The following is a 57,671-nucleotide window of genomic DNA, read 5'->3' on the forward strand; positions in this document are numbered from 1 at the left end:
CCCGTTGAGGTAGAAGACCGTCGGGTGCTTCCGCTCCCAGTCGAGCGCGTTGTCCAGCTCGGCGAGCGAGCGCTCGCGGTCCTCCTCCAGGACGGCGCAGATCGCCCGGCAGGTGCCGAAGGCCAGCGGCCGTTGCAGCGAGCGGTCGCCGTCCCAGCGGTGGAACTCGGCCAACTCCTGTTCCATCTCGCGGCGCCGGCCCTGGTGCGCGGCCAGCGCGGCCCGGGTGAGCAGCACGAACTGGTGGTTGTCGACGTTGCGCAGCCGGGCGGTGGCCGCCACGCAGCGGTCGGTGAGCTCGCGGGCCGCCGGGTAGGCCCCGCGCAGCACGGCCTGCATGGCCATCGTCGCCTCCGCGCTGTGCATCAGCGCGAGCGCGCCGAGCCCCAGCGCCGCGCGGTGCGCCCGTTCCAGCTGGGTGGAGGAGCCGCTGCGCATGAACTCGTTGGCGCCCAGCCGCAGGAGCGCGTCCACCTGCCAGGTGGTCAGCTGGTGGCGGTTGGCCAGCGCGAGGATCCGCTCCAGGTGGGAGTCCGCCCGGTCGAAGCCGTGCCGGCGTTCCAGTAGTGCCAGCAACTGCCAGGCCTGGCAGGCGACTTCAGGTAGATCGGCGGCCTCGGCGGCGAGTGCGGCGCGGCGCGCGAGCTGCTCGGCCTGCTCGGTGCGGTCGCCGCCGTCCGCAGCCGGCTCGCCACCGGCAGCTGGCTCACCGCCCGCAGGCCGCGGCACCAGGACCAGATGGGCCTCGACCACGTCGATCGCCGGGGTGTGCGAGGCGCTGTCGAACCGTCCGAGCAGACCGCGGACGTACGCCACCCGGGCCGCCGCGTCCTCCAGGCGCAGGGCGGTGACCGCGGCCCAGGCCAGCCGGGTGTGCAGGGCGGCGGACCGGGCGTCGTCCAGCGCGCCGGGCCCGGTCAGCGGCAGGGTGTCGGCCAGTGCCAGCGCCTGGTCCAGTCGGCCCGTCTCGACCAGGGTGTAGACCAGCCGCTCCAGCACCGAGGCGGCCCCCGCGGTGGCCTGCGAGCCGGCCATCAGCTCGTGCGCGCGCTCCAGCAGGGCGACGGCGGAGGCGACCGCGCCGCCGTCCAGCGCGGCCCGGCCGGCCTCGGCGAAGAGCAGCCCGGCGGCCCGGGCGTCCCCGGCGGCCAGGCGCAGCACCGCGACCCGCTGGCACCAGTCGCCGGGCAGCCCGGGGTGGGCCCGCTCGATCGCGTCGGCCGCCCGCTGGGCGATCGCGGCGCGCTCCATCGGGAGCAGCCCGGCGAGCAGGGCCTCGGTGGTCAGCGCGTGCCGGAACTCGTAGTAGTCGGCCACCGGCCCGCTGGGCGAGATCAGTTGGGCGTCGATGCCGGCCCGCAGGTGGACCAGCAGGCTGCGGTCGTCCAGCCCGGTGACCAACTGGAGGACGGGCAGCGCGAAGCGGCGTCCGAGCACGGCCGCGACGTGCAGGAAGTCGCGGTCGGCCGGGTCGAGTCGGGCGGTCCGCTGGGCGACGCTGTGCACGACCGTGGTCGGCACGTCGATGCCGAGGTCCCCGCAGACCCGCCAGCCGTCGGTGTCGCCGCGCAGCACGTCCGCGCTGACCATCCCGCTGAGCAGCTCCTCGACGACGAACGGGTTGCCCTCGGAGTCCCTGACCAGCTTGTCGGTCACCTCGCGGGGGAGCTGTCCGGCCTCCGCGCCGAGGCAGGACTCGGCCAGCAACCGCACGTCCGCCGGTCCCAGCGGCCGCAGTTCGATCAGGGCGGCCGCGCGGCGCCGACCGGCCGCGCGGGCCAGTTCGCCGGCCGGCCCGCTCGTGGCGCGCAGCGTGACCAGCAGGAAGACCGGCAGGCCGGACAGGTTGTCGACCAGGTACTCGATGACGGCCAGGGTCTCGGCGTCGGCGTCGTGCAGGTCCTCGATGACGAGCAGGCAGCCGGGTTCCTGGCGGGAGGTCAGATCGTGCCCGACCGCGGCCAGCAGCCGCAGTACGGCCTCGGCCGTCTCCAGCACCGAGACGCCGGCGGTGGTCGGCGAGGCGCTCCGCCACTCCGGCACCAGCTCCGCCAACGCGGGCCGGTAGGCCATGAGTTCGGGATCCTGCGGCAGCCCGCCGATCCGGAAGAGCGAGAGCAGCGCCTCGGCGACGGGGCGAAACGGCATGGTGGCGCCGGTGGTGCTGCCGCGCCCGCGCAGCACCGCCATGCCGTCGGCGAACGCGCGAAATGCGCAGGCGGACGCCAGCCGTGACTTCCCGATGCCCGCGTCACCGAACAGGAAGACCGCCCGGCCCTCGCCCCGGCGGGCGGCGGCCAGGCCCCCGTCGAGGTGCGCGAGCTCATCGTCGCGCCCGACCAGCACCGGCGAAGTGATGAGCATGGCCGGAGGCTATCGTCCGGAAAGCGGATCCGCCACGGTGCCCTTCTCCGCGGACGCCGCACTGTCCGTCAGGCGGGGCCCGAGACGCTGGTCACGGTCATCTGACTCGCGAACAGGGCCGCCCCCGCGGCCAGTCCGCCAAGTCCCGTCAGCAGCGCGGCCCGGCGCAGTGCGCGGGTGCTCTCGCCGGCCCTGATCTCCCCGGACGGGTGGTCGGTGACCGCGGCCTCGCGGGCCTCGGGGTCCTTCCAGAACCTGACCAGTTCGTCGTTCTCCATTGCACGTCCTCCTGTTGGGCGGTCGCGGCGGGTGGGCCGCGATCTCTGCGGAGCGGCGCGGGGTCGCGTCGCTCAGCTGTTCGGTGGCTGCAGAAGCAGTACCGAGGGTATCCGGGAGCCGAATCCGAGCCGCAGCAGCCCGTGTCCGATACCGGCCAGGCCGGTCAGCAGCCCAGGGCTGCTCACCCCGCCGGGGGTGCCGCAGCGCGGGCCGAAGCGGTCGAGCGCGGCCAGCAGGGCGCCGGCCCGGGCGACGGCGGGTCCGGCCAGACCGGGCCCGCCGCCCGAGGCGGTCAGCAGCAGTTCGAGCCGGCCCGACTCGCCGTGGCACAGGCTGTGGTCGGGCAGCGGGTCCAGTGCGGCGAGCCCGGCCGTGGCGCCGGCCAGCCGGGTGACCAGCTCGGGGTCGGCCAGGGCGGCGCCGCTGTCGGCCAGCGCCAGGGCGGTGCCGGTCAGACCGTTGCACCAGCCGGGATCGTCCGCCACCCCGCGCATGATCCCGCGGGTCAGCCGGTGCAGGCCGGCCTCGGTGTAGGCCGGGCCGCCGCCCGCCTCGGCGAAGCGCAGCAGGGCCCAGCCGACGCCGGCCGCGCCGTCGGCGAAGCCGTCGGGTATCGGCTCGTCGGCCGGGCGGGCGAGCAGCTGCCGGGCGCAGACCTCGGCGGTGTCGGCGGCCTGGGTCAGCCCGGTCGCCCGGTGGACGGCGAGCATCGCGGCGAGGGAGCCGGCCAGGCCGGTCAGCACCCCGGCGTCGGGGGCGGCGCCGCCGTCCCGGTGGCTGTCCTGGTCGAGCCGGACGCCGAGCGCGGTGAGCCGGACCGCCTCCGCGGCCCAGTCGGCGATCTCCCGGTCCGCCAGCAGGCCGGCCAGATGGCTGAGGGCGTAGGCGATGCCGCCCAGCCCCTCGAAGCCGCCGCAGCCGACGGCCGACAGGTGCTCGGGGTGCGCGGCGAGCGCGGCCAGCACCTCGGGGATCGGGCGCAGCGCCCGGCGGGCCACCGCCGCGTACCGCTCGGTCCCGGTCAGGTCGGCCAGTTGGGCGAGGAAGAGCGCCGTGCCGCAGTAGCCGCCGGCCAGGCCCGCGCCCTGCGGCAGGATCGCCCAGTGCTGCTGCTCGATCGCTTCCAGGGTCAGCCAGTTGACCCGGCGCTGGTCGTCGTGGGCGCCGGCCAGGATCTGGTCGGCGATGCCGCAGGCGGCGGCCAGCAGGTGTTCGGGATCGGGGACGACCGCGTCCCGGTGGCCCGGCAGCGGGGTGCCGGGCCGGTGGCCGTTGCCGGTGCTGCGGGTGGCGAGGGCGGCCCGGATGATCCACTCCTGGTCGTAGCGGTCGGTCCGGCCCATCTCGCCCAGTCGGCGGGTGACCCGGTCGAGGCCGCTCTCGGCGTAGCCGGCGCCGGTGCGGCGGCCGGCGATGCTCGGCGTGCTCGCCGCCGGGTGCCCGGTCAGCAGCGGGATGTCGCCGGCCCACAGCTCGTCCAACTCGGCGGAGACCAGCGGCCAGCGGGCCGGGTCGCCGGCCGACTCGCGCCACAGCAGGTCGAGCAGCCGGTCCCGGTCGAGGGCGTCGCGCAGGACGTCGGGGTGGGTCGACTCGTCCAGGAGCGCGGAGTAGAGCCGGGTGTTGCGGGCCACCACTCGGGTCCGGTCCTGCGTGAAGCGGGACAGCAGGCCGTCCGGGCCGGTGAGTTCGCGGCGGTGGGCGGTGATCGCGTCGTAGCCGGCCCGGAATCCGGCGAGCAGCGACTCGGTGTGCGCGGCCGGGTCGGCGTCGCGGCCGTCCAGCCTGGGGCGGTTGGCGGCGCCGGCGAACACCGCGGGCCTGCGGACCAGTTGCATCTCGTCGGTGGCCGGCGCCACCCAGCCCACGGCGTCGACCGGCAGCGGCGCGCCCTTGTCGCCGCCGAGGCCGGAGACGTCCCAGCTGCCGCGCTCGCCGACCAGCAGGTGCGGCAGCAGCGCTATCCGGTACACCGAGGACTCCAGGGCCCGCAGCGCCGGGTCGGCCGCCAGCTGTTCGGGCAGCGCGAGGACCGGGTGGAAGAGCGTCTCCAGGTCCACCAGCACCGGCTGGTCCGCGCAGGCGACCAGGTTCTCGTGGTGGATGTCCGTGCCGCCGAGGGTGTGCAGCAGGGCGAGCAGCGCGCCGAGGCGGTGGTAGAACAGCTCGACCTGGGCGGCCTGTTCGCAGGGTTCGGCGGCGGCGAACTCCGCCCAGCCGTAGTCGGCCCGCTCCAGGACCGCCAGGGTGCGCAGCCCGAGCCCGGGCAGCCGGGCGTTGAGCCAGCGGACGGCGTCGTTGAAGTGCCCGTGCACGCCGAGCGGGCGCGGCTTGTAGACCAGCCGGGCGCCGGACGCGAAGTCCAGCAGGGCCACCGCGCGGCCGCGTTGGTGGCTGTCCCCGATGCCCGCATCGATCCCGGTCAGCCGTCCGGGGCGGGCGCCCAGCAGGCCTTCGCGGACCAGCGCGTCGCGGTCGGCGCACAGCCGGGTCAGCAGCTCCGTCCAGGCAGCCACGGCGTGTTCGCAGGTCTGCGCCAACAGCCGGGCCAGTACGGCGTATTCGGTGAGCAGCGCGGTCAGTCCAGCCTGCTCGGAGGACTGCCGGACGAAGTCGGCGAAGCGCTCCTCGGGGGTCTGCCCGGCCAGCCGGCCGGTCACCCGCAGGACGTTCAGTTCGAGCACCAGGGTGCGCCGGGCGAGCCGGACCAGCGCCGCGGCCAACCGCTCGGTGAAGCAGGCGCGGACCGCCCGCAGGTCGGCTGTCCGCTGGGCGCCGGCCCGGTGCGCGGCGGCCAGCAGCCGGTCGGCGGCCTCCTCGGTGAACGGCGCCAGGACGGTGGCGAAGCCCTCGTCCCAACTGCGGCAGGGCGCCGGGGCCTCCACCCGGTCGGGGGCGGCGGCGAGCACCCGGTCGGCCGACCGGGCCCACCCGGGCCGGTCGATCCGCGCGGCCAGCGCCGCCGGGTCCTCGTCCAGCAGCGCGCGCAGCCCGTCCTCGGCCAGTCCCGCCGCGGCCAGCCGGGCCTCGAACAGGCCCGCCTCGGCGGCGAAGTCCTCCCGCCAGCGCGCCAGTCGGTGGTCGGCCCGGCGCTGCCCGGCCGGCAGGTCGGCGGGCCGCCCGGTCGCCGGTCCGCCCAGCCGTTCGGCGAGCGCCACCCCTCTGGTCCACCAGGGCAGCGGCTGCTCCCGCTCGTTGTCGGACGCCCCCGCGATGTTCATGGTCGACAGGATGTCACCGATGCATTGGGACGACATGGGGGTCGGCCCCCAGGTTCCTGCCGTCGCGGCGCCGGTGTACGGCCGGTGCCGGTACGCCGGGGTGAATCTGGGGGCCGGACCCCATGGGAAGCCGGTCGAGTGGGATTCAAGCTCGGGGTATGAATCCGAACGTGGCAGAGGTGGGCATCAACGTGCTGGGACCGGTCGAGGCGACGGTCCGCGGCACCAGGGCACCACTGGGCGGGCGTCGTCCCAAGGCCGTGCTGGTGGCGCTGCTGCTGGCGCACGGCAGGCTGGTCGGCGAGGAGCAGATCATCGACGCGGTCTGGGAGGGCCACCCGCCGGACAAGCCGCGGCAGACCCTGCACACCTACGTCGCGGACCTGCGGCGCGCGCTGGAGCCGGACCGCCGGGCCCGTCAGCAGTCCACCGTGCTGGTGCGGCACGCCGCCGGCTACGCGCTGGCCGTGCAGTCCGAGGCGGTGGACACCCACCGGTTCGTCACGCTGGCCGCGTCGGCCGCCGCGGCCTCCGCCGCCGGCCGCCCGGACGAGGCGCTGGCCTGCGCCGACCAGGCGCTCGACCTGTGGACCGGCCCGCCGTTCGCCGAACTCTCCGACGCCCGCTTCGTACGCGCCGAGATCTCCCGGCTGGTGGAGTGGCGCTCGCTGGTGCGCGAGGTCCGGGTCGCGGCCTGCCTGGCGCTCGGCGACCACCGGCTCACCCTGGTCGAGAGCGAGCGGCTGACCACCGACTACCCGCTGCGGGAGTCGGGTTGGGCGCTGCGCGCGCTGGCGCTCTACCGCTGCGGCCGGCAGGGCGAGGCGCTCGGCGCCCTGCGGGACGCTCGGCGCGTGCTGCGCGACGAACTCGGGGTCGACCCCGGGCCCGAACTCACCTCCCTCACCGGCCGAGTCCTCGCGCACGACCCCGGCCTGCAGTGGCGCGCTTAGAAGGGTGTTCACGGCAGCAGCCCGTCGACCACGAAGTTGAAGTTGCTGCGCCCGCCCGGGCGTGCGGTGCGCAGCCGGTCCAGGAAGAGCGCGACGCCGATCGAGCCGGTGGCGAGGTCGGTGCTCTCGCGCAGCGCCCGGCCGCCGGGGAACACCACCCCCTCCGCCCGGTCGATCCGGCTCAGCAGCACGCCCTCGGCGACCCGTCGCGCCTCGGCGAACCAGCGCTCCTCGCCCAGTAGTTCGCCGGCGTCCAGCAGCACGTTGCCGAGGCCGGACAGGCCGTGGAACAGCCCCGGCACGACGCTGTACTTGCGGGCCGCGTCGGCCAGCAGCTCCGGCACCAGCGCGGCCAGCTCCGGTTCGGGGCGCACCACCAGGTAGCGCAGCGCGGCGGTGGCGACCCCGGCGGTGCCGACCTCCCAGCAGCTGCCCGGCAGGCCGTCGTCCTCGCCGCCGTAGCCGTCCGCCCGGACGCCCCGGTGCAGGTCGAACGCCAGTGCCGCGCGGCCGAGTTCGTACCAGCGCTGCTCGCCGGTGGCCAGGTGCAGATAGAGCAGGAACAGCGCGATCCCGGCGGAGCCGTGGCCGTAGCCGACCTGGCCGCCCGGTACGGCCCAGCGGGCGCCGCGGGCGTCGCGCAGGCAGTCCGCCGCGAGCGCCGCACCGGCCGCCCGGGCGTCGTCGAGCAGCCGCCCGACGCCCTGCCGGTGCCAGAGCCGCAGGCAGGCCAGGCCGTATCCGGCGCTGCCGTGCAGCACGCCCGGTACGGCGAACCGCAGCGGGTGCTCGCGGGTGCGGTCCAGCAGGCCGAGCGCGGCCTGCGGGCGGTCCAGTTCGTCCAGCACCCAGGCGAGGCCGGCCTGGCCGAGGTACAGCCCGGCCGGGTAGCTGGACGGATCGACGTCCCTGGCCATCGCCCAGCCGAGCTGGGTGGCGGGGACCGACCCGCGCAGCCGGTGTATGCCGTAGAGCACGCCCAGCGCGCCGTGCGCGACCGAGAGCGGGTTGGTCTCGAACACCGCCGCGTCGGCCGGGTACAGCCGGTCCTCACGGCGGGGGTCGGCGAGCTCGACGGCGTAGTCGACCACCTTCTCGGCGGCCTCGGCCAGGTCGGCGTCGCGCAGGCCGGGCAACCGTTCGGGGGAGCGGTACCGCTCGGCGGCCGGCCGGGCCAGCGGCACCGGCTCGGACCACAGCGGGTGGCTCTCGAAGGGCAGTTCGTCGATCCGCCGGATCACCTGCGGACCGCTGATCCGGCTGTCCTCGGCCGTCAGGTCGTCGATCAGGTCCACCAACTCGGCGGGCAGCGCCAGGTCGTAGGCCAGCTCCGCGAGGAACCGGCTGAGCGCGGGTCGGTGGAATCCGGTGCTGTCGCCGACCGCCATCACCGAGCTGAAGATCAGCGCGCCGAGTGCGTGCCAGTCGCCCGCCCGGTCGTACCGTCCGATCGCCGCCAGCCGCGGGCTGGCCAGGCCCGGGGTGTGCAGGTCCAGATGCGCGTCCAGACCCTCGCGCACGCCGGTCTCCAGCCGGACGACGGTGGCCGTGCCGGTGTCCGGGTCGACGCACACACCCGTGCCGCACAGGTCGCCCAGCAGGATGCCGCGCTGGTGGGCGGTCGAGACCGCCTCGGCGAGCCGCCGCCACAGACCGCGCAGGCCCAGGAAGTACGAGCGCACCGAGGCGGGTTCCAGGTCGAGGGTGACCAGCGGGTTGGTCCGCAGGCAGTGCCGCCCGAACGGCGTTCCGTGCGGCCGCTCGCGGACCAGTACCGCCCGGTCGCGGGCGTGGAAGAACTCCACCGGCCGGGCGAAGAGCCCGGTGTCGGCCAGCTCGCCGAGCAGCTGGTACTCCTTCTCCAGCACCTCGGCCGCGGGCCGGCCGGGGCTGCCGACCAGCAGGCCGGGACGGGCCTCCTTGCGCACCACGTCCCGCCCGCTCGGCTCACCGGTCGCATCCGTCCGGGCCCGCTGCGGCTCGGCGGGCCCGCGCCGCCCGTCCGGTCCGACCGCCGGTGCCGGGGCGAAGTCGCCGTAGCGGTAGCAGAGCGCGGTCGAGCCGGGCCAGCGCCGCTGTGACCGCAACTGCGGCCCGCTGCGGCCCCGCAGCGCGTCGGCCAGTCCGAAGCCGACGGCCCGGAACTGCTCCCCGTCCACCGGGTGGACGGTGATCAGCCCGGCGTCGGCGGCCGGCCAGGAGGCGGCGCCGTTGGCCAGCCGCACACAGAACGGGTCGACCAGGAACGCGAACGGCGCACCGGCCGCGCAGAGCACCGGCAGCGCCAGGCGCAGGACGTCCGTACTCTCCTCGGGAAGTGAGGTGACGGACAGTTCCCAGCCCTGGCCCGGCGCACCGGCTCCCGGCGGCCTCACCGTCGACCACAGGCCGTGCCTCCTGGTGCGCCAGCCGTCCGGCAGGACGGATCGCAGCACCGCCAGGTGTTCGTCGCCGGGCAGGTAGCGGCTGGGGGACTCGTACCAGCGCCGGTCGACGAGCGTGTAGGACTGCGGGTGCTCCCAGGAGGTCATCGGCGAAATCCGTTCGGGCGGGCGGGGGCCGGGGAAGGTGGCCCCCGACTGCCGAACGCCGTGGTGCCGGATCGGCAGCCGGGGCAGTAGTGCACCACCGGCCACTGGGGAACCACTGAGAACGCACTGAGTCGCATTCGCTTGATACGGAACCGAATTGCGACCAAACGCGCTGACCGGGTGAATCCCGTTGATCCGTCCCGCGCGCGGGCGGCGATTTCCGTCCGGCCCGTTTCCATTCTTTGCTGCCTTCATCCGGCCAGGTCCGGTGACCTGGGAAGGTGCGACGTATACGGTGTCCTGAAGTTTCGGGTGCTGGCAGAGGTGATGGGGAAGGCAGGGCATGGTGACAGTGCACAAGTTGGCCGGCGAACTTCCTGCGCAGCGAGTGGAGGAGGCCAAGGGGCGGGCCGCGACATTGTTGCTGGCCTTCCGGCACGGCAATCAACTCGCCTTCGACGACGCCCTGGACCGCATCCTGGCGGACCACTCCGAGCGTGAAGTGGTCACGCTGCTGGTCTGGATCGCCGCCGAGGCGGTGCGCAAGGCCTATGCGCCGGAGGTCGGCGACAAGGTGTTGCGCACGCTGGCCCGCCGCGCCCCGGCCGGCCCGATCGGCGTCGCGGTGGACGAGGAGTCCGCCGACGCGGCCCGGCTGATCGAGGCCGTCCAGTGCGGGGAGGTGCTCACCGTGCGGGAGTTGGTCGCCGCGACCGCCGACACCACCTTCCTGCTGGGCGGTCTGCTGCAGGGCGTGGCGATGATGCTGCCGCTGCTTCCCGAGGAGGATGTCCGCGAGGTGGTGGCCGAGTTGAGGGCGCGCCAGGCGGGTGTGCCGGCCGAGCTGGTGGGCACGCCCTGAGCCCGATATCCGCCGGTGATTCCCTTTCACGAGCCTTTACCTTTTCGTGACCAAGGCTGTTCCTTTCCCCGTCCGGCCGCGCCACCCGGCCGCCTGTCCGGCACCCGCCACTCCGTAGACTGGGGCGCGTGAGCAGCAGCGCCGAGCAGAACCCGTACACCGTCCGCCCCAGTAGCGCGGACCCCGCCGACCAGCCGGCGGGGCTTCGCGACATCGAGGCCGAGCTGGCCAAGCGCTGGCCCGAGAACAAGCTCGAACCCTCGCTCGACCGGATCAGCGCGCTGATGGACCTGCTGGGCCAGCCCCAGCGGGCCTACCCGTCGATCCACATCACCGGGACCAACGGCAAGACCTCCACGGCCCGGATGGTGGAGCAGCTGCTGAACGCCTTCGAGCTGCGCACCGGCCGCTACACCAGCCCGCACGTCGAGTCGGTGACCGAGCGGATCACCCTGGACGGCAAGCCGATCAGCGAGCAGGGCTTCGTCGAGGCCTACCGCGACATCGAGCCCTACATCCGGATGGTCGACGAGACCCAGCCGATCCCGCTCTCCTTCTTCGAGGTGCTCACCGCCATGGCGTACGCGGCCTTCGCCGACGCGCCGGTGGACGTCGCCGTGGTCGAGGTCGGCATGGGCGGCAGCTGGGACGCCACCAACGTGATCGACGGCGTGGTCTCGGTGATCACCCCGATCTCGCTGGACCACACCGACAAGCTGGGCGACACCACCGGCCAGATCGCCGTGGAGAAGTCCGGCATCATCAAGCCGGGCGCGCTGGCGGTGGTCTCCCAGCAGCCGCTGGACGCCGCGAAGACGATCCTCGAACACGCCGTCCGGGTGGACGCCACGGTGGCCCGCGAGGGCATGGAGTTCGGGGTGCTGCACCGGGAGATCGCGGTCGGCGGGCAGCTGGTGACGCTGCGCGGTCTGGGCGGTGCCGAGTACGCCGACATCTTCCTGCCGCTGCACGGCGAGCACCAGGCGCACAACGCCTCGCTGGCGCTGGCCGCCGTCGAGGCCTTCTTCGGCATCGGCGCGGCCCGCGAGGGCGGCCTGGACGCCGACAAGGTGCGCCAGGCGCTGGCCGGCGTCAGCTCGCCGGGCCGCCTGGAGGTTGTCCGGCGCAGCCCGACGATCGTGCTGGACGCCGCGCACAACCCGGCCGGCGCCCAGGTGACGGCGGCCGCGATCGGGGAGGCCTTCGCCTTCACCAAGCTGGTCGGCGTGATCGCGACCAGCGGCGACAAGGACGTCTCCGGCGTGCTGGAGGCCTTCGAGCCGATCCTGAGTGAGGTCGTGGTCACCCAGAACTCCACCCACCGCGCGATGGCGGTGGACGCCCTGGCGGCCCAGGCGGTGGAGGTCTTCGGTGAGGACCGGGTGCAGGTCGAACCGAACCTGGCCGACGCCATCGACGCGGCGGTCACCCTCGCCGAGGACAGCGGTGACCTGATCGGCGCCGGCGTCCTGATCACCGGCTCGGTGATCACCGTCGGTGAGGCCCGCCTGCTGCTCGGCCGGAGGGGATGACGGTGCGCACCCTCTGCTCCTCCACCCTGATCGGCGAGGCCCTGCTGATCATGTTCGCCGCGCTGGTCGCGGTGCACCTGTCCAGCGTCTCCGCCGTGAGCATCTGGACCGTCAGCGGCATCGCGATGGTCCTCTGCATCCTGCTCTGCGGCATGATCAACCGCCCGGGCGCGGTGGCGATCGGCTGGGCCCTCCAGCTCGGCCTGATCGCCAGCGGCCTGGTCCTGCCGACCATGTACGGCCTCGGGCTGGTCTTCGCCGGCCTGTGGTGGTGCTCGGTGCACTACGGGCGCAAGATCGACGTCATCAAGGCCCAGCGCGCCGCCGCCACCGCGGCCGCCTGACCGGCACGCGCCGGAGCGGCCCGCACGTCTGTGCGGGCCGCTCACGCAAGGTAGCCTCAGCGGAAGTGGCATACACCATTCCGCCCCGAAACCACTGGAGCCGTACCGTGTCCCAGCGCACTCTCGTCCTGCTCAAGCCCGACGCCGTCCAGCGCGGCCTGGCCGGCGAGATCATCAGCCGGATCGAGCGCAAGGCCGGCTGGCGGCTCGCCGCCGTCGAGCTGCGCACCTTCGACCGCGCGACGCTGGAGCAGCACTACGCCGAGCACCTCGGCCGTCCGTTTTACGAGCCGCTGCTGGAGTTCATGACCTCCGGCCCGTCGATCGCGCTGATCGTCGAGGGTGAGAACGTCATCCCGGGCATCCGCGCGCTGGCCGGCGCCACCGACCCGCTGGCCGCCGGCGCCGGCACGATCCGCGGCGACTACGCGACGATCACCCGCGAGAACCTGATCCACGCCTCCGACTCCGAGGCCTCCGCCGAGCGCGAGATCAAGATCTTCTTCCCCGCGCAGGCCTGAACGAGTCCTGAACGAGTCCTGACGGAGGCTGAGCCGGGGCGCCGACGCACCCCAGCTCAGCCAACCGTGGGAATTTGATCCTCAAATATGGAACTGGGTCGCCCGACACGGCGTCCCAATGCCGGAAGAACCGATCCTCCCGCGCAGAATGGACGGCAGCCGACCCCGCCGACCAGTTCGCCGGGCGTGGCTACGATGGACACAACTCACGGGCCGGACAGGTCTGCTGTGCGGATCCGCGACGCGGATCGCAGGTCGCCGCGCGGGCCCGCAGGCGAGAACACAACCAGCGCGAGCCCAGCCCGCGAGGCCCACTCCCCGCCCATGACATCCAGTTCGGGAAGGCATTCCACACTCCATGGCCAACAATCTGTCGTTCATGGGCCGTGACCTGGCGATCGACCTGGGCACTGCCAACACGCTGGTGTACGTCAGGGGCAAGGGGATCGTCCTGAACGAACCGTCAGTCGTGGCGGTCAACACCAACACCGGCGGGATCCTGGCGGTCGGCTCCGAGGCGAAGAAGATGATCGGGCGCACGCCCGGCAACATCATCGCGATCCGCCCGCTGAAGGACGGCGTGATCGCCGACTTCGAGATCACCCAGCGGATGCTGCGCTACTTCATCCAGAAGATCCACCGCCGCCGCTACCTGGCCCGCCCGCGGGTCGTGGTCTGCGTGCCCAGCGGCATCACCGGAGTCGAGCGCCGGGCCGTGGTCGAGGCCAGCCACCTGGCCGGCGCCCGCCAGGTGCACATCATCGAGGAGCCGATGGCCGCCGCGATCGGCGCCGGCCTGCCGGTCCACGAGCCCACCGGCAACATGGTGGTGGACATCGGCGGCGGCACCACCGAGGTCGCCGTGATCTCGCTCGGCGGCATCGTCACCGCCCAGTCCATCCGGGTGGCCGGCGACGAGCTCGACAACGCGATCGTCCAGCACATCAAGAAGGAGTACTCGCTGCTGCTCGGCGAGCGCAGTGCCGAGCAGATCAAGATGAGCATCGGCTCCGCCTACGGGTCGGAGAACGAGAAGGACGAGCACGCCGAGATCCGCGGCCGCGACCTGGTCAGCGGCCTGCCGAAGACTGTGGTGATCTCCGCCGCCGAGGTCCGCGAGGCCATCGACGAGCCGGTGAACTCCATCATCGACGCCGTCAAGACCACCCTGGACCAGTGCCCGCCGGAGCTGGCGGGCGATGTGATGGACCGTGGCGTGGTGCTCACCGGCGGCGGCGCGCTGCTGCGCGGCCTGGACGAGCGGCTGCGCCGCGAGACCGGCATGCCGATCCACATCGCGGAGAACCCGCTGGACTCGGTGGCGCTCGGCGCCGGCCGCTGCGTCGAGGAGTTCGAGGCCCTGCAGCAGGTACTGGACGCACAGCCGCGTCGTTAGCCCGTCAGAGGGACACCACCGACCCGTACTCCCAGAAGGGGCAGCTCCAGCGTCGTGAGGGACACCCGAGAGAGCCGACTGCTTCTCATCCTGCTGGTGGCCGTCGCCTTCGCCCTGATCACCGTGGACATCAAGGGCGGCGAGAGCTCTCCGCTCAACGGCGCCCGGAAGGCCGCGGCCGGGGTGTTCGGTCCGGTCGAGCGCAGCGCCGCGGGGGCCGTCGACCCGATAGCCCGCACCGTCCGGGCGATCCGTGACTCCGGTACGGAGCAGCAGCGGTTGGACCAGATCGGTGCGGAGAACACCGAGCTGCGCCAGAAGCTCGCCTCCTCCGACACCGCCACCGGCCGTACCAAGCAGCTGGACGACATGCTGCGTACGGCCGGCACCGGCGGCTACACCATCAAGGCCGCCCAGGTGATCGCCATCGGCGCGGCCCAGGCCTTCTCCTGGACCATCACCATCGACGCCGGCAGCGACGACGGGCTGGCCCGGGACATGACGGTGATCAACGGTGAGGGCCTGGTCGGCCGGATCACCACGGTCGCCCCGACCACCTCCACCGTGCTGCTCGCCACCGACCCGGGCTTCACCGCCGGGACCCGGATGGAGGGCAGCGGCGAGATCGGCTTCGCGGCCGGCCAGGGCGCCGGACCGATGAAGGTGCAGCTGCTCAACGGCAAGGCCCAGGTCAAGCCGGGGGACCGGCTGGTCACCTTCGGCTCGCAGAGCGGACGGCCGTTCGTCCCGGGCGTGCCGGTCGGCAAGGTCGTCACGGTGGAGGCCACCCCGGGGGAGCTGACCAAGACCGTGCTGGTCCAGCCGTTCGTCTCGTTCACCCGGCTCGACCTGGTGGGTGTGGTCGTGGTGCCGCCGCGGACCGATCCGCGGGACGCCGTGCTGCCTCCCGTGCCGACCCCGACGGCGCCCCCCGCGCCGGTCGCCCCCGCGGCGCCGGCGTCCGCCGCACCGTCCACGTCGGCGTCCGCGTCCGCCAGCCCGTCAGGGGGGAACTGAGCCATGGCCGTCAGGCGCTTCCTGCTCTCCGCCGTGCTCGTACTGCTCGCCCTGGTGATCCAGGTGAGCGTGCTCGGCCGGCTCCAGCTGCCGGGGGCCACCCCGGACCTGCTGCTGCTCGTGGTCGTCGGCCTCGCGCTGGTGTTCGGGCCGTCCGCCGGCTGCCTGATCGGCTTCGCCGCCGGGCTGCTCGCCGACCTGGCACCGCCGTCCGACCACGCGATCGGCCGGTTCGCCCTGGTGCTCTGCGTGATGGGCTACGCGGCCGGGATGTACCGCGCCGACTCGGGCCGCCGCCGCGGTGTGATGGGCCCGCTGCTGATGGTCGGCGCCGCGGCGGTGGTCTCCACCGTGCTGTACGCGGCGGTGGGCGCGCTGGTCGGCGACACCGCCGCCCGGCACGTCGGCCTGCCGGGCCTGGCCGCCAGCGCCCTGCTGTACGACCTGCTGCTGGCGCCCTTCGTGGTGCCCGCGGTGATGCTGCTGGCCCGCCGGGCCGACCCGGGGGCGGTGGGTGGCGAGATCACCGGCTCGGGGCTCGGCACCATCGCCCGCTACCGGACCACCCGCGAGGTCTCCTCCGGCCCGTCCACCGGCCGCAAGATGCGCGGCCTGAAGTCCTGACCAGCTACCGCACCGCACTCTGCATCGGGGAGTCCCAGACGTGAGCAACATCCCGGAGACCGGCCGGACCCGCCGGGTGACGATCCGTCTGGTGGTGCTGCAGATCCTGGTGCTCTCGCTGCTCGCCACCCTCGGCGGCCGGCTCTGGTACCTGCAGATCCGCAACGGCAGCGAGTACACCGCGCAGGCGTCCAACAACCACATCCGCGAGGTGGTCGACCCGGCCGTCCGCGGCGAGATCCTGGACGCGGACGGCCGGGTGCTGGCCGGCAACCAGACCCAGCTGGTGGTCTCGGTCAGCCGCACCTCGCTGCTCCAGCAGAAGGACCACGGCAAGGCGGCGCTCACCCGGCTCGCCCAAGTCCTCGGGATGAGCCCCACCGACGTCGAGAACAAGGTCCGGCTCTGCGACGCCAAGACCCCGCAGCCCTGCTGGAACGGCTCGCCCTACCAGCCGATCCCGGTGACCAGCCAGGCCACCACGCAGCAGGCGATGCAGATAATGGAACGCCGCGAGGACTTCCCCGGGATCACCGCCCAGCCCACCGCCGTACGCCAGTACCCCGGCCCGGACGGCGCCAACGCCGCGCAGCTGGTCGGCTACCTCTCGCCGGTGACCGACGACGAGGTCAGCAAGTCCCAGGACAAGACCGGCAAGGCCAAGTACCTGGCCTCCGACCAGATCGGCCGGGCCGGCCTCGAATCGGTGTACGACAGCGACCTGCGCGGCACCTCCGGCGTGACCCAGCTGGAGGTGGACAACCTCGGCCGGGTGATCGGCACCGCCGGCGAGACGCCCGCCCAGCCCGGCAACAACGTGGTGACCAGCATCGACGCGCGGGTGCAGAAGACCGTCGAGGACAACCTCGCGCAGGCCATGTCCGACGCCCGCAAGACCTACGACACGGTGACCAGCCAGAACTTCGTGGCCGACTCCGGCGCCGCGCTCGTGATGGACGTGCACACCGGTCAGATCATCGCGATGGCCAGCGCGCCGACCTACGACCCCAACCTGTGGGTCGGCGGCATCTCGGCCAAGGACTACCAGAACCTGACCAGCCAGGACACCAACTACCCGCTGCTCAACCGGGCCATCCAGGGGCAGTCCGCGCCCGGCTCCACCTTCAAGGTGGTCTCCACCAGCGCCGCCGTGCAGGCCGGCTACTCGCTCGACGGCCACTACCCGTGCCCGTCGAGCCTGACCATCGGCGGCCGCGAGTTCAAGAACTTCGAGGGCGAGTCGGCCGGTGACATCTCCTTGGAGAAGGCGCTGGAGATCTCCTGCGACACCGTCTTCTACGGCCTGGCCTACGACCAGTGGCAGAAGGACGGCGGCATCAAGCCCAAGGCCAACCCCGCCGACTGGTTCTACAAGACGGCCCATCAGTTCGGCCTCGGCGCCAAGACCGGCATCGACCTGCCCGGCGAGGTGCCCGGCCGGGTCCCCGACCGCCAGTGGAAGACCGACTTCTTCAACGCCAACCAGGCCGCCTGGTGCAAGCAGGCGGCCGGCGGCGGCACCGACTACGCCACCGAGATCGCCCGCGAGAACTGCGTGGACGGCGCCGTGATGCGCGCCGGTGACTCCGTCAACTACGCCATCGGCCAGGGCGACACACTGGTCACCCCGGTCCAGATGGCGCGGATCTACTCGGCGATCGCCAACGGCGGCACGCTCTACACCCCGACCGTCGCCAAGGCCGTCGTCACCCCCAGCGGCCAGCTGGTCCGCAACATCGCCCCGCACGTGGACGGCAAGCTCCCGGACGACCAGAAGACCCTGCAGTACATCGACCAGGCCACCGCGGGCGTCATCACCAGCGGCACCGCCGCCTGGAAGTTCGCCGGCGCGGGCTGGCCGCAGGACAAGATCCAGCTGCACGCCAAGACCGGCACCGCCGAGGTCTACGGCAAGCAGACCACCTCCTGGCTGACCACCTACAGCAAGGACTACGCGGTCATCATGACGATCAGCCAGGGCGGCACCGGCTCCGGCGGCTCGGGTGACGCGGTCCGCCGGATCTACCAGGCGCTCTACGGCGTGGACGACAAGGGCAACATCGACAGCAGCAAGGCGCTGCTGCCGGCCCCGCAGACCGCGCTGCCCACCTTCAACCCGGACGGCACCGCGATCCTGAAGCAGGCGAGCTTCGCAGCTCCCGCCCCGGCGCCGCTCACCTCCACGGTCTACACCGACCTGCTGGCCGTCGAGCCGTCCCGCGGCCTCGGAAGGAGCCGGGCATGACCTCCTCCTACAGCTCGTACCGCCAGCTCCGGTTCTCCCCCCAGCGCGGGCCGGTGGCCCGGGCGCTGGCCCGGGACGCGCCGCTGCGGCGGCTCGACTGGGTGATAGTGCTGGCCGCGCTGGCCCTGTCGCTGGGCAGCTCGATGCTGGTCTGGTCGGCCACCCGGGGGCGCGACTCGCTCACCCACGGGGACCCGCAGTACTTCCTCTACCGCCACCTCACCAACCTGGTGATCGGGCTGGTGCTCTTCGGCGCGGTCGTCGCCATAGGGCACCACCGGATAAGGGCCGCTGTGCCGGTGCTGTATGCGCTGGCGATGCTGATGCTGATCGCGGTGCTCAGCCCGCTGGGCTCGACCATCAACGGCGCGCACTCCTGGATCCAGTTCGGCGGCGGTTTCTCGGTGCAGCCCGCCGAGTTCGCCAAGCTCGCGATCGTGCTCGGTATGGCGATGGCGCTCTCCTCCCGGGTGGACACCGGGGAGCGGGCCATACCGATCGACCGCAGCGTGGTGCACGCGCTGGTGCTGGCCGGGATGCCGATCTGCATCGTGCTGCTGATGCCCGACCTCGGCTCGGTGATGGTGATGGCCGTGACCGTCCTGGGCATCCTGCTGGCCTCGGGCGCGCCCAACCGCTGGGTCATCGGCCTGATGGTCGCCGGCGGTGCGGGCGCGGCGGCGATCTGGAAGCTCGGGGTGCTGAGCAAGTACCAGATCGACCGCTTCGCCGCCTTCGCCGACCCGGCGCTGGACCCGGCGGGCGTCGGCTACAACACGGCGCAGGCCCGGATCGCGATCGGCTCCGGCGGGCTCACCGGCAAGGGTCTCTTCCACGGGACCCAGACCATGGGCCAGTTCGTCCCCGAGCAGCAGACCGACTTCGTCTTCAGTGTGGCGGGGGAGGAGCTGGGCTTCGTCGGCGGACTGGCGATCATCCTGCTGGTCGGCGTGATCCTCTGGCGCGCCTGCCGGATCGCCCGGCAGGCCGGCGACCTCTACGGCACCATCGTGGCGGCCGGGGTGATCACCTGGTTCGCCTTCCAGTCCTTCGAGAACATCGGCATGACGCTCGGCATCATGCCGGTCGCGGGCATCCCGCTGCCGTTCGTCAGTTACGGCGGCTCGTCGATGTTCGCCGGCTGGATCGCCATCGGGCTGCTCCAGGCGGTGCGCACCCAGCGCCACCTCAAGGCCTGAGCGGTGCTGCCGATACGGCCCGGGCGGTCATCACGACCGTCCGGGCCGTGCTGTGCACCGCGTTATCCTTGAGGGTCAACCGGCTGTTGTCGTCGGCATCCCCTCTTCGCAAAGGTCCTTCTGCATGACTGTTGAATCGGTCTTCCCACGCCTGGAGGCCCTCCTCCCGCACGTCCAGAAGCCGATCCAGTACGTCGGCGGCGAGCTGAACTCGACCGTCAAGGACTGGGACGCCTGCGACGTCCGCTGGGCCCTGATGTACCCCGACGCCTACGAGGTCGGCCTGCCGAACCAGGGCGTCATGATCCTCTACGAGGTGCTCAACGAGCGTGAGGGTGTGCTGGCCGAGCGCACCTACAGCGTCTGGCCGGACCTCGAGGCCCTGATGCGCGAGCACCAGGTCCCGCAGTTCACCGTGGACGCGCACCGCCCCGTCAAGGCCTTCGACGTGTTCGGGCTGAGCTTCTCCACCGAGCTCGGCTACACCAACATGCTCACCGCACTGGACCTCGCGGGCATCCCGCTGGAGGCCGCGGACCGCACCATCGACGACCCGATCGTGCTGGCCGGCGGCCACGCCGCGTTCAACCCCGAGCCGATCGCGGACTTCATCGACTGCGCGGTGGTCGGCGACGGCGAGCAGGCCGTGCTGGACATCACCGAGATCATCCGGGCCTGGAAGGCCGAGGGCCGTCCCGGCGGACGGGACGAGCTGCTGCTGCGCCTGGCCCGGACCGGCGGGGTGTACGTCCCGAAGTTCTACGACGTCGAGTACCTGCCGGACGGCCGGATCGGCCGCGTGGTGCCGAACGCGCCCGGCGTGCCGTGGCGGGTCTCCAAGCACACCGTGATGGACCTGGACGAGTGGCCGTACCCCAAGCAGCCGCTGGTCCCGCTGGCCGAGACGGTGCACGAGCGGATGTCCGTGGAGATCTTCCGCGGCTGCACCCGCGGCTGCCGTTTCTGCCAGGCCGGCATGATCACGCGCCCCGTGCGGGAGCGAAGCATCACCGGTATCGGCGAGATGGTCGAGCGCGGACTCAAGGCGACCGGCTTCGAGGAGGTCGGCCTGCTCTCGCTCTCGTCCGCCGACCACACCGAGATCGGCGAGATCGCCAAGGGCCTGGCCGACCGCTACACCGACGACAAGATCGGGCTCTCGCTGCCCTCCACCCGGGTCGACGCCTTCAACATCGACCTGGCCAACGAGCTGACCCGCAACGGTCGCCGGTCCGGCCTCACCTTCGCCCCCGAGGGCGGCAGTGAGCGGATCCGCAAGGTGATCAACAAGATGGTGTCGGAGGAGGACCTGATCCGCACCGTCGCCGCCGCCTACGGCAACGGCTGGCGCCAGGTGAAGCTGTACTTCATGGTCGGCCTCCCCACCGAGACCGACGAGGACGTGCTGCAGATCGCCGAGATGGCGAAGAACGTCATCCAGAAGGGCCGCGAGGTCACCGGCCAGAACGACATCCGCTGCACGGTGTCGATCGGCGGCTTCGTCCCCAAGCCGCACACCCCCTTCCAGTGGTCCCCGCAGCTCTCCTCCGACGCCACCGACGCCCGGCTCGGCAAGCTGCGCGACGCGATCCGCCAGGACCGCAAGTACGGCAAGAACATCGGTTTCCGCTACCACGACGGCAAGCCCGGCATCGTCGAGGGCCTCCTCTCGCGCGGCGACCGCCGCACCGGGAAGATCATCCGCGCCGTCTACGAGGACGGCGGCCGCTTCGACGGCTGGCGCGAGCACTTCAGCTACGACCGCTGGATGAAGGCCGCCGAGAAGGGCCTGGCCGGCACCGGCGTCGACGTCGACTGGTACACCACCCGCGAGCGCGCCTACGAGGAGGTGCTGCCCTGGGACCACCTGGACAGCGGCCTCGACAAGGACTGGCTGTGGGAGGACTGGCAGGACGCCCTGGAGGAGGTCGAGGTCGACGACTGCCGCTGGACCCCGTGCTTCGACTGCGGCGTGTGTCCGCAGATGGACACCCAGATCCAGATCGGCCCCACCGGCGTCAAGCTGCTGCCGCTGACGGTGGTCAACCAGGGTGCTGACCAGGCAAAAGGCGCTGGGGTATGACCGATGTGCTGGGCGAGGTGAGTGACTTATTTCACTCTCTCTCCGAGGCTGACAGATTCACTCTTCTAGGTGAACTTGGGGTCGATCGGTTGGGGGCTGCCGCCGAGCGGCCTTTCGCCGAGGCTCCGAGAACGCCTCTGCCGGCCCCTCGGATCGCGTCAGACATCGTGAGCTCTATCGAGTGGGTCTGACCGCTCAGCATGCCGCTACCGCCCCCGGATGACCTCCGGGGGCGGTTTGCTGTCGAGCGTCAGCATGGCCCCGGCCGTGAGCGGTGGATGGGCGTCGGGGGTGGTGAAGGCGTAGCCGGCGTCGATCAGTTGCGGCAGGTAGGTACTCAGGGCGGCTACGGTCTGGGAGCGGTCGCCGCCGCTGCCGGGGGCGGGATTGTCGTCGCCACCCTCGGTCCCGTCGTGGTCCAGCACGATGGCCCCGGTGGCGGCACCGGCGAGGACCCGGTTGGCGATGACCTCGGATCCGGGGTTGGCCCAGTCCGTCGGGTCGACCGACCAGGAGATCGGGCGCAGGCCGAGGTCGGCGCAGACGGCCAGGGCGGCGTCGGCGAAGTCGCCGTAGGGGGCGCGGAACAGCGTCGGCGTCCGCCCGCTGATGTCGGTGATGGCGTCCTGGGTGCGTTGGATCTGGTCGCGGACCTCGGCGGCGGGCAGGCCGTCGAGCTCGGGGTGGGACCAGGTGTGGTTTCCCAGCACGTGCCCCTCTGCGACGATCCGGCGCACGACGTCGGGGTACTGCAGGACGTTGTCACCGCACACGAAGAAGGTCGCCTGGACGCCGTGGTCGCGCAGGATGTCCAGCACCTGCGGCGTGTACTGCGGGCTGGGGCCGTCATCGAAGGTGAGGGCCATCACCATGGGACCGGCGTCGACCTCGCTCTCGGGCCTCGGGATCGACCGGGCACGCGCGGCGGCCGACCCAGACGAAGCGCCGAGGCTGAGCAGCGCGATGGCGCCCGTGGCGAGAAAGCGCCGGCGCGGTAGCGAACGGTGGCTCTGTGGCATCGGACCAGTCTGAGCCGCGACGGCCGGGCCCGGTGGTCAGCCGCGCCGGTGCTGCTCCTTGCGGGTGGGCGTTCGTGCTCAGGCGGCCAGTAGCTCGCGCGCTCGCTCGTTGAAGTCGGCGACCAGGGGGTGCCGGCCGACCGGGACCATGCGGCGCTGAAGGTTCTGGACGGCCTCGACGGCACGGGAGGACTGAAGGCCGCCAGGGCACCGATGGGCCACGCTAGTCTTCCGATCATGGCCCTGCGACCTGATGAGTTCTACGACCACGCACGTGCCGCTGCGGATGCTGAGGTTCGGCTTCCGTTGGCACGGATGACCGGCTGGGACATCAGCCCGTTCGAGCCGGACGGACTTCGCGTCGCGCCGCTGCGCCCGCCTGTTCTGCCCGAGCCAGAGCGGCACGGCGAGGACCCGGCGGACTGCAACGTGTGCCGCGCCCGAGACGAAGGCATCTGGTTCAACGACCGCTGGCGACTGGCCCGGATCATGGGCGTCGGTGTGCCGCTGGTGCTGATGCTGTACCCACGCGACCACTACGACATGGCGGATCTGCCCGACGAGCTGGCCGCCGAACTGGGGGTGCTCACCACTCACGTCGTCCGCCACGTGCAGGCGCTGCCGCATATCTCCCGAGCCCACGTCTACCGGATCGGGGACGGAGCCGCACACCTGCACATCTGGTTCTTCGCCCGGCCCGCGGGGCAGGCCCAGCTGTTCGGGTCGTGGATGCCAGTCTGGGACGACCTGCTGCCGGAGTACCCGGCGAACGTGGCCGATGCAGACGCCGCAGCCGTGGCTAACGCATTGGTCGCCTCGTACGGAGGCCGCCGCTCGGCCGCTGGCGAACAGGTGCACGTCTGAGGCCGGCAAGCGATTCATCGTGCTTCCCGACTTCCGCGCGGGCCAGTCCCCTCACTGCGCAGAGACTCAATACGCCTCTGGAGCTGCTCCTGGCCTGGTAGAAGCCAGAGGTCGTTGATGCTCCCCATGCCTCCATACGCGCCAAGGATCCTGTCGATCCCACTCTGGTCCCCAGCAGCAACCTCCCTCTTGGCAAGGTCCATCCACTGAGCCCAGTGCTGGTAGTCGGCTTCGCGAAGCGCAGTCACGAACTCGCCGAGCTTGATCACGAGCCCATGGGGATGTCGGTCATGGGGGCAGTATGCACGCGGGCGGCGGAGCGCTCTTGGTCGGTGTCCTGCCCTGCCTGGGTCGAGCGTGAGCGGGCACTCCTCGGCCGCCGGCCCGCGACCCACCACGTTCACCCCATCGACGGTGCACCCTCGCGCCTGCCCTCATCCCCCTCGGAGAGAGGGCCGGGGGTTGGGGCGGAGCCCCTGCTCCTTCTCGCTGCCGCGCTCGCGCGGCGCCTTGAGCAAGTAGAGAAGATATGCGACAGCCCCCGGGGTGGCCTTCGCGCGGCCGTATCCGGGGGCTGTTGGCGGGGGCGCTGCTAACGGGCGGCCTTGGCGCGTCGGGGGCGTTCGGGGGCCTGCTGGGCGTCGACGGCATAGGTGACTGCGGCACATTCGGCGCCGATGAGGAGGCGCTCCAGGATGAGGGGCTGGTCTTGGGCGCGGTCGATGGTGACGCGGTGGGCGGCCAGGAGGGCGGCTGCTTCGGAGAGTTGGAGGGCGGTGCGTTCGTCCGGCTGGGGGATGCGGGCGCTCACGTTCGGCGACTTCGTCCACGATGACGATGATCCCACCCGCAGGACGCGGTTCCCAGCGCGCCGCCGTGGAGTGGCAACGGCCGCAAGCCCGCCACCCGCTACCGGACCCCTGCCTCCCGCTGCGGGCCCTGGTCGCCGACAGTGGACGCAAGGCGTTCCGCCAGGCCACCTGGCGTCACGGCTCCAAGGGGCCGATGCGCTCCCGCTTTCGGGTACTCACCGTTCGACCGGCGGGCGTCGCGGTCCGCACCTACGCCATGGCGCAGGCCGGCGGAGCGGGAGGCTGGGACGGAGTACTGCCCGAGGCCACCCTGCTCAGCGAGTGGCCCACGGGGCAGAACGCGCCCACCGAGTACTGGCTGACGAGCCTGCCCGCCGACACTCCGACACGGCATCTGGTCCGCCTGGCCAAGATGCGCTGGCGCATCGAGCACGACTACCGCGAAATGACTCTCTACCAAGTCCTCGACCAAATGCAGGACTTGTTGAGCTGCTGGACCGGCACCTGCCACACCTGCCAACGCCCACTTCCCAGAAGCGAGTCCACACACCGCACCCGATTACCTGTTCCAACTTAACGAAGTACTACTAGTTCGGGCGGCTCGAACAGTTCGGGCGTTCGTGCCGGGGCTGGGGCCGGGACCGGGAGCCCCGCCGCCGGACCTCCAAGCGGAGGCAAGGCCGGTGACGGGGCATCGACAGAGGTCAGTGCGTCGGCGTCGGTGTTGGGTACAGGCTGGCCAGTGGGTTGTCGTAGGTCTTGGCGGGCATGCAGTTGGGGGCGGGGCTCTGCATCAGATTGGCCTGGAGTTCGCGGGAGCTGTGCGCCGGGTCGGTCTTGGCCAGCGGCAGGTAGATGAAGAGTTGCAGGTCGGCCGGGATGGCACTGGGGCGGATGGTGAGGACCTGCCGGCCGCCGTCCTGGCTGGCTTCCTCTTCCATGTCCCAGCCGTAGGCCGCCAGCCGGCCCTGTCCGCCGTCCTGGTTCCCCTTGGCCACGGTCTCCGGCGGGTAGGAGGGCATCGTCGGGTCGGGGGCGTGGCAGCCGGGTTCGCCGGCGTAGACGCGGCTGCGGACGCCGGCCCGGTCCAGGTCGCGCTGCAGCTGGGTCGCGTCGACCGGCTTGTAGCCGTCCAGGATGGTGAGTTTGACGAGGTCGTCGCTGCCGCTCTGCAGGGTGTACGCGGCGTTGGTGACGTTCCCCAGCGGCTGGCTCCCGGCGCTGGCGCCGCCGCCGGCAACGACCGGGGCGGGTGCGGGGGAGCGGCCGGCCCCGGTGGTGAGGGTGACCCCGGCGACGGCGACGGCGGCGGCCAGGCCTATCGGGAGTGCCACCCGCAGGGCCAGGGTCCGGCGCTTGGCAGCGCTACGGGAGTGCTCGGTCACGGTGTCCATCAGGTGCTCCTTCAGCAGGAAGTGGCGGTGAGGGGAGAGCTCCGGTGCGGCCGCGGCCGGCAGCAGTCGGGCCAGCTCCTCCCGCTCGGTCTGCTGGGACCGGCCTCGGGGGGTGGCGTTCATCGGATCGTCTCCTTGGTCGACCGGACCGCGAGCGCGCGGTCTCCTGTTACCTGTCCGCAGATGCCGGTGCGTTGCGTACTTTCCGGGGGGCGCGTGCTTTTTGCGGAGCGGGCTGCGGCCAGCTCCTTGGCGGTGAGTTCCCGCAAGCGGCTGCGGGCGCGTGACAGCCGCGAGCGGACCGTTCCGACCGGTTTGCCGAGCGCCTCAGCGGCGGCCGCGTGGTCGAGGCCCTCCCACACGCACAGCGCGAACACCTCCCGCTCGGCCGGGCGCAGCTGCTCCAGCGCGGCCTTCGCGGCGGCGAGCTGCTCGGCGTCGGCGATACGGCCGGTCAGTTCGGCGGCGAAGTCGGGCACGGCCTCGCGCGGCGGCAGTTTGGCGAGTGCCTGCTGGTGACGGCGCGCGGCCCGGCGGGTGTTGCGGATGACGTTGGTGGCGATGCCCAGTAGCCAGGGCCGCAGGCTCTCCCCCTCGGGGTCGACCCGCGCACGCAGGCGCCAGGCCTCCAGGAAGGTCAGTGAGACCACGTCCTCGGCGACGGCCCGGTCCCCGGTCATCCGGACGGCATAGCGGTGCACCGCGCGGGCGTGATCCTCGAAGATCTGCCCGAACGCCACTGAATCCCCGGCTCGCACCCGGGCGCGAATCGATTTGTCCACACCCGTACCTGTCCGACCGCACCCGGCCGTTGCCGTGATCCACGCCACATGCCCGGGTGGGGACCGGCGGCCCTCCTGCCTGGCGGGCCGGCCGGAGCCGGGGTGAACGAGCCGCGCAACCAGCGGCCACAGATGGTCGCACGGTAGCGCGGCACCTAGGCGAGTAGATCCGAAGTTCCGGCCAGACAGGCCAAAGTCCGGCATTGCATCTAGGGCCCTGATGTGCACCCGGGGAGCCAGCTGCTTGGGGATCTTGGTTCGGGTGACTTCGCACTTGATGCCCACCCGGATGAGGTCGGCGGCCGTGGCCTCCATACCTCCGGCTTCCCACCGCTGGCGGAACCTCTCGCCGTTGTGGGCGTTCACCCAGCGGTCCTGCGTCGTCTCCGGGTCGATCTTCTCAAGATCGGCGATGAGGGTTTCCAAGGTCTGCTCGGCCTGCTCCCTGGTGAAGCGGGACTTCGCGAACCGGCCGTCAGGCGCCAGCCCGGCCATGTAGTAGGAGATGGAGCTCTCAAGGCGCTTCACCTCTGCGCGAGCCTCCGCACCCTGTGCGTACTCCCGGACCACTACGGGCATGTCGCCGAGCGCTTCGAGCACGTCCAGGACGACCTTGGCGTGGATCTCGTCCGGGTTCGTTGCGCCCAACCCGCCGCTCTTGCATCTCTGGCACCGCAGGTAGTGGTACGTGCCGAAGCTGGTCTGGTTGATCTGCACGATCATGTTGGACTTGCAGTCGACGCAGGTCAGTACTCCGAGGAACGTGGTCGCGCCACCAGGCTGCCGGGCCGGCTGGTTCTTGGACCGCTTGTCGAGCGCCTTCTGAAGCTCCTCGAACTCGACTTCGGTGAAGGTGGGCTCTGCGACCAGGATCGGCCTGCCGTCGTTGCCCAGCACGAGCTTGGAGCGGCGGGCGCCGGTGCTCTTGTCCTCCTCCATCCGGTAGCCCATGAGAGCCGGGTTCCGGGGCCTCCGGGTGCCGGCTGCACCCAGGACCAGGAGCACGCCGGCGGTCAGGGCAAGGATGTAGACCACACCGCCCATCCACGTCTGCGTACCGCTCGTGTAAGGCGACATCGGGCGAGAGTCGATGGATCGTCACATTCGCACTGCCAAGCCGCCCTTAGGCGCTGCCTCCGCATCGGTGCCTGATGGGCGTCATTGGCTGAAATGAATGACGAATCTCTGGCCTTCCACTTCAGGCGGTGCCATGCTGCCGGATGCACCTGCCAGAGACTCACCCCCGATCGACGATCTGTGGAGGCACTCATGATGATCAAGAAGGCCGCGACCATCGTCGCGGCGACGCTGCTTGCCAGCGTCTCGCTCACCGGCATGGCATCGGCGCAGCCGACTATTAGCCCGGGTCACTGGGTGTTTGCCGTCTTCGGTGGTCAAGGTCCCACTCAGGCCGCCGCGATCCAGGCTGCCACTGCCAGTGCCACGGCCCAGCACTGCAACACCCCCCTGGCCAACGTGGAGACCAACGTTCAGCCTGCTGGCACCTGGTGGGCCCAGGGGTCGACCTGGTGCTACGTCGTCGGCTAAGAGCGTCCGCCAGTAGGCATGGGCCTTACCTATACGGGCATGCCCAGGTGCTTTGTAACTTTCCTCCTGGCCCTTGGGGCCCGACCGCGACCGGCGTCGGTGGTGGCGGCTGTTGCCGAGGAGGTAGTTAGGTACTCACTCCTCCTGAGAAGCTGCTGCCGCTGACGGTCGTCAAGTACTGCGATCCATCCGCAACGCCCCTGCCGGAATGTTCGGTGGGGGCGTTCGGGCTGCCGGGGCGGCGCGAGTGGGGTGGGTGGGCGCGTACCCTTTGGTATTGACACAGTTCGGATCGGGACCCGCAGTATCGGACCCGGCCCGGATCCGGCTTCTCTCGAAGGACTGAGCGACTCTGGCACGCCGCACGCCCGACGGTCCGCCCCCCGCACCGACGGTGCAGCGCATCCGGCTGCGCTACACCAAGCGGGGCCGTCTGCGCTTCACCAGCCACCGTGACTTCCAGCGCGCCTTCGAGCGGGCCCTGCGCCGCTCCGCCGTTCCGATGGCGTACTCGGCCGGATTCACCCCGCACCCCAAGGTCTCCTACGCCAACGCCGCCCCCACCGGGGTGGCCAGCGAGGCCGAGTACCTGGAGATCGGCCTGGCCGACTTCCGGGACCCGGAGGCGCTGCGCGCCCAGCTGGACGAGTCGCTGCCGAACGGCCTGGACATCATCGACGCGGTCGACGTGCGCACCCCGAACTTTGTGGAGCGGCTGGAGGCCTCGCTCTGGGAGGTCCGGCTGCCCGGAGTGAGCGAGGAGCAGGCCGCGCACGCGATCGAGTTGTTCCTCGCGGCCGAGAGCGTCGAGGTCGAACGTCAGACCAAGAACGGCCTGCGTGTTTTCGACGCGCGCGGGGCTGTGGCGAGCCTGGCGCTGGTCCCCGGGCAGGTCGGCGTTGCTCCGGTCGGGGAATCCTCGGCCACCTCCGATGTTCGTACCGGTGATGCCTGTGCGATACTGCGCCTGGTAGTACGACACGCCACACCCGCCGTACGACCAGACGACGTTTTGTCCGGTCTCCGTTCGACGGCCGACCTGGCGCCGCCGGTCCCCGCTGAGGTGACCAGGCTGGCGCAGGGGCCGCTCGACGAGGAGACCGGCACGGTGACCGACCCGCTGGCGCTCGACCGCGCTGCGGCCCAGGCCGTCCCTTCCGAGACCGCCGAGCCGCAGGCCGTAGCGTCCGCCTAGCGGGCGGAGGCGAGGACCGGAGTAACCGCCCGGTCCTGCGTGCTCCTGGCCCCCGCGGCTCCCCAGGGGAGCGAGCGTCGTCGCGCACAGGCCATTCCTCCGGTGGCCCACTGGCCCCATGGCTGGTGGGCCCCAGGAAATTCCCGCCGCCCTCTGGGCCGGTGGGGCCCGCCCAGGGAGCCACCCGGGGTTGTGGGGCGGCGCAGCTTGGGAAAATCTGAGAAGACTGGTCAGACCAGAAGACTTTCGACACCCCGCACCGTGCGGGGAGCCGAGTGAGACTACGAGCCCCTGTGCGGCCTCGCGTCCGCGCGGCGACACTGTGGAGAGTCGGCCCGGACGCCGAAGCGCGTCCACGGCCGGCCACCGGTGGCGCGCCGTGCCCGGATACGGAGCCCGGGGGCCTGACGGGAGATCCACCCGCATGCCTGAGAACACTGAAACGCAGCACGCCGGCGATTCGAGCGGCGAGAGCTCTGCCGCTCCGGTGCGCCGCCGCCGTCGCGCGGTGTCCCGCCCGGCCGGTGCCCCGCAGGGCGCGGCCGAGGTGAGCGCGGAGACCGTGATCGCGGCCGAGACCGCGCCGGTCGCTGAGCCGGTTGCCGTTGAGCCGGTTGTTGAGCCGGAGCCGGAGAAGCCGGTGCGTGCGCGTCGCACCGCTCGTAAGCGTGCCGAGTCGCCCGCTGGTGCGCCCGCTGAGGTTGTCGCTGAGCCGGTTGCCGTTGAGCCGGTTGTCGAGGCGGAGCCGGAGAAGCCGGTGCGTGCGCGTCGCACCGCTCGTAAGCGCGCCGAGTCGCCGGCCGGTGCGCCGGCCGAGGTTGCCGCTGTTGAGGCGCCCGCTGAGCCGGTTGCCGTTGAGCCGGTTGTTGAGCCGGAGCCGGAGAAGCCGGTGCGTGCGCGTCGCACGGCCCGTAAGCGTGCCGAGTCGCCGGCTGGTGCGCCCGTGGTGGTCGCGGAGCCGGCCGTCGAGGAGCCGGAGGAGGTCGTCGCCGAGGCGCCGGCCCCCGTCGTGGCGCCCGAGCCCGAGGCGGCGCCGGAGTCCGCGCCGCGGGCCCGCCGTCGTGCGGTGCGTCCGTCCACCGCGATCTTCCAGGCTCCGGTCTTCCAGGAGCCGACCGCCTACGTCGCCCCGGTGGCCCCCGTCGCCCCGGCCGCAGCCCCCGCGCCCGCCGCACCTGCTGCTGCGCCGGCCGCGCCCGCTGCGGGCGGCCCGGCCGGTCTGCCGGAGCTGGAGACCGAGGAGGAGTACGAGTACAGCGGTGTCGGTCGCCGCCGCCGCGGTGGCCGTACCCCCGTCCGGGTGACGCCGCAGACCCGCAAGGGTGCCGGCCGCACGGGCCGCCAGGCGCCGGCCCGCCAGGCCGTCGCCGAGACCCCGGCCCCGGCCGCACCGGTCGCGCCCGCCGCACCGGTCGCGCCGCCCGTGGAGCCCGCCGAGGTCCCGGTGCAGGTCGCCGCGCAGGGCCCCGAGCAGGAGTCCGACTGGGAGGAGGACGGCCGGCCGTCCTCGCGCCGTCGCCGCCGCGGTGGCCGTCGCCGCCGTCGTGGTGAGTCGGAGGAGTTCGAGACCGAGGTCCAGGAGACCGAGCAGGCCGCGGACGAGCCCGTCGAGTCGCAGACCGAGGACTCCGGCGAGGAGTCCGTCGAGGATGACGACGAGGACGACCTGGCCGGCGGCCTGGCCTCCTCGCGTCGCCGTCGTCGTCGCCGCCGTCGCAGTGGCGAGCCCCTTGAGCAGGCCGACAACGGCCAGGCCGAGGAGAACGTCCGCACGGTCGTGAAGATCCGCGAGCCGCGCCGCCGCTCCACCGAGCCGTCCTTCGACCCGGACGAGGTGCAGTCCATCAAGGGCTCCACCCGCCTGGAGGCCAAGAAGCAGCGCCGCCGCGAGGGCCGCGAGCTGGGCCGCCGCCGGGTGCCGATCATCACCGAGGCCGAGTTCCTGGCCCGCCGGGAGTCGGTCGAGCGCGTCATGGTGGTCCGTCAGAACGGCGAGCGCACCCAGATCGGCGTCCTGGAGGACGGCGTCCTGGTCGAGCACTACGTCAACAAGGAGCAGGCCACCAGCTACGTCGGCAACGTCTACCTGGGCAAGGTCCAGAACGTGCTGCCGTCCATGGAGGCCGCCTTCGTCGACATCGGCAAGGGCCGCAACGCGGTGCTGTACGCCGGTGAGGTGAACTTCGGTCAGCTCGGCCACAGCGGCCCGCGCCGCATCGAGTCGGTGCTGAAGTCGGGCCAGTCCGTGCTGGTGCAGGTCTCCAAGGACCCGATCGGCCATAAGGGCGCCCGGCTCACCAGCCAGATCTCGCTGCCCGGCCGCTACCTGGTCTACGTGCCCGAGGGCTCGATGACCGGCATCAGCCGCAAGCTGCCCGAGAACGAGCGGGCCCGCCTCAAGCAGATCCTCAAGAAGATCGTCCCGGACGACGCCGGCGTGATCGTGCGCACCGCGGCCGAGGGCGCCAGCGAGGAGGAGCTGACGCGCGACGTGCAGCGTCTGCAGGGTCAGTGGGAGGAGATCCAGAAGAAGGTCGCCAGCGGCAACGCGCCGACCCTCCTCTACGGCGAGCCGGACATGACCGTCCGGGTGGTCCGGGACATCTTCAACGAGGACTTCACCAAGGTCATCGTCTCCGGCAACGACGCGTGGAACACCATCCACGAGTACGTCGGCGGGGTGGCCCCCGACCTGGTGGACCGGCTGCAGAAGTGGACGTCCAACGTCGACGTCTTCGCCACCTACCGGATCGACGAGCAGCTGATGAAGGCGCTGGACCGCAAGGTCTGGCTGCCCAGCGGCGGCTCGCTGGTGATCGACCGGACCGAGGCGATGATCGTCGTCGACGTCAACACCGGCAAGTTCGTCGGCCAGGGCGGCAACCTGGAAGAGACCGTCACCCGCAACAACATCGAGGCGGCCGAGGAGATCGTCCGCCAGCTGCGGCTGCGCGACCTCGGCGGCATCATCGTGATCGACTTCATCGACATGGTGCTGGAGTCCAACCGGGACCTGGTGCTGCGTCGCCTGCTGGAGTGCCTGGGCCGGGACCGGACCAAGCACCAGGTGGCCGAGGTCACCTCGCTGGGCCTGGTGCAGATGACCCGCAAGCGGGTCGGCCAGGGCCTGCTGGAGTCCTTCTCCGAGAGCTGCGTGCACTGCAACGGCCGCGGCGTCATCGTCCACATGGAGCAGCCGACCGCCCTGGGCGGCGGCGGTGGCCCGGTCGGCACCGCCGGCGAGGCCGCCGCGTCCGGTGGCAAGCGCCGCCGTCGGGGCAAGGGCGGCGTCGCGAGCGAGGAGCCGCAGCCGCACCTGATCGAGGACGGCGTGGACGAGCTGGACGAGGCCGACGAGCACGAGCACGAGGAGTTCGAGTTCGTCTCCGGCGGTGAGCAGCTGGAGATCGAGGTCCCCGCGGCGTCCGTCGAGGCGGAGCCGGCCGTCGAGGTCGAGGTCGAGGCCGCGCCCGTCGAGCAGCCGAGCCTGGTCGAGATCGCGCCCGTCGCCGCGGCACCCGCCGGCCGGACCCGCCGCCGCGCGGTGCGCAAGGCCACCGCTTCGGCCGGCTCGCCGGGCGAGGCCGAGATCGTGGTCCTGCAGTCCCGCGCCGAGGCCGTGGTCGAGGCGGCCCTGGCCGCCGCGGCCCAGCCGCAGGCGCCGGTCGAGGCCCCCGTCGAGGAGGCGGCCCCGGCCGTCGTCGAGCCGGTCGAGGCCCCCGCCGAGCCGCAGGCGGAGGCCGAGGAGGCTCCCGCTCCCAAGAAGCGGGCGCCGCGCAAGGCCGCCGCCAAGAAGACCGCCGCCGCCAAGACCACGGCGACGGCGGCCAAGAAGACCACCGCCCGCAAGACCGCTACCAAGCGGACCAGCGCGGCGGCCAAGAAGGCAGCTGCCGCCGAGGGTGATTCGGCGGCCGAGTAGGCCCGTTGGCCGGGGAGCGGGCACCTCGCCCGCTCCCCGGTCCGTACGGCCCGGTTTGCCCTGATGGCAGCCGATCCGTATTCTTGACCTTCGGCGTGTCTACGCCACGCTCCCGAGCAGATCACCTCTCGCGCTCCGCCTCACGGTGGGGGACGAGGGAGGCCGCGTGTGTCCGTACCCAGGCGGCTGGCATCGAGAGTTCCGATCGAGTAAGAAAGCAGGTACCGCATGTACGCGATCGTTCGCGCCGGCGGCCGCCAGCACAAGGTCGCCATCGGCGACGTGCTGGAGATTGACCGCGTTGATGTCAAGCCGGGTGACTCGGTGGAGCTCTCGACCATCCTGGTCGTCGACGGCGAGGCCGTCACCTCCGACCCGTGGGTCCTGGCCGGCATCAAGGTGCACGCCGAGGTCGTCGACCACACCAAGGGTGAGAAGATCGTCATCCTTCGCTACAAGAACAAGACCGGCTACCGTCGGCGCCAGGGCCACCGCCAGCGCCACACGGCCATCCGCATCACCAGCATCGACACCGCGAAGTAAGTAAGGGGATAGCGAGATGGCACATAAGAAGGGCGCAAGCTCTACCCGTAACGGCCGCGACTCGAACGCCCAGCGCCTCGGCGTGAAGCGCTTCGGCGGCCAGAAGGTCAACGCCGGCGAGATCCTGGTCCGCCAGCGTGGCACCCACTTCCACCCGGGTGCGAACGTCGGCCGTGGCGGCGACGACACCCTGTTCGCCCTGCAGGCCGGTGCGGTCGAGTTCGGCACGCACCGTGGCCGCAAGGTCGTCAACATCGTGGCCGTCGAGGCCTGATCTTCCTGACGCCGCGTCAAGCGGCATTCGGTAGGATTCACGGAGGGTGGACCGGTTTGTTCCGGTCCGCCCTCCTGTGTTTCACCCCTTTGTCTTTCCCCTTGTCTTGGAGGCACCCGTCATGACCACCTTCGTGGACCGCGTCGAACTGCACGTCGCCGCGGGTAACGGGGGCCACGGCTGCGCCTCCGTGCACCGGGAGAAGTTCAAGCCGCTCGGAGGCCCGGACGGCGGCAACGGCGGCGACGGCGGCAGCGTCACGCTGGTGGTCGACAACAGCATCACCACGCTGCTGGAGTACCACCACTCGCCCAAGCGCAAGGCGCAGAACGGCAAGCCCGGCGCCGGCGGCCACCGCACCGGCTCCACCGGCGACGACCTGGTGCTGTACGTGCCGGACGGCACCGTGGTGCTCGACAAGCAGGGCAACGTGCTCGGCGACCTGGTCGGCAACGGCACGACCTTCATCGCCGCCGCCGGTGGCCGTGGCGGCCTCGGCAACTCCGCGCTCGCCTCCTCCCGCCGCAAGGCACCCGGCTTCGCGCTGCTCGGCGAGCCCGGCGAGGCCCGCGACATCGTGATGGAGCTCAAGTCCGTCGCCGACGTCGCGCTGGTCGGCTACCCGAGCGCGGGCAAGTCCTCGCTGATCTCGGTGATCTCGGCCGCCAAGCCGAAGATCGCGGACTACCCGTTCACCACCCTGATCCCGAACCTCGGCGTGGTCACCGCCGGCGACACCGTCTACACCGTCGCCGACGTGCCCGGTCTGATCCCGGGCGCCAGCCAGGGCCGCGGCCTGGGCCTGGAGTTCCTGCGCCACGTCGAGCGCTGCACCGTCCTGGTGCACGTGCTGGACTGCGCGACGCTGGAGCCGGGCCGCGACCCGCTCACCGACCTGGAGACCATCGAGGAGGAGCTCTCCCAGTACGGCGGTCTGGACAACCGTCCGCGACTGGTGGCGCTCAACAAGGTGGACGTCCCGGACGGCCAGGACATCGCCGACCTGACCCGCGCCTCGCTGGAGGAGCGCGGCTACCGCGTCTTCGAGATCTCCGCCGCCTCCCGCTCGGGCCTGCGCGAGCTGAACTACGCGATGGCGCAGATCGTCGCCGACGCCCGCGCGGCCAAGCCGGTCGAGGAGTCGACCCGGATCGTGCTGCGGCCCACCGCCGTGGACGACGCCGGCTTCACCGTCACCGAGGAGGACGGCGCCTACCGCGTGCGCGGCCTCAAGCCGGAGCGCTGGGTGCGCCAGACCGACTTCTCCAACGACGAGGCAGTCGGCTACCTCGCCGACCGGCTGGCCCGGCTCGGCGTCGAGGACAAGCTGTGGAAGGTCGGGGCCAAGGAGGGTGACACCGTCATCATCGGCCCGGACGAGAACGCGGTCGTCTTCGACTGGGAGCCCACCATGGCCGCCGGCGCCGAGATGCTCGGCCGCCGCGGCGAGGACCACCGCTTCGAGACCCCGCGTCCGGCCGTCGACCGCCGCCGCGACAAGCTGAAGAACCGGGACGCCGCCGAGGACGAGTTCCGCAACTTCGAGGCGCTCTCCTCCGGCCGCCCGGCCGCCGTCGACGAGGGCGACGACGAGGTCTGACCCTCTGGGTCCACCGGGTGATATGCGGTACTGAACGGTCCGCCTCGTCGCGTAGATTGCGCGCAGAGGCGGACCGTACTGCGTGAGGGACTCTTGATGAACGATCAGACACTGCGAGAGGACGTCCTGGCAGCCCGCCGGGTCGTCGTCAAGGTCGGCTCCTCCTCGCTCACCACGGCCGCCGGCGGTTTGGACGCCGACCGGGTGGACGCCCTGGTGGACGCGCTGGCCACGGCGCTCGGACGGCCCGAGGCCCCGGAGATCGTGCTGGTCTCCTCCGGCGCCATCGCGGCCGGCCTGGCCCCGCTGGGCCTGGACCGCCGCCCGCACGACCTGGCCCGGCAGCAGGCCGCCGCCAGCGTGGGCCAGGGCCTGCTGGTGGCCCGCTACACCGCCTCCTTCGCCCGCTACGGCCGCCGGGTCGGCCAGGTGCTGCTGACCGCCGAGGACGCCAGCCGGCGGGCGCACTACCGCAACGCCTACCGCACGCTGGACCAGCTGCTGGCGATGGGCGCGGTGCCGATCGTCAACGAGAACGACACGGTGGCCACCGCCGAGATCAAGTTTGGCGACAACGACCGGCTCGCCGCGCTGGTGGCCCACCTGGTCCGGGCCGACCTGCTGGTGCTGCTCTCCGACGTGGACGGCCTCTACGACGGCGACCCCAGCCGTCCCGGCAGCAGCCGGATCGCCGAGGTGCGCGGCCCGCAGGACCTGGCCGGCATCGAGATCGGCAGCGCGGGCAAGGCCGGCGTCGGCACCGGCGGCATGGTGACCAAGGTCGAGGCGGCCCGGATCGCCACCGGCGCGGGCATCCCCGTGGTGCTCACCGCCGCCCGGCACGCCGCCGACGCGCTGGCCGGCCGGCAGACCGGCACACTCTTCACCCGCACCGGCGCGCGCACCGCCGACCGGCTGCTCTGGCTGGCCCACGCCAGCAGCCCGCGCGGCGCCCTGCACCTGGACGCGGGAGCCGTCACGGCCGTCGTGGAGGGCGGCAAGTCGCTGCTGCCGGCCGGGGTCACCGGGGTCGACGGGGACTTCGCCGCGGGCGATCCGGTGGACCTTCTTGCCGAAAACGGCCACATCGTGGCGCGTGGGCTGGTCAACTTTGATGCGAGGGAGCTGCCGCGCCTGCTCGGGCGCTCGACGCGGGAACTGGCCCAGGAGTTCGGCGCCGCGTACGAGCGCGAGGTCATCCACCGGGACGACCTGGTCGTGCTGCGCGGTTGACGGCCCGCCAGGTCGCGCGCGCCCGGGTTCCGGACAGTCCAGCGTCGAACAGGAGGCCGCCGGTGGCACGCAGGCACGAGGGAGCGACGGCCGGAGCCACCGTACGGGAGCTGCGCCCGGCCACCGGGCCGGTCGCGTCGCCGCCCCAGCCGGAGCAGGGCCGGCTCTGGCACGTGGTGCTCAGCGTGGCCGGTGAGGTGACCCCGCTGGGTGACCTGCGGGCCTCTCTGGAGCGGCTGGCACACGACCACTCGTTCTTCCTGACCGCCCGCTACGCGGCCGACCACGCCGAGATCCGCTACTGGGAGCAGGCCCGGGACCTGCACGACGCGGCGGCCATCGCGCTGCGGCTCTGGGGCGAGCACAAGGCGAGCGCCAAGCTGCCGCCCTGGGAGATCGTCGGCCTGGAGGTGGTCGACCGGGCCACCTACCACCAGCGGCTGGCCGAGGGCTTCGCCGACCCGCCGCCGCAGCTCGGCGGCGTGCACCCGTACTGACAGCTGAGACACGTCCCTCTGGGGGAGGACGGACTCGTTACGCTTCGGGACATGACTACCGACAGCCCTGTCCTCGCAGCCGCGCGCCGAGCCCGTACGGCCGCCGCCGCACTCGCCCCGCTGCCGCGCTCGCTGAAGGACGCCGCGCTGGTGGCGATGGCCGACGCGCTGGTGGCCCGTACCCCCGAGATCACCGCGGCCAACGCCGAGGACGTCGCGCGGGCCCGGGCGGCCGGTACGGCCGAGTCGGTGGTGGACCGGCTCACCCTGACGGTCGAGCGGATCGTCGCGATCGCCTCCGACGTGCGCGACGTCGCCGCGCTGCCCGACCCGGTCGGCGAGGTGGTGCGCGGCTACACGCTGCCCAACGGCCTGGACGTGCGCCAGGTCCGGGTCCCGCTCGGCGTGGTCGGCATCATCTACGAGGCCCGCCCCAACGTCACGGCGGACGCCGCCGCGCTCTGCCTGAAGTCCGGCAACGCGGTGCTGCTGCGCGGCTCGGCCTCGGCCTACCGCTCCAACACCGCGCTGGTGGAGGTGCTGCGCGACGCGGTCGCCTCGGCCGGCCTGCCCGCCGACGTGATCCAGCTGGTCCCGGGCGAGAGCCGGGAGTCGGTCACCGAGCTGATGCGCGCCCGCGGCCTGGTGGACGTGCTGATCCCGCGCGGCGGCGCCTCGCTGATCCGTACCGTGGTCGAGGGCTCGACCGTCCCGGTGATCGAGACCGGCACCGGCAACTGCCACGTCTACGTGGACGCCCAGACCGACCTGGCGATGGCGGTGGGCATTCTGCTCAACTCCAAGGCGCAGCGGGTCAGCGTCTGCAACTCCGCCGAGACCCTGCTGGTCCACCAGGACGTCGCGGACGCCTTCCTGCCGCTGGCGCTGGCGGCGCTGGCCGAGGCCGGGGTGACGGTGCACGGCGACGAGGCGGTACTCAAGGCCGCCGAGGGCGGTCCGGCCACCGTCGTCCCCGCCACCGAGGAGGACTGGGAGACCGAGTACCTCTCCTACGACCTCGCCGCCGCGGTGGTCCCCTCGCTGGACGCCGCCGTCGAGCACATCCGCCGCTGGTCCTCCGGCCACACCGAGGCGATCGTCACCACCTCGCAGGCCGCCGCCCGCCGTTTCACCCAGCTGGTGGATGCCACCACGGTGGCCGTCAACGCCTCGACGCGGTTCACCGACGGGAGTGAGTTCGGCTTCGGCGCCGAGATCGGCATCTCCACCCAGAAGCTGCATGCCCGAGGCCCGATGGGCCTGCCGGAGCTGACCTCCACCAAGTACATCGTCACTGGTGACGGGCATGTACGCGGCGAGGCGACGCAGACCGTCGGAGGCTGAAGAAGTACACCTGTACGGATGCCAAGTGCCCCGAGCCACAGACAAATCGCTCCCTCGGTAATACATTGAATCCCGTGGCTGAGGATGTGGGGGGCTCGCCGTACTCCGACGGCGCCGACCACGGTGGAGCGGACGACGAGTTCGCCACCGTGGTCTTCGACGAGGCTTTCGTCCGCTGCGCCGCCGTGCACGAGCCGAGCGCCCGGGAGCGGCAGCTGGCCGCGGCCGAGGCCCGGCTGGAGCCGGACGCGGTGCCCGGCTGGGCCCTGGAACCGGCCGGCCCCGAGGGGTACGACGGTCTGCCGCTGGAGCTGCGGCCGCATCCGTCGGGCCTGGACGACGACCGGATCTACACCGACCCCTGGGTCGGCCCGCGCCGCCCGGCCGCGCGCCGCCGTGCGACCCGCTGGCCCGGCTACGGCTCGCGCGGGCCGCTCGGCCGCCGCCAGGTCGCCCAGCAGCGCTGGCACCGGCCGGTGGCCTGGGTGCTGGTGATCCTGATGGGCGCGAGCCTGGTGGCCGTCGCGGTCGCCGCCGTCTACCGCGGTTCCGGCGGTGCGGGCACCGCGCCCGGCCGGGGCCCCGGCGTGGGCAGCACCAGCAGTTATCTCCCGGTCCAGCCGACCGTCCCGGCCGGCTCGATGGCCTCGGCCGCCTCCGCCGTACCCCAGCCCGCCGGGTGAGCCCGGCCGTCCGCTCGCACCGGCGCGGAAGTTGCGCCGCGGGCCTCGTTCAGGACGCGGTTCGCGCTCTACTCTTGACGTATGGGTGACCCGGGTGATCCTCCGGATGGTGCGCCCGAGGGCGGATCCGGAAACGATGACGAATACCGATCCGTCGTTTTCGACGAATCATTCGTCCGGGCTGCCCGGATCCAGGAGCTGTCCGCCAGCGAACGGCTGGGCGGCGGCTGGACGCACCCGGTCCGGCGCCGGGTGGGCCTGGGGATGCTGGCCTCGCTGCCGCGCCAGGCACTGACCCTGCTGCTGCTCATCGTGATGGCCTTCAGTGCCGCGGTCTACTTCGGCATCAGTGCCCCGCAGCGGGACGCGGGCCTGTCCGCCGGGACCCAGCTGACCAGCGAGTTCACCGAGCTGGTCCCGGCCACCGCCGCCGTGCCGGCCGTCGACGCGGCCTTGCCGTTCGCCTCGCTGCCCGCCTCGGCGGGCTTCGCGGACGGAGCCGCCGGCCTGGGGGTGCCCACCAAGGCGAGCACCGCCCACTTCAGCCAGGCCGAGCTCACCCAGGCGCTGCAGACCGTCCAGGGCTATCTGGAGGTCTCCGAGCTCAGCGCGCAGACGCTCACCGACGGCGCCACGCTGCCGGTGCGGACCATGCTGGCGCCGTCCGAGCAGGGTCAGTTCGACGACAGCGTGGCCAGCCCGACCGACGACCAGCACCACGCGCTGACCGGCTGGATGGTCCGCTTCGACCCGGCCAAGGTCGCGCTGGCCTCGGACACCGTGAAGGTGGCCGGCACGGTCAAGGTCGCCGAAGTGAACTCCTCGCTGCTGGAGATCACCAGCGACGACACCCTGGTGTACGCGCTGCGCCCGGCGACCGCGGCGGGCACCGCGGCCACCGGGCAGGTGAGCCTCTACACCGTGCGCCGCGAGGTCCGGATGGACCTGGACCGCACCGACATCGCCAACGGCCAGCTGCGGGTGGTCAACGCGGTGGTCCAGGCCGGGCCCACCGCCTGCGGCGCCGCCCAGGCCGGCTACCTCCAGCCGCTGCCGGCCGGTTCCACCGTCGCCTCGCCCGGTCAGGTCAACCCGGCCGACCGCTCGCAGCCGGCCTGGCAGCAGTGCGGCGTGCTGGCGCCTACGACGACGCCGGCGGGCTGAGCGGCAGCCGGACGACCAGCCGGGCACCGCGTCCGTCCAGCGGTTCGACGGCTTGGACGGTGCCGCCGAGGCCCTCGGCGATGGTGCGGGCCAGCGCGAGGCCCAGGCCGGCGCCGCCGGAGGCCCGGTCGCGGGCGCTGTCGAGGCGGACGAAGCGTTCGAAGACCCGCTCCCGGTCCTCCTCCGGTATGCCGGGGCCGTCGTCGCTGACCGTCAGCACGACCGAGCGGGAGTCGCGGATCAGCGAGCTGTCGTCACGGACCAGCGAGACCGAGACCTCCTCGACCGCGTAGCGCGCGGCGTTGTCCAGCAGGTTGCGGACCAGGCGGCCGACCAGCAGCTCCTGGCCGGGCACGGTGGCAGTGTCCAGGGTGGCCGTCCAGCGCGGCGGGCCGGGGGCGTGGGTCCGTTCGGCGATCTGCTCGCTCACCAGGTCGTGCAGCTCGACCTCCTGCGTGCGCTCGCTGCTCCGGGTGGGGGAGGCCAGCATCAGCAGGTCGTCGGTGAGGTCCTGGAGGCGGCCGGTGTCGCCCAGTGCCCCCTCGACCACGGCGGGCCAGTCCACGCCCTCGGGGTGGGCCAGCGGCACCTCCAGCGAGTTGCGCAGCGTGGCCAGCGGGCTGCGCAGCTCGTGCGAGGTGTCGGCGACCAGTTGGCGCTGCTGGACGATCGCCTGTTCCAGCCGGTCCAGCGTGGTGTTGGTGGTCCGGGCCAGCCGGGCGATGCCGTCGCGGGCGTGCGGCACGGGGACGCGCTCGTGGAAGGCGCCCTCGCCGATCTCGGCCATCCGGCGCCGGATCCGCTCGACGGGCCGCAGTGCGAGACCGGTCACCAGCCAGGCGATCAGGGCGACGAACAGGGTGCCCCAGGGGATCAGGTACCAGGCCAGCACGTGGGTGACGTTGGCGGCGGCCGCCTCGGCGTCCAGCGGGTTGACCAGCACGTAGATGCGCGGGGTCTGCGTCGGCAGGTTCGGCTGGCCGGTGTACTTGAGCAGGTCCGCGGTGGTCACCGGATTGGTCGGGAAGGTCAGCAGGGTGACGGTCCGCCCGGCGATCGACTGCTTGCTGTCGGACGCGCCGGGAAAGTGGAACTGCACCTTCAGGCCCGGGTGGAACGCTGTCGAGTCGTAGGCCGGGAGCGGCAGCGGCTGGACGCCGGGGCGCCCGTAGCCGGTATCGGCGGTGTACTGGTTGAACAGGTTGGTGCTGCGCAGCCACGTCCCGTTCTGGTCGGTCACCACGTACGAGGCGTCCGCGTACGGCTCCCGCGGGCTGTCCGGTATGCCGAAGGCGACGCTCTGCCCGGTGCGCCAGGCGTGGTCCTCCTGCTGGCTCATCATGGTGCTGTGCACCGCGTTGCCCGCCAGCACGGTGGCCAGCGTGAAGGCCAGCGCCGCGGCGGCTGCGGCGGCCAGCGCGGCGCGGGTGCGGACCGCGAGCTTGCGCCAGCGGGGGAGCCACCGGAGCACGGGGTTCTCAGCGGGCATCGGACACCGCCCGGTAGCCGATGCCGCGGACGGTCTCGATCAGGCAGTCGGCGCCGGCCGCGTGCAACTTGCGGCGCAGCGCCGCGATGTAGACCTCGACGATGTTGACGTCGCCGCGGAAGGCGGAGTCCCAGACGGCGTCCAGGATCTCGGCCTTGGGCACTGCCTGGTCGGGTCGCCGCACCAGGCACTCCAGGACGCCGAACTCCTTGTTGGTGAGCTTCAGCACGGTGTCGCCCGCGGTGCACCGGCGGGCCGCCGGGTCGATCCGCAGGTTGCCGACCGCCAGGACCGCAGGACGGCTCGCCGCACCGCGGCGCAGCAGCGCGCGCAGCCGGGCGGTCAGTACGACATAGGAGAACGGCTTGCTGAGGAAATCGTCGGCGCCGCAGTCCAGCGCCTCGGCCTCGTCGTATTCGCCGTTCTTCGCGGTGAGCATCAGGATCGGCACCGCGTTCGCGTCGCGGCGCAGTTCCTCGCAGACCCGGAAGCCGTTCATTCCCGGCAGCATCAGGTCGAGCACGACGGCCGCGTAGTCGCCGGAGCGCGCGAGTTCCAGCCCGCTGAGGCCGTCGCCCACCACATCCACCGCGTAGCCCTCGGCCCGCAGTCCCTGGCTGAGCGACTGTGCCAGGCGTTCCTCGTCCTCGACCATCAATAGTTGCATTGCGTCAGCATAGGTGAATTGCGCGGCGTGGCAAGGCCATTGTCTGATGTGCCGGGAAACTCCGTTCTGAAGAATTCCTCAGGTGCATTCACCTGTTCGGGAATTCCCGTTCTGAAGTTCTTTTCAGAACGGGAATTCCCGACACCCCGCTATTCCTCGCCGCTGTCCTGCGAGCCGGAGTTCCGTGCGCCGGTGAAGGTGTCGCGCAGCTTGCCGCCGACCGACCCGGCGCCGTCCGCGATGTCGCGGATCAGGCTGAAGAGCGGGTCCTTGGTCTCCTTCACGGACTTGCCGTACGAGTCGTACGCCGCCTTCCACTGCTCGCTGACGGTGGCGTTCTCGTCCTCCGTGCGGCGCGGGTAGGCGCCGGCCAGGATCGAGCGGTACTCCTCGCTCTCCGACCACTGCTTCAGCTTGGCGACCCGGACCACCGCGAACGGGTGGGTCTGCGGCAGCACCTGGAGCAGCTTCAGCACGCTGTCGCGCAGGTCCCCGGCCTTGTCGTACTCCTCGGCCTGCTCCAGGAACGCGTCCACGTTCATCTCGCCGAGGTTGTGGCCGCCGGCCAGCTTCATCAGGCCGCGCATCGAGGCCTGCGGGTCCTGCCCGGCCAGCAGGCCGGCCCGGTCGCAGGAGAGCTCGGCCTTGCGGAACCACTCCTTGAGCGCGGTGACCAGCGCCATGATGGCCAGGTTGCCGAGCGGGATCCAGCCGACCCGGGTGGCCAGGTTGGTGAGGATCAGCAGCATCGTCCGGTAGACCGCGTGCCCGGACATCGCGTGTCCGACCTCGTGGCCGATCACGGCCCGCAGCTCCTCCTCGTCGAGCAGCTCGACCAGGCCGCTGGTGACCACGATGACCGGGGTGTCCATGCCGATGCACATGGCGTTGACCTGCGGGTCCTGCGTCACGTAGAGGTCCGGGACCTTCTCCAGGTCCAGGATGTACGCCGCGTCGCGGACCATGTCGAACAGCTCGGGGAACTGGCGCTCGGAGGTCTTCACGGCGGTGGCCAGGAACATCAGCCGCACGCTGCGCTCGGAGACCAGCCCGGCCAGCTTCTTGAGGATGTCGTCGAAACCGCTGAGCTTGCGCAGCGCCACCAGCGCCGAGCGGTCGGCCGGGTGCTCCCAGGCCCGGCTGGAGATCTCGGGGAAGCGCTGACGGCGACGGCTCGGCGCGCTGCCCTTGGCGAGCGGGTCGGTGCCACGGGTGGAATCGGTCATAGTGCTTGAGTACCTCCTGCTCGACGCCGGTCCCGGCACAACGCCGGCCCCCGCTGTTCGACTGGTTCAACGCCTGCTTCTGCGCACTCGTCCCCGGGCTGAGCGTACGCCGCACGGGCGTCCTCGCCGGGGGCGGTGGCGGGTGTCCGGTATACCCGGGTCTAGGCTGACTCCCCGAGCGAAACACCACCCCCGAGGAGCCCGCCGATGTCCCCCACCGCCCTGGTGAACCTGGCCGGACCGATCTCGAACGAGAGCGGCCCCGGGCTCTTCCTGCGGCTGGTCGTGCTCGGCTCGATCGTGGGCGTGATCCTGCTGGGCTGGATCCTGCTCCGCGCCGGGCGCGACAACTAGAACGCCCGTAGGACGCCGGTCGGCGCAGAGTCCTCTTACCCCGGGTCAGACGCGGGGAGCCGCCGCGCGGTTGCACCTGAGGGCCCCGTACGATGAGCGCGCGGCCGCCCAGGTCGCCGGGACTCGCGTCCTGGCCCGCCATCGAGTCGAGAAGGCCCTGCCGATCATGACCTCCAACGTTCTGCCCCGCCTGGCCACGCTTGCCGAGGGCGGCAACCACCCCAGCCTGCAGCCGCTGCTCACTGGCGGATGCGCGCTCGGCATCCTGCTGCTGCTGCTCTACCTGACCACCCGCTTCAACAAGGACCGCTGAGCCGGCTCCGACGCGGGACAGCTGGGCCGGGAGCGCTCCGAGGACCGGGGCCGCTCCCGTCGGCATCTGCACGGCCCGGGCGGGGCACTGTCCCGGTCATCCGGGTCGCGTAAGGTGTGGCGGCATGGGAGAGAGCAGGCCGGCAGCGCGGCCGCGCGGGCGTGAGCGGATCGGCGTGATGGGCGGCACCTTCGACCCCATCCACCACGGCCACCTGGTCGCGGCCAGTGAGGTCGCCAGCGCGTTCCACCTCGACGAGGTCATCTTCGTCCCCACCGGGCAGCCCTGGCAGAAGACCGGCCGACCGGTGTCGGCCGCCGAGGACCGCTACCTGATGACCGTGATCGCGACCGCCGAGAACCCGCAGTTCTCGGTCAGCCGGATCGACATCGACCGCACCGGCCCCACCTATACCGTGGACACCCTGCGCGACCTGCGGGCGATACATCCCGACGCCGACCTCTTCTTCATCACCGGCGCCGACGCCCTCGCGCAGATCCTCTCCTGGCGGGACGCCGCGGAGCTCTTCTCCCTCGCGCACTTCATCGGCTGCACCCGGCCGGGGCACGTCCTGACGGATGCCGGGCTACCGGCCGGCGGGGTCTCGCTGGTCGAGGTGCCCGCGCTGGCCATCTCCTCCACCGACTGCCGGTTGCGGGTCGCCAAGGGCGAACCGGTCTGGTACCTGGTCCCCGACGGGGTGGTGCGCTACATCGACAAGCGGGCGCTCTACGTGGACGCCGGCTGAGCCGACGGGCAGAGGACGTACGACGGCGGGGCGACAGCCCGGCCCACACGGAAGACCTGAGGGACGGCGTGACCGGATCGGCAGACCGCAGGGGACCCGAGGACGGCGACTGGTCCACCGGGCAGTACCCGCAGGCCCAGCAGCCGTACGGCCAGGGCTACGAGCAGCAGCCCTACGACCCGTACGGGCAGCAGCAGCCGTACGGGCAGCCTCAGCAGGGGCAGAGCCCGTACGAGCAGCCGTACGTCCAGTACCAGCAGCAGCCGCAGGCGCAGCCGTACGGCCAGGGCTACGAGCAGCAGCCGGTGTACGAGCAGCCGGTGTACGACGGGTACGCGCAGCCGCACGGTTACGTCCCGTACGAGCAGCAGCCGTACGACCCCTACGCCCAGCCGCCGCAGGCCTACGCCGCGCCGGTGCAGCCTGTCCGGCCCGCGCAGCCCGTCGCCGCGCCGGTCGTCCCGCCGCCCGCCGCCCGGCCGCCGCGGCCGCGCAGTGCGCCGCCCGCGGCCGCCAAGCCCGCCGCGGCCGTGCCCAGCGTGCCGTCCGAGCAGGTCGGCGGTCGGCGCAGCACCGCCAAGCCGGCCCAGGGCGGCGACCAGGACCCGTACCAGACCGGTGAGTTCACCTTCGTCGACGAAGAGGCGGAGGAGACCGAGGACGTCATCGACTGGCTGAAGTTCGCCGAGTCGCGCTCCGAGCGCCGCGACGAGCGCCGCCGCAAGCTGCGCACCCGGGCGATCGGCGCCGTGGTCGCGCTGGCCCTGGTGGCTGCCGGCGGCGCCGGCTACCTCTGGTACACCGGCGCTTTCAACGGGACCCAGTCGGCGGCCGCGGCGGCCGGACCGCGCAGTGTCGTGGTCGTCCACCTGCGCGACCTGCAGGGCAACGTGAGCACCGCGCTGCTCGTCAACGACGCCTCGGGGCACAAGGGTTCGGCACTGCTGCTGCCCGGCGGCCTGCAGCTGCCGGCGTCCGCCGACGCGGCCGCCACCCCGTTGAACAAGGCGATGGACGCGATCGGCACGGCGCCCACCCGGGACGCCCTGGGCAACCTGCTGGGCGCCACGGTGGCCGGCACCTGGCGACTGGACACCCCCTACCTCCAGCTGCTGGTCTCCCAGCTCGGCGGGATCAAGGTGGACACCAACGCGCAGATCCCGGACGCCACCGGCAAGGTGCTGGTCGAGAAGGGACAGCAGCGCACGCTGACCGGACCCGCCGCAGTGGCCTACGCCACCTACCAGGCCCCCGGTGAGAGCGCGGACGCCCAGCTGGCCCGGTTCGGCCAGGTGCTGGACGCGCTGGTGCGCACCATGCCGACCGACCTTCCCGACGCCACCGACGACGTGCACCGGATGAACGCGGTGCTCGACCCCTCGCTGCCCGAGAAGGCGCTGGCCGGTCTGCTCGTCGAGCTGTCCCAGCAGGCCCAGGCCGGTCACTTCAGCACCAGCACGCTGGCGGTCAAGCCGGACGGCACGCTGGACCAGGCCACCGCCGGTCCGCAGGTCAAGGACGTGCTCGGGGGCACCGTGCACACGGCCGCGGCCAACAACCTCCCGGCCCGGGTCAGCATCGTGGACGCCTCCGGGAACGACCAGTCGGCCGCGGCCGCGCAGATCCAGGTGGTCAACGCGGGCCTCAACTTCGTCCCCGGCGGCGGCAAGGCCCCGGCCCCGCAGGCGACCAGCGAGATCGACTACACCGACGACGCCCGCGCGGCCGCGGCGCAGTCGCTGGCGACCAGCCTCGGGCTGCCCGCGACGGCAGTGAAGAAGGTCACCGCCGCCCAGATCGCCGACCTCGTGGTGGTGCTGGGCAAGGACTACCAGGCGCCCAAGCTCTAGCGGATGGGCCCGCCCGCCCGGAAATCCGGGCGGGCGACCGGTGGCGGCGTGAGATCCTGGAAGGCACACCCATGTCATCGAGCCGGAAGAACACCGTGACCGCAACAGACCGCTCGCAGGAAATGATCACCGTCGCCGCGCAGGCGGCGGCCGACAAGCTTGCGCACAACCTGATCGCCTTCGACGTCAGCGACGTCCTGTCGATCACCGACGCCTTCCTCATCGCCTCCGCCGCCAACGACCGCCAGGTCAAGGCGATCGCCGAGGAGGTCGAGGACCAGCTCCGCGAGCAGCTGGACGTCAAGCCGGTGCGCCGCGAGGGCGAGCGCGAGGGCCGCTGGATCCTGCTCGACTACCTGGACATCGTGGTGCACGTCCAGCACTCCGAGGAGCGCTCCTTCTACTCCCTGGACCGGCTCTGGAAGGACTGCCCCGAGCTGCCGCTGCCGGCCGACGCGATGGCGACCCGCAACCGTCCCGAGGACGCCGTCTCCGACGAGGCGGGCAACGCCGTCGGTTTCGCCGAGGACCTCAGCTGAACGGCCGGGAGGGGGGCCCTCGGATCGTCTTCTGGCGCCACGGACAGACGTCGTGGAACCTGGAGTCGCGCTTCCAGGGCAGCACCGACATCGCGCTGACGGAGACCGGTGTCGCGCAGGCCAAGCGGTCCGCCCGGCTGCTCGCCGGGCTCAGCCCCGACCTGCTGATCTCCTCGGACCTCCAGCGGGCGGCCGCGACGGCCGCCGAGCTGGCCAGGCTCACCGGTCTGGACGTCCAGCACCACGCGGGCCTGCAGGAGACCTACGCGGGCGAGTGGCAGGGCCTGACCAACGCGGAGATCCGCGCCAGGTTCCCCGAGCAGTACGAGGCCTGGGGGCGCGGCGAGGCGGTCCGGCGCGGCGGCGGCGAGCTGAGCAGCGAGGTCGCGGACCGCTCGGTGCCGATCGTGCTGGAGGCCGTCGACAAGCTGCCGGAGCGGGGCACGCTGGTCGTGGTCAGCCACGGTGGCACCATCCGCACCATGCTCGGGCGACTGCTCGGCCTGGAGCCGGTCCAGTGGGAGTGCTTCGGCGGACTCTCCAACTGCTGCTGGTCGGTGCTCGGCCGCGGCGCGCGCGGTTGGCGCCTGTTGGAGCACAACGCGGGGACGCTGCCGCAGCCCGTCATCGGTGACGACACCTGAGGGCGGGCGCGGTCCCCGCACCGGGATTTCGTAGTTCCGGGCCTGACCAGCTAGAGTCTTCCTCGTTCGCAGGAAACGCGCCGCCCGGTCGGGCGGCGGAGGATCCTGAGAAGTGCGGGGCTGTAGCTCAGTTGGTAGAGCGCTTGCATGGCATGCAAGAGGTCCGGGGTTCAATTCCCCGTAGCTCCACTCCGCACCAGGAGTCCGCGAGGACGCCGCGTGTCGCGGGGCTGTAGCTCAGTTGGTAGAGCGCTTGCATGGCATGCAAGAGGTCCGGGGTTCAATTCCCCGTAGCTCCACAACAAGCCGAAGGCCGGTATCCGAAACGGGTACCGGCCTTCGGCGTTCCCCCGCGGGGGCCCGTCACCGAGGGCTGGGAACGGATTGGTTGAGCAGGCCGTGGAGCGTGTAAAGTAAGACGTGTCGCCGAGGGAAACCGCCGGTGACAGGCAGTGTGTCTGGGGCTGTAGCTCAGTTGGTAGAGCGCTTGCATGGCATGCAAGAGGTCCGGAGTTCAATTCTCCGTAGCTCCACAGACAGATGACCCACCTACCACATGTGGTAGGTGGGTCATTTTTCGTTTTCAGGCAGCCAGCGGCTTCGGACGGGACGTCAGCCAGGGCAGCGCGGCCGCGGCGACGGTGATCGTGCCGAGCACCAGGAACGCCGTGCCGTAGCCGGAGTCCGCGGCCAGTCGGGAGACCAGCAGCGGGCCGAAGATCCCGGCCAGGCTCCAGCCGATCAGCATCAGCCCGTAGATCGCGCCGACATGCGCCAGGCCGAAGAACTCCGAGGCTACGGCGGGCATGGTGGCGAAGCCGCCGCCGAAGGAGAGGCAGACCAGCGCGGCCAGCGGGAGGAACATCGCCGGCGAGCTGACCTGGGAGAGCCCGATCAGGCAGAGCCCCTGCGAGCCGAGCATCAGCACGAAGGCGGTCATCAGGCCGGTCCGGCCGGAGAGCCAGCCCCAGAGCGGGCGACCGACGGTGTTGAACACCCCGAGCGCGCCGGTCAACGCGGCGGCGGCGGTCGGGCTCAGGCCGGTCAGGCTGCCGGCCGCCGGGGCCACCACCGAGAGCATGCTGATGCCGGCGGCGGTGTTGAAGAGCAGGATCACGGTCAGCAGGTACCACTGCGGGGTGCGCAGCGCCTGCGCCGTCCGGTGGCCGCGCAGCGCCTTGCGGTCCGCGGTGGCGGCCGGCTGCGGCGGGTTGCGGAAGAACGCGGCGCCGGTCAGCGTGGTCACCAGGAAGATCGCGCCCAGCACCAGCAGGGCCCGGGCCGGATCGGCGCCGAAATGCGCCACCAGGGCCCGCATCAGCGGCGCGCCGATCACCGAGCCGAGGCCGAAGCCGCCGGTGGCGACGCCGGCCGCCAGCGCCCGGTGGGAGGGGAACCACTTCTGCAGCATGGTGGTCGGCACGATGTAGCCCAGTCCCAGGCCGACGCCGCTGATCACGCCGTAGCCGAGCAGCACCAGCCAGAAGTCGCCGCGCCCGTCCGCGCAGCCGGCCAGCAGCAGACCGCCCGCGTAGAGGACTCCGGCCACCAGGGCGATCCCGCGCGGCGGGCGACGGCTCATCAGCAGTCCGCCCAGCACCGTGCCGACGAAGACCAGGGCGTGCGCGGTGGCGAACGGCAGCCCGGCCTCGTCGCGGCCGAGCGCGAAGGCGCTGTGCGGCGACTGCAGGCCGGCGGAGAGGATGCTCCAGGAGTACACCGAGCCGTACGCGAGCTGGTTCAGCACCACGGCGGCGGCCACCAGGCCCCGGCGGCGGCCGATCCGGCCGAGCCGGCCGCGTCGCCGGGGTGTGCCGGGGGGTGCGGCGGGTGGACGGGTCAGGGTGGCAGAGGACAGCACGAGGGCACCGCTTCCGGGGGAGGACCAGGGGATTTCCGACCTGTCCTACGGCTGACGGCCACTCCTGGTTACGGCTGAAACGTCGGAACGGCCCGATCCCGGTGATTCCACTGGCCCGTTCGGCGGCCTCGATCACAGAGTGTGACTGTCGGGCCCGGTGTCCGCCCGACCGCCGGGACCGCTACCGTCGAGCCATGTCCGACCTGGCGCGCAAGCGGAACGAAGAGCTGGCCCGGATACTGCACCAGCTCGCCTGGAACCCCGAACGCCTGGCGCGCGAGGTCAACCTGGTGGTGCCCGCCGAGCTGGCGATCAGCTCCACCGCGCCGTACAAGTGGCGCGACCGCGGGATGGTGCCGCGCGCCCCGCACGACCAGGCCGTCTGCGAGGTGCTCAGCCGCGCGGTCGGGATCGCGGTCACCTACCAGCAGCTGTGGGGGCGGATGGGCAGCCGGCGCGGCGCCAAGGCCCTCTCGCCGCAGCTGCTCACCGACCCCTGGACCGCCGACACCGCGCAGACCGCGCTGCGCGAGGCGGCGGCCGACGCCGCCCCGGTCCGGCTGACCGACCTGTTCCGCGGCGACGAGCTGGCGCTGGCGGCCCGGCACTGGGCCTCGCCGCCGCCGCCCGTGACCGGCGGCGAGGGGGCGCTGCGGATCGCCCCCGAGCAGCTGACCGACCTGCGGATCAGCCACGACAGCAAGTGGCGGCTGGAGCAGTCCTGCGGGGGCGGCCTGGTGCTCAACCCCGCCAAGGCCGAACTCTCGATGGTGGGGAAGCTGCTGGAGCTCGGCTCGTACGGCCGGGACGAGCCGCTGGGGCGCGGGCTCTACGGTGCGGCGAGCCGGCTGGCCCGACTGGTCGGCTGGGCCGACTACGACATGGGCAACGAGGCCGGCGCGCAGCGCGCCTTCGTCGCCGCGCTGCGCGCCGCCCACGTCTCGGGCGACCCGCGGCTGGGGGTGAGCGTGGTCGGCTGCCTGGCCGTCCAGGCGACCGACGGGCCGGCCGGGCGCAGCCTGGACGCCGTGGCGATGCTCGACACCGCACTGCGCGCCGCCGAGGGCTCGCTCACCGCGGGTGAACGCGCGCTCCAGCTGGGGCGGATCGCCCGCGCGTACGGCCGCCGGGGTGAGCGGGCGGGCGCGGAGCAGGCAGCCGAGCAGGCGTTCGCGGCCCTGGCCTCCGAGCGCCCGCCGCACAGGGGGCAGGAGCGGGCCGACCTGGAGGGCATGGTCGGCGAGGCCCACCTCTTCCTCGGCGACCACGAGCGGGCCCGCGCCCTGCTCGCCTCGGCCGTCCGCGAGCTGACGCCCGAGCGGGCCCGGGCGAAGGCCCTGCTGATGGTCCGCCTCGCCGACTCCTACCGCCGCACCGGCGACCACGAGCAGGCCGCCCCGATCGCCGACCGGGCCCGCCGACTGGCCGCCGGCATGCAGTCCGCCCGGGTGGCCCGCGCCCTGCGGGACTTCGACACCGCCTCCCGGCTTTCCGGGGAAGTGAATTGACGGGTGTTCAGCTTTCCTCCCCGCCGCGTGGATCGCCCGGGACGGAGTCTCGGCCTAGGCTCGACCGGCGAAGCCTGATCATCGGGCGGACACGAAGGAGCGTTTTCGGTATGAAGGTACTCATCTCCGGCGGTGCCGGGTTCATCGGCAGCACCGTCGGTTCGGCCTGCCTGGACGCGGGCATCACCCCGGTCGTGCTGGACAGCCTGGTGACCGGGCGCCGCGAGTTCACCGAGGGGCGCGCGTTCTACGAGGGCGACATCGCCGACGGCGCGCTGGTCGACCGGATCTTCGCCGAGCACCCCGACATCGAGGCGGTCGTGCACTGCGCGGCGCTGATCGTCGTACCGGACTCCGTCGGCGACCCGCTGGGCTACTACCGGGCCAACGTCTCCAAGAGCCTGGACTTCGTGGGACACCTGCTGCGCAACGGCTGCGGCCGGATGGTCTTCAGCTCCTCGGGCTCGATCTACCAGCCCGGCGAGGACTTCAGCGTCGACGAGGACTCGGCGATCGCCCCGCAGAGCCCGTACGCGCGCACCAAGGCCGTCTGCGAGGGGATGTTCGCCGACATCGCCGCCACCCAGCCGATCCGGATCCTCTCGCTGCGCTACTTCAACCCGATCGGCGCCGACCCGAAGATGCGCACCGGACTCCAGGTGCGCCGGCCCAGCTTCGCGCTCGGCAAGCTGATCGAGGCGCAGGAGGACGGCGTCCCGTTCCGGATCACCGGGACGGACTACGCCACCCGGGACGGCTCGGGGATCCGCGACTACATCCACGTCTGGGACCTGGCGACCGCGCACGTCGCGGCGCTCGGGCGGTTCGACGAGGTGCTGGCGGGGGAGACCCGGTCGTCCGTGATCAACCTCGGCACCGGTACCGGCACCACGGTGAACGAGCTGGTGGCGGCCTTCAACAGCGTGGTCGAGACCCCGGTCGCGGTGGTCGAGGCCGAGGCGCGCCCGGGCGACGTGGCCGGGGCCTACACCCGCAGCGACCGGGCGCTGCGGCTGCTGGACTGGACGCCGCAGTACTCCATCGCCGAGGGCATCCACGACTCGCTGCGGTGGGCGGAGCTGCGCGACGAGCGGCTCGGCGCAGGCGTCTGACAGCTGCGGTAGGTGGCGGGCGGCGCGGCCCGCTCGCCACCTGCCGGGTGCGCCTGCGGTACCCTGACCCCATGCGAACCGTGCGCCTGCTCCTTAGCCGGCCGCGCTGACCAGGACCGGCCGCCCGTTCGGGCCGCGCCGGAGTCAGCGTGGCGTCCCCTCCTGCGAGGGGCTTTTTTATTTCCCCCGCAGCTTCCCGGCAGTCCAGCCCGGCTGACGATTCGCTATCTGACATCGATGGAGCTTGAAGGACCATGAGCGAGACGACACCTGCCTCCGGCGCGGCCGAGGCCGCCACCGAGCCGTTCCGATACTCATCCACCCTGGCCGCTGACATCGAGTCACGGTGGCAGGACGTCTGGGAGAAGGAGGGGACGTTCAACGCCCCCAACCCGGTCGGTCCGCTGTCCGACGCCACCGCGGGCGCCGGCTCGGTGAGCGCGAAGCCGCACAGCTTCATCATGGACATGTTCCCGTACCCCTCGGGCGCGGGCCTGCACGTCGGCCACCCGCTGGGCTACATCGCCACCGACGTCTACGCCCGCTACCAGCGGATGAACGGCCACAACGTCCTGCACACGCTGGGCTACGACGCCTTCGGCCTGCCCGCCGAGCAGCACGCGGTGGCCACCGGCGAGCACCCGCGGATCTCCACCGAGGCCGCCATCGCCAACATGCGCTCGCAGCTGCGCCGGCTGGGCCTGGGCCACGACTCGCGCCGGTCGATCTCCACGATCGACCCCGAGTACTACCGCTGGACCCAGTGGATCTTCCTGCAGATCTTCAACTCCTGGTACGACGCCGAGGCCGCCACGGCCCGCCCGATCGCCGAGCTGGTCGCCCAGTTCGAGAGCGGCGAGCGGCCCACCCCGGACGGGCGCGGCTGGTCCGAGCTGTCCGGCACCGAGCGCGACGAGGTGCTGGGGGAGTACCGCCTGGCGTACTCCAAGGAGGTCCCGGTCAACTGGTGCCCCGGGCTGGGCACCGTGCTGGCCAACGAGGAGGTCACCGCCGACGGCCGTTCCGAGCGCGGCAACTTCCCGGTCTTCAAGTCCAAGCTGCGCCAGTGGATGATGCGGATCACCGCGTACGGCGACCGGCTGATCGCCGACCTGGACCCGCTGGACTGGCCCGAGGCCATCAAGCTGCAGCAGCGCAACTGGATCGGCCGCTCCGAGGGCGCCCGGGTCGACTTCGCGGTCTCCGCCGACGCCGCGATCACCGTCTTCACCACCCGGCCCGACACCCTGTTCGGCGCCACCTACATGGTGCTGGCACCCGAGCACGAGCTGGTCGACTCGATCGTCCCGGCCGCCTGGCCGGCCGAGACGCACGAGGACTGGAAGGGCGGCGCCGCGACCCCGGCCGAGGCCGTCGCCGTCTACCGCGCCGCGGCCGCCGCCAAGTCGGACGTCGAGCGCCAGGTCGAGGCCAAGGTCAAGACCGGCGTCTTCACCGGCGCGTACGCGACCAACCCGGTCAGCGGCGAGAGCGTGCCGGTCTTCATCGCCGACTACGTGCTGATGGGCTACGGCACCGGCGCCATCATGGCCGTACCGGCACACGACCACCGCGACTTCGCGATGGCCACCGCCTTCTCGCTGCCGATGCGCTGCGTGGTGCAGCCGACCGACGGACGCGGTACCGACCCGCACGAGTGGGACGACGCCTTCGACACCTACGACTCGGTGATCGTCAACTCGGCCAACGCGGACATCTCGCTGGACGGTCTGAGCGTCGTCGAGGCCAAGGCCGCGGCCACGGCCTGGCTGACCGAGCGCGGGATCGGCGAGGGAACGGTCAACTTCCGTCTGCGCGACTGGCTGTTCAGCCGCCAGCGGTACTGGGGCGAGCCGTTCCCGATCGTCTACGACGAGGACGGCGTGATGCACGCGCTGCCCGAGTCGATGCTGCCGGTCGAGGTCCCCGAGGTGGAGGACTACTCGCCGCACACCTACGACCCGTACGACGCGGCGAGTTCGCCGAAGACCCCGCTGTCGCGCAACGAGGCCTGGGTCAACGTCGAGCTGGACCTGGGCGACGGCGTGCGCAGCTACCGCCGTGAGACCAACACCATGCCCAACTGGGCGGGTTCGTGCTGGTACGAGCTGCGCTACATCGACCCGGTCAACACCGAGCGGGTGGTCGACCCGGCCAACGAGCAGTACTGGCTGGGCCCGACGGAGGCCAAGCCGGCCGGTGGCGTCGACCTGTACGTCGGCGGCGCCGAGCACGCCGTGCTGCACCTGCTGTACGCGCGCTTCTGGCACAAGGTGCTGCACGACCTGGGCCACGTCAGCTCGGTCGAGCCGTTCCACAAGCTGTTCAACCAGGGCATGATCACCGCCGACGTCTACCGCGACGAGCGCGGCTTCCCGGTCCCGGCCGCCGAGATCGAGGAGCGCGACGGCGGCTACTTCTGGCAGGGCGAAGCGGTCAAGCGCGAGGCCGGCAAGATGGGCAAGTCGCTGAAGAACGCGGTGGCGCCCGACACCATCTGCGAGGAGTACGGCGCCGACACGCTGCGCCTGTACGAGATGGCGATGGGCCCGCTGGACGTCTCGCGCCCGTGGGACACCCGCGCGGTGGTCGGCTCGTACCGCTTCCTGCAGCGGCTGTGGCGCAACGTGGTCTCGGAGGCCACCGGCGAGCTGGTGGTCACCGACGAGCCGGCCGACGAGCCGACGCTGCGCGCGCTGCACAAGGCGATCGACGGCATCCGCGGCGACATGTCCGGGCTGCGCTTCAACACGGCGGTCGCCAAGGCCATCGAGCTGAACAACTACCTGGTCAAGCGCGGCAGCACGCCGCGTGAGGTGGCCGAGCCGCTGGTGCTGCTGGTCGCGCCGCTGGCGCCGCACATCGCCGAGGAGCTGTGGCGCAAGCTGGGCCACGCCGAGTCGCTGGTGTACGCCGACTACCCCGTCGCAGACCCGGTGTACGTGGTCGACGAGTCGGTCACCTGCGTCGTGCAGATCAAGGGCAAGGTCAAGGCCCGCCTGGAGGTGGCCCCTTCGATCTCGGACGCCGAGCTGGAGGCGCTGGCCCTGGCCGACCCGGCCGTGATCGCGGCGATCGGTGACGCGCCGATCCGCAAGGTGATCGCGCGTGCGCCGAAGCTGGTGAACATCGTCACCGGCTGACGAAGAGCGGTCGAAGAGCCGTGGAGAGGCCGGTCCCTGGTGCGTCCAGGGGCCGGCCTTCGGTTTGCGCGCAGATTCCCTCGGGGTCATCCCTGAGCTGTCCCTGATCTCCGGGCCAGGCCGCCCCTTGCCCCCTCCCAGCGGCGCTCCGGACGGCTACCGTGGGAACCAGAGGCAGCACCGGCAAGCGTGGAAGGCGGCAACCCCCATGGAAGCGATCGGCGCAGTGATCGCACTGGTCGTGCTGTTCGGGATCGGCATCGTGACCCTCCTGATCGTCGCGGCGGTCAAGGCGGGCAAGGCGGTGGCGGCGACGGTCGAGCGGACCGAGACCAACGCCCGCCGGGCTGTGGAGAACGTCACGCTGAAGGCCCGGACCTACACCAAGCCGGGCGCCGCCGGGCAGATCGCCGGCGTCCGGCTCTCGCTGCGGACCTCGCTGCGCGGCACCCGGGAGGTGCTGGAGGCCGGCGTCGGCGGGGACGGGCAGCTCGCCGAGGCGCTGCAGCTGCTCGGGCGGCTGGACGCGCACGCGGCCGAGCTGGACCGCGAACTGCGGATGCTGGAGCGTGAGCCCGAGTCGAGCCGGGTCAGCGCGAAGCTGCCGGAGCTGCGCGAGCGGGCGGAGCGGATCACGCACTCCGCGGAGTCGATGCGGTGGGCGGCGCAGGACCGGATGCACCGCTTCGCGGAGGACGAGCTGACCAGGCTCAGCCAGGACTGCGAGAGCGAGGCGGGCGCGCTGCGGCACTGGGACACGGGGGCTGCTGACGCTCCGTCCGGTGCCGCTGCTTCTTCCGCCGCCGGTCCTGCCGCCTCTGGTCCTGCCGCTGCCGGTCCTGCCGCTGCGCCGGGCATCGCCGCGGCGGGCGCTCGGCTGAGTGCTGAGGAGATGCTCGGCCTGGCCGAACCGCTGACCCGGTTCGCCCAGCGCCTGCGCAAGCCCAGCCCCGGGTCCTCCGCCGGCTGATCGGGGCAGGTGCCTCGCTCGGGCTCCGCTGTTCTCCGTGACGTTCGGGGAGTAACCTCCGGCTCATGCCCGCCCACCTCGCGATTGTCACCGATTCCACGGCCTACCTGCCCCAGGACGCTGTCGACCGGCACCGGATCGCGACGGTCCCGCTGAGCGTGGTGGTGGGCGACGAGGTGCTGATCGAGGGCGTGGAGATCTCCCCGAAGGACGTGGCGGAGGCGCTGCGCGCCAAGCGCCGGGTGACCACCTCCCGGCCCGGTCCCGAGACCTTCGCCGCCGCCTACCGCGCGGCGGCCGAGGCCGGCGCGGAGGGCGTCGTCTCCCTCCACCTGTCCGCGGAACTGTCCGGCACCTGCGAGGCCGCCCGGTTGGCTGCCGCCGAGGCCGAGTTGCCGGTCCGGGTGGTCGACAGCCGGATGGTCGGCATGGCGCTCGGCTACGCCGTCCTGGCCGCCGCCGAGGCCGCCGCCGCCGGCCGGGGGCTCGACGAGGTCGTCGCGGCCGCCGAGCGCCGGGCCGGTGCCTCGCGCGGCTTCTTCTACGTCGACACCCTCGAGTACCTGCGCCGTGGCGGCCGGATCGGTGCCGCACGCGCGCTGCTCGGCTCCGCGCTCGCGGTGAAGCCGCTGCTGCACCTCTCCGGCGGACGGATCGAACCGCTGGAGAAGGTCCGCACGGCGTCCCGGGCGATCGCGCGGCTGGAGGAGATCGCGGTCGAGCAGGCCGGACAGGCGGAGGTGGACATCACGGTCCATCACCTGGCCGCCGAGGAGCGGGCGGAGCCGCTGGCGGAGCGCCTGCGGGAACGGGTGCCGGGGCTGCGTGACCTGTACGTGGGGGAGGTGGGCGCGGTGATCGGCGCGCATGTCGGTCCGGGACTGCTGGCCGTGGTGGTCTCGCCGCGCTGAAACTCGCCCATGCGGGGGACGTTCGTTGTCCACAGGGGCCGGGTTATCCACAGGAATTTCGCCGTTGCTGCCGACGGGCTCTCGGGTCCCTACCGTCGTGCCCATGAGAACCACGACGAGCACCGACCTTGCCCGGCACCGGCTGAACCACCTCTTCGCGGTGACCGACCAGCCGATCACCGACCGACCCGCCGAGGCGAAGCCCTGCCTGGCCAGGTCGGCCGCTGACCTGTCTGCCGCTGACCTGTCTGCCGCCGACCTGGCCGCCACCGACTTGTCTGCCAAGGATCT

Annotated in this window: 47 protein-coding genes, 3 tRNA genes and 3 pseudogenes (2 of these 53 cut by a window edge); 39 read left to right on the top strand and 14 right to left on the bottom strand. The window is 72.1% G+C overall.

Features of this window, described 5'->3' with window-relative positions:
• The 3 genes from P3T37_RS04835 to P3T37_RS04845 all read right to left on the bottom strand — a co-directional run.
• A protein-coding gene (locus P3T37_RS04835; RefSeq protein ID WP_280722154.1) for a LuxR family transcriptional regulator crosses the window boundary here: on the bottom strand, positions 1–2,364 show its 5' portion. It extends 627 nt beyond the left edge of the window; the window shows 2,364 of its 2,991 coding nt (coding positions 1–2,364); its start codon is at positions 2,362–2,364; the stop codon falls past the left edge of the window.
• Positions 2,365–2,432: 68 nt separating this feature from the next.
• Positions 2,433–2,642, bottom strand: coding sequence for a hypothetical protein (locus P3T37_RS04840; RefSeq protein ID WP_280722155.1), 210 nt, complete (start codon positions 2,640–2,642; stop codon positions 2,433–2,435).
• Between the two features lie 72 nt (positions 2,643–2,714).
• A complete protein-coding gene (locus P3T37_RS04845; protein WP_280722156.1) occupies positions 2,715–5,864 on the bottom strand; it encodes a type 2 lanthipeptide synthetase LanM family protein in 3,150 nt (1,049 codons plus the stop codon).
• 158 nt (positions 5,865–6,022) lie between these two features.
• Between P3T37_RS04845 and P3T37_RS04850 the strand changes: the two genes are divergently transcribed.
• A complete protein-coding gene (locus tag P3T37_RS04850; protein ID WP_280722157.1) occupies positions 6,023–6,817 on the top strand; it encodes an AfsR/SARP family transcriptional regulator in 795 nt (264 codons plus the stop codon).
• A gap of 8 nt (positions 6,818–6,825) precedes the next feature.
• On the opposite strand, the gene P3T37_RS04855 is transcribed toward P3T37_RS04850, so the two are convergent.
• Positions 6,826–9,348: a lanthionine synthetase LanC family protein gene (locus P3T37_RS04855; RefSeq protein ID WP_280722158.1), complete on the bottom strand. Its 2,523-nt coding sequence runs from the start codon at positions 9,346–9,348 to the stop codon at positions 6,826–6,828.
• Between the two features lie 343 nt (positions 9,349–9,691).
• Between P3T37_RS04855 and P3T37_RS04860 the strand changes: the two genes are divergently transcribed.
• The 10 genes from P3T37_RS04860 to P3T37_RS04905 all read left to right on the top strand — a co-directional run bounded on the left by P3T37_RS04860 (position 9,692) and on the right by P3T37_RS04905 (position 21,171).
• Positions 9,692–10,210, top strand: coding sequence for a hypothetical protein (locus P3T37_RS04860; protein WP_280722159.1), 519 nt, complete (start codon positions 9,692–9,694; stop codon positions 10,208–10,210).
• A 128-nt stretch (positions 10,211–10,338) separates the two neighbouring features.
• Positions 10,339–11,742, top strand: a complete 1,404-nt coding sequence (locus tag P3T37_RS04865; protein ID WP_280722160.1) for a folylpolyglutamate synthase/dihydrofolate synthase family protein — start codon at positions 10,339–10,341, stop codon at positions 11,740–11,742.
• 2 nt (positions 11,743–11,744) lie between these two features.
• On the top strand, positions 11,745–12,086 hold the full coding sequence (locus P3T37_RS04870) for a DUF4233 domain-containing protein (RefSeq protein WP_280722466.1): 342 nt from the start codon (positions 11,745–11,747) through the stop codon (positions 12,084–12,086).
• A gap of 107 nt (positions 12,087–12,193) precedes the next feature.
• Positions 12,194–12,607, top strand: coding sequence for a nucleoside-diphosphate kinase (ndk, locus tag P3T37_RS04875; RefSeq protein ID WP_280722161.1), 414 nt, complete (start codon positions 12,194–12,196; stop codon positions 12,605–12,607).
• A gap of 370 nt (positions 12,608–12,977) precedes the next feature.
• Positions 12,978–14,003 carry a rod shape-determining protein gene (locus tag P3T37_RS04880; RefSeq protein WP_035807056.1) on the top strand — a complete coding sequence of 342 codons (1,026 nt, stop codon included), beginning with the start codon at positions 12,978–12,980 and terminating at the stop codon, positions 14,001–14,003.
• Positions 14,004–14,057: 54 nt separating this feature from the next.
• Positions 14,058–15,020 (top strand): rod shape-determining protein MreC, encoded by a 963-nt coding sequence (gene mreC / locus P3T37_RS04885; protein WP_280722162.1) that lies wholly within the window; start codon positions 14,058–14,060, stop codon positions 15,018–15,020.
• A 3-nt stretch (positions 15,021–15,023) separates the two neighbouring features.
• Positions 15,024–15,644, top strand: a complete 621-nt coding sequence (gene mreD, locus P3T37_RS04890) for a rod shape-determining protein MreD (RefSeq protein ID WP_280722163.1) — start codon at positions 15,024–15,026, stop codon at positions 15,642–15,644.
• Positions 15,645–15,684: 40 nt separating this feature from the next.
• Complete coding sequence (mrdA, locus tag P3T37_RS04895; RefSeq protein WP_280722164.1) at positions 15,685–17,889, top strand: penicillin-binding protein 2; 2,205 nt, start codon at positions 15,685–15,687, stop codon at positions 17,887–17,889.
• Complete coding sequence (gene rodA / locus P3T37_RS04900) at positions 17,886–19,088, top strand: rod shape-determining protein RodA (protein ID WP_280722165.1); 1,203 nt, start codon at positions 17,886–17,888, stop codon at positions 19,086–19,088. Before mrdA ends, rodA begins: the two co-directional genes overlap by 4 nt.
• Positions 19,089–19,212: 124 nt before the next feature.
• Positions 19,213–21,171 (top strand): TIGR03960 family B12-binding radical SAM protein, encoded by a 1,959-nt coding sequence (locus P3T37_RS04905; protein ID WP_280722166.1) that lies wholly within the window; start codon positions 19,213–19,215, stop codon positions 21,169–21,171.
• 206 nt (positions 21,172–21,377) lie between these two features.
• Here P3T37_RS04905 and P3T37_RS04910 read toward each other — a convergent pair whose 3' ends face one another.
• Positions 21,378–22,190, bottom strand: a complete 813-nt coding sequence (locus P3T37_RS04910; RefSeq protein WP_280722167.1) for a polysaccharide deacetylase family protein — start codon at positions 22,188–22,190, stop codon at positions 21,378–21,380.
• Between the two features lie 78 nt (positions 22,191–22,268).
• Positions 22,269–22,388: pseudogene (locus P3T37_RS04915) on the bottom strand (transcriptional regulator); the annotation flags it as partial.
• Between the two features lie 39 nt (positions 22,389–22,427).
• Here P3T37_RS04915 and P3T37_RS04920 point away from each other — a divergent pair.
• Complete coding sequence (locus tag P3T37_RS04920; protein WP_280722168.1) at positions 22,428–23,054, top strand: hypothetical protein; 627 nt, start codon at positions 22,428–22,430, stop codon at positions 23,052–23,054.
• A gap of 592 nt (positions 23,055–23,646) precedes the next feature.
• On the opposite strand, the gene P3T37_RS04925 is transcribed toward P3T37_RS04920, so the two are convergent.
• Positions 23,647–23,865, bottom strand: coding sequence for a hypothetical protein (locus P3T37_RS04925; protein WP_280722169.1), 219 nt, complete (start codon positions 23,863–23,865; stop codon positions 23,647–23,649).
• A gap of 33 nt (positions 23,866–23,898) precedes the next feature.
• On the opposite strand from P3T37_RS04925, the pseudogene P3T37_RS04930 reads away from it, so the two are divergent.
• Positions 23,899–24,314, top strand: a pseudogene (locus P3T37_RS04930) (IS701 family transposase); the annotation flags it as partial.
• Between the two features lie 256 nt (positions 24,315–24,570).
• On the opposite strand, the gene P3T37_RS04935 reads toward P3T37_RS04930, so the two are convergent.
• From P3T37_RS04935 to P3T37_RS37015, 3 genes and pseudogenes are all read right to left on the bottom strand, one after another.
• Positions 24,571–25,383: a hypothetical protein gene (locus tag P3T37_RS04935; protein WP_280722170.1), complete on the bottom strand. Its 813-nt coding sequence runs from the start codon at positions 25,381–25,383 to the stop codon at positions 24,571–24,573.
• Entirely contained in the window at positions 25,380–26,042 is a 663-nt protein-coding gene (locus P3T37_RS04940) for an RNA polymerase sigma factor (RefSeq protein WP_280722467.1), read from the bottom strand. The genes P3T37_RS04935 and P3T37_RS04940 overlap by 4 nt, the downstream gene beginning before the upstream one ends.
• Positions 26,043–26,651: 609 nt before the next feature.
• A pseudogene (locus P3T37_RS37015) lies at positions 26,652–27,119 on the bottom strand (zinc ribbon domain-containing protein); the annotation flags it as partial.
• 192 nt (positions 27,120–27,311) lie between these two features.
• Here P3T37_RS37015 and P3T37_RS04950 point away from each other — a divergent pair.
• From P3T37_RS04950 to P3T37_RS05000, 11 genes are all read left to right on the top strand, one after another.
• Positions 27,312–27,590, top strand: coding sequence for a hypothetical protein (locus P3T37_RS04950; protein ID WP_280722171.1), 279 nt, complete (start codon positions 27,312–27,314; stop codon positions 27,588–27,590).
• Between the two features lie 394 nt (positions 27,591–27,984).
• A complete protein-coding gene (locus P3T37_RS04955) occupies positions 27,985–28,785 on the top strand; it encodes a TIGR03936 family radical SAM-associated protein (protein WP_280722172.1) in 801 nt (266 codons plus the stop codon).
• A gap of 424 nt (positions 28,786–29,209) precedes the next feature.
• A complete protein-coding gene (locus P3T37_RS04960) occupies positions 29,210–32,707 on the top strand; it encodes an Rne/Rng family ribonuclease (RefSeq protein ID WP_280722173.1) in 3,498 nt (1,165 codons plus the stop codon).
• 228 nt (positions 32,708–32,935) lie between these two features.
• Entirely contained in the window at positions 32,936–33,250 is a 315-nt protein-coding gene (gene rplU / locus P3T37_RS04965) for a 50S ribosomal protein L21 (protein ID WP_035806176.1), read from the top strand.
• A 16-nt stretch (positions 33,251–33,266) separates the two neighbouring features.
• On the top strand, positions 33,267–33,524 hold the full coding sequence (gene rpmA / locus P3T37_RS04970; protein ID WP_035806175.1) for a 50S ribosomal protein L27: 258 nt from the start codon (positions 33,267–33,269) through the stop codon (positions 33,522–33,524).
• 121 nt (positions 33,525–33,645) lie between these two features.
• Complete coding sequence (gene obgE / locus P3T37_RS04975) at positions 33,646–35,124, top strand: GTPase ObgE (protein WP_280722174.1); 1,479 nt, start codon at positions 33,646–33,648, stop codon at positions 35,122–35,124.
• Between the two features lie 96 nt (positions 35,125–35,220).
• Positions 35,221–36,357, top strand: a complete 1,137-nt coding sequence (proB, locus tag P3T37_RS04980; RefSeq protein WP_280722175.1) for a glutamate 5-kinase — start codon at positions 35,221–35,223, stop codon at positions 36,355–36,357.
• A 110-nt stretch (positions 36,358–36,467) separates the two neighbouring features.
• On the top strand, positions 36,468–36,854 hold the full coding sequence (locus P3T37_RS04985; protein ID WP_280722468.1) for a hypothetical protein: 387 nt from the start codon (positions 36,468–36,470) through the stop codon (positions 36,852–36,854).
• A gap of 51 nt (positions 36,855–36,905) precedes the next feature.
• On the top strand, positions 36,906–38,198 hold the full coding sequence (locus tag P3T37_RS04990; RefSeq protein ID WP_280722176.1) for a glutamate-5-semialdehyde dehydrogenase: 1,293 nt from the start codon (positions 36,906–36,908) through the stop codon (positions 38,196–38,198).
• Between the two features lie 74 nt (positions 38,199–38,272).
• A complete protein-coding gene (locus tag P3T37_RS04995) occupies positions 38,273–38,881 on the top strand; it encodes a hypothetical protein (protein ID WP_280722177.1) in 609 nt (202 codons plus the stop codon).
• 81 nt (positions 38,882–38,962) lie between these two features.
• Complete coding sequence (locus P3T37_RS05000) at positions 38,963–40,045, top strand: hypothetical protein (RefSeq protein WP_280722178.1); 1,083 nt, start codon at positions 38,963–38,965, stop codon at positions 40,043–40,045.
• On the opposite strand, the gene P3T37_RS05005 is transcribed toward P3T37_RS05000, so the two are convergent.
• The 3 genes from P3T37_RS05005 to P3T37_RS05015 form a co-directional block, all read right to left on the bottom strand.
• The gene (locus tag P3T37_RS05005) at positions 40,023–41,534 is read right to left on the bottom strand and encodes a HAMP domain-containing sensor histidine kinase (protein ID WP_280722179.1); all 1,512 of its coding nucleotides are present in this window, start codon (positions 41,532–41,534) and stop codon (positions 40,023–40,025) included. The genes P3T37_RS05000 and P3T37_RS05005 overlap by 23 nt on opposite strands.
• Positions 41,524–42,201, bottom strand: a complete 678-nt coding sequence (locus tag P3T37_RS05010) for a response regulator transcription factor (RefSeq protein WP_280722180.1) — start codon at positions 42,199–42,201, stop codon at positions 41,524–41,526. The genes P3T37_RS05005 and P3T37_RS05010 overlap by 11 nt, the downstream gene beginning before the upstream one ends.
• 149 nt (positions 42,202–42,350) lie before the next feature.
• Entirely contained in the window at positions 42,351–43,427 is a 1,077-nt protein-coding gene (locus P3T37_RS05015) for a M48 family metallopeptidase (RefSeq protein WP_280722181.1), read from the bottom strand.
• Positions 43,428–43,634: 207 nt separating this feature from the next.
• Between P3T37_RS05015 and P3T37_RS05020 the strand changes: the two genes are divergently transcribed.
• The 9 genes from P3T37_RS05020 (at position 43,635) to P3T37_RS05060 (ending at position 48,408) form a co-directional block, all read left to right on the top strand.
• Positions 43,635–43,781: a hypothetical protein gene (locus P3T37_RS05020; RefSeq protein ID WP_280722182.1), complete on the top strand. Its 147-nt coding sequence runs from the start codon at positions 43,635–43,637 to the stop codon at positions 43,779–43,781.
• 166 nt (positions 43,782–43,947) lie between these two features.
• Entirely contained in the window at positions 43,948–44,094 is a 147-nt protein-coding gene (locus P3T37_RS05025) for a hypothetical protein (protein ID WP_280722183.1), read from the top strand.
• A gap of 124 nt (positions 44,095–44,218) precedes the next feature.
• Complete coding sequence (gene nadD, locus P3T37_RS05030; protein ID WP_280722184.1) at positions 44,219–44,842, top strand: nicotinate-nucleotide adenylyltransferase; 624 nt, start codon at positions 44,219–44,221, stop codon at positions 44,840–44,842.
• Between the two features lie 68 nt (positions 44,843–44,910).
• Positions 44,911–46,692 (top strand): LCP family protein, encoded by a 1,782-nt coding sequence (locus P3T37_RS05035; protein WP_280722185.1) that lies wholly within the window; start codon positions 44,911–44,913, stop codon positions 46,690–46,692.
• Between the two features lie 95 nt (positions 46,693–46,787).
• Positions 46,788–47,231 carry a ribosome silencing factor gene (rsfS, locus tag P3T37_RS05040; protein WP_280722186.1) on the top strand — a complete coding sequence of 148 codons (444 nt, stop codon included), beginning with the start codon at positions 46,788–46,790 and terminating at the stop codon, positions 47,229–47,231.
• Positions 47,228–47,875, top strand: coding sequence for a histidine phosphatase family protein (locus P3T37_RS05045; protein ID WP_280722469.1), 648 nt, complete (start codon positions 47,228–47,230; stop codon positions 47,873–47,875). Before rsfS ends, P3T37_RS05045 begins: the two co-directional genes overlap by 4 nt.
• Before the next feature lie 116 nt (positions 47,876–47,991).
• A tRNA-Ala gene (locus tag P3T37_RS05050) sits at positions 47,992–48,064 on the top strand.
• 37 nt (positions 48,065–48,101) lie between these two features.
• Positions 48,102–48,174: transfer RNA gene (locus tag P3T37_RS05055), tRNA-Ala, on the top strand.
• Between the two features lie 161 nt (positions 48,175–48,335).
• Positions 48,336–48,408 (top strand) — tRNA-Ala (locus P3T37_RS05060).
• 50 nt (positions 48,409–48,458) lie between these two features.
• On the opposite strand, the gene P3T37_RS05065 is transcribed toward P3T37_RS05060, so the two are convergent.
• Positions 48,459–49,736 carry an OFA family MFS transporter gene (locus tag P3T37_RS05065; RefSeq protein ID WP_280722187.1) on the bottom strand — a complete coding sequence of 426 codons (1,278 nt, stop codon included), beginning with the start codon at positions 49,734–49,736 and terminating at the stop codon, positions 48,459–48,461.
• 194 nt (positions 49,737–49,930) lie between these two features.
• Between P3T37_RS05065 and P3T37_RS05070 the strand changes: the two genes are divergently transcribed.
• From P3T37_RS05070 to P3T37_RS05095, 6 genes are all read left to right on the top strand, one after another.
• Positions 49,931–51,244: a tetratricopeptide repeat protein gene (locus P3T37_RS05070; protein WP_280722188.1), complete on the top strand. Its 1,314-nt coding sequence runs from the start codon at positions 49,931–49,933 to the stop codon at positions 51,242–51,244.
• Between the two features lie 110 nt (positions 51,245–51,354).
• Complete coding sequence (gene galE, locus P3T37_RS05075; protein WP_280722189.1) at positions 51,355–52,356, top strand: UDP-glucose 4-epimerase GalE; 1,002 nt, start codon at positions 51,355–51,357, stop codon at positions 52,354–52,356.
• A gap of 254 nt (positions 52,357–52,610) precedes the next feature.
• Positions 52,611–55,499: a leucine--tRNA ligase gene (gene leuS, locus P3T37_RS05080; protein WP_280722190.1), complete on the top strand. Its 2,889-nt coding sequence runs from the start codon at positions 52,611–52,613 to the stop codon at positions 55,497–55,499.
• 208 nt (positions 55,500–55,707) lie between these two features.
• Positions 55,708–56,469 carry a hypothetical protein gene (locus P3T37_RS05085; RefSeq protein WP_280722191.1) on the top strand — a complete coding sequence of 254 codons (762 nt, stop codon included), beginning with the start codon at positions 55,708–55,710 and terminating at the stop codon, positions 56,467–56,469.
• A 65-nt stretch (positions 56,470–56,534) separates the two neighbouring features.
• Positions 56,535–57,380, top strand: a complete 846-nt coding sequence (locus tag P3T37_RS05090; RefSeq protein WP_280722192.1) for a DegV family protein — start codon at positions 56,535–56,537, stop codon at positions 57,378–57,380.
• 103 nt (positions 57,381–57,483) lie between these two features.
• Positions 57,484–57,671 carry the beginning of a helix-hairpin-helix domain-containing protein gene (locus P3T37_RS05095; RefSeq protein ID WP_280722193.1) on the top strand. Its footprint extends 844 nt past the window's final position, so 188 of the gene's 1,032 nt are visible here — the first part of the coding sequence; the start codon lies at positions 57,484–57,486; its stop codon lies off the right edge, out of view.

The organism is Kitasatospora sp. MAA4 (assembly GCF_029893355.1).
In the GTDB taxonomy this organism is placed as follows: Bacteria; Actinomycetota; Actinomycetes; order Streptomycetales; family Streptomycetaceae; genus Kitasatospora.

Coding starts and splice junctions, on each gene's coding strand:
- P3T37_RS04840 (WP_280722155.1), bottom strand. CDS start 2,642: ATGGAGAACGACGAACTGGTCAGGTTCTGGAAGGACCCCGAGGCCCGC.
- P3T37_RS04845 (WP_280722156.1), bottom strand. CDS start 5,864: ATGAACATCGCGGGGGCGTCCGACAACGAGCGGGAGCAGCCGCTGCCC.
- P3T37_RS04850 (WP_280722157.1), top strand. CDS start 6,023: ATGAATCCGAACGTGGCAGAGGTGGGCATCAACGTGCTGGGACCGGTC.
- P3T37_RS04855 (WP_280722158.1), bottom strand. CDS start 9,348: ATGACCTCCTGGGAGCACCCGCAGTCCTACACGCTCGTCGACCGGCGC.
- P3T37_RS04860 (WP_280722159.1), top strand. CDS start 9,692: ATGGTGACAGTGCACAAGTTGGCCGGCGAACTTCCTGCGCAGCGAGTG.
- mreD (WP_280722163.1), top strand. CDS start 15,024: ATGGCCGTCAGGCGCTTCCTGCTCTCCGCCGTGCTCGTACTGCTCGCC.
- rodA (WP_280722165.1), top strand. CDS start 17,886: ATGACCTCCTCCTACAGCTCGTACCGCCAGCTCCGGTTCTCCCCCCAG.
- P3T37_RS04905 (WP_280722166.1), top strand. CDS start 19,213: ATGACTGTTGAATCGGTCTTCCCACGCCTGGAGGCCCTCCTCCCGCAC.
- P3T37_RS04910 (WP_280722167.1), bottom strand. CDS start 22,190: ATGCCACAGAGCCACCGTTCGCTACCGCGCCGGCGCTTTCTCGCCACG.
- P3T37_RS04920 (WP_280722168.1), top strand. CDS start 22,428: ATGGCCCTGCGACCTGATGAGTTCTACGACCACGCACGTGCCGCTGCG.
- P3T37_RS04935 (WP_280722170.1), bottom strand. CDS start 25,383: ATGAACGCCACCCCCCGAGGCCGGTCCCAGCAGACCGAGCGGGAGGAG.
- P3T37_RS04950 (WP_280722171.1), top strand. CDS start 27,312: ATGATGATCAAGAAGGCCGCGACCATCGTCGCGGCGACGCTGCTTGCC.
- P3T37_RS04960 (WP_280722173.1), top strand. CDS start 29,210: ATGCCTGAGAACACTGAAACGCAGCACGCCGGCGATTCGAGCGGCGAG.
- rplU (WP_035806176.1), top strand. CDS start 32,936: ATGTACGCGATCGTTCGCGCCGGCGGCCGCCAGCACAAGGTCGCCATC.
- rpmA (WP_035806175.1), top strand. CDS start 33,267: ATGGCACATAAGAAGGGCGCAAGCTCTACCCGTAACGGCCGCGACTCG.
- obgE (WP_280722174.1), top strand. CDS start 33,646: ATGACCACCTTCGTGGACCGCGTCGAACTGCACGTCGCCGCGGGTAAC.
- proB (WP_280722175.1), top strand. CDS start 35,221: ATGAACGATCAGACACTGCGAGAGGACGTCCTGGCAGCCCGCCGGGTC.
- P3T37_RS04990 (WP_280722176.1), top strand. CDS start 36,906: ATGACTACCGACAGCCCTGTCCTCGCAGCCGCGCGCCGAGCCCGTACG.
- P3T37_RS05000 (WP_280722178.1), top strand. CDS start 38,963: ATGGGTGACCCGGGTGATCCTCCGGATGGTGCGCCCGAGGGCGGATCC.
- P3T37_RS05005 (WP_280722179.1), bottom strand. CDS start 41,534: ATGCCCGCTGAGAACCCCGTGCTCCGGTGGCTCCCCCGCTGGCGCAAG.
- P3T37_RS05010 (WP_280722180.1), bottom strand. CDS start 42,201: ATGCAACTATTGATGGTCGAGGACGAGGAACGCCTGGCACAGTCGCTC.
- P3T37_RS05015 (WP_280722181.1), bottom strand. CDS start 43,427: ATGACCGATTCCACCCGTGGCACCGACCCGCTCGCCAAGGGCAGCGCG.
- P3T37_RS05020 (WP_280722182.1), top strand. CDS start 43,635: ATGTCCCCCACCGCCCTGGTGAACCTGGCCGGACCGATCTCGAACGAG.
- P3T37_RS05025 (WP_280722183.1), top strand. CDS start 43,948: ATGACCTCCAACGTTCTGCCCCGCCTGGCCACGCTTGCCGAGGGCGGC.
- nadD (WP_280722184.1), top strand. CDS start 44,219: ATGGGAGAGAGCAGGCCGGCAGCGCGGCCGCGCGGGCGTGAGCGGATC.
- P3T37_RS05070 (WP_280722188.1), top strand. CDS start 49,931: ATGTCCGACCTGGCGCGCAAGCGGAACGAAGAGCTGGCCCGGATACTG.
- galE (WP_280722189.1), top strand. CDS start 51,355: ATGAAGGTACTCATCTCCGGCGGTGCCGGGTTCATCGGCAGCACCGTC.
- leuS (WP_280722190.1), top strand. CDS start 52,611: ATGAGCGAGACGACACCTGCCTCCGGCGCGGCCGAGGCCGCCACCGAG.
- P3T37_RS05085 (WP_280722191.1), top strand. CDS start 55,708: ATGGAAGCGATCGGCGCAGTGATCGCACTGGTCGTGCTGTTCGGGATC.
- P3T37_RS05090 (WP_280722192.1), top strand. CDS start 56,535: ATGCCCGCCCACCTCGCGATTGTCACCGATTCCACGGCCTACCTGCCC.